At 47.1% G+C, this 48,401-nt stretch carries 30 protein-coding genes, 3 tRNA genes and 1 rRNA gene; 30 read left to right on the top strand and 4 right to left on the bottom strand.

Features of this window, described 5'->3' with window-relative positions:
* The 4 genes from BC351_RS31740 to BC351_RS31725 all read left to right on the top strand — a co-directional run.
* Positions 1–1,371 (top strand): 23S ribosomal RNA (locus tag BC351_RS31740); the annotation flags it as partial.
* Between the two features lie 101 nt (positions 1,372–1,472).
* Positions 1,473–1,545, top strand: a tRNA-His gene (locus tag BC351_RS31735).
* 16 nt (positions 1,546–1,561) lie between these two features.
* Positions 1,562–1,633 (top strand) — tRNA-Gln (locus BC351_RS31730).
* A 12-nt stretch (positions 1,634–1,645) separates the two neighbouring features.
* Positions 1,646–1,727 (top strand) — tRNA-Leu (locus BC351_RS31725).
* A gap of 488 nt (positions 1,728–2,215) precedes the next feature.
* On the opposite strand, the gene BC351_RS31720 is transcribed toward BC351_RS31725, so the two are convergent.
* Positions 2,216–2,680 (bottom strand): hypothetical protein, encoded by a 465-nt coding sequence (locus BC351_RS31720; protein ID WP_079418607.1) that lies wholly within the window; start codon positions 2,678–2,680, stop codon positions 2,216–2,218.
* Between the two features lie 243 nt (positions 2,681–2,923).
* On the opposite strand from BC351_RS31720, the gene BC351_RS31715 reads away from it, so the two are divergent.
* The 5 genes from BC351_RS31715 to BC351_RS31695 all read left to right on the top strand — a co-directional run bounded on the left by BC351_RS31715 (position 2,924) and on the right by BC351_RS31695 (position 10,092).
* Positions 2,924–3,892 carry an ABC transporter permease gene (locus BC351_RS31715; protein ID WP_079418605.1) on the top strand — a complete coding sequence of 323 codons (969 nt, stop codon included), beginning with the start codon at positions 2,924–2,926 and terminating at the stop codon, positions 3,890–3,892.
* A 15-nt stretch (positions 3,893–3,907) separates the two neighbouring features.
* Positions 3,908–4,795, top strand: coding sequence for a carbohydrate ABC transporter permease (locus BC351_RS31710; RefSeq protein WP_079418603.1), 888 nt, complete (start codon positions 3,908–3,910; stop codon positions 4,793–4,795).
* A gap of 14 nt (positions 4,796–4,809) precedes the next feature.
* Positions 4,810–6,513: a type 2 periplasmic-binding domain-containing protein gene (locus BC351_RS31705; protein WP_144028588.1), complete on the top strand. Its 1,704-nt coding sequence runs from the start codon at positions 4,810–4,812 to the stop codon at positions 6,511–6,513.
* A 128-nt stretch (positions 6,514–6,641) separates the two neighbouring features.
* Complete coding sequence (locus BC351_RS31700) at positions 6,642–8,555, top strand: sensor histidine kinase (RefSeq protein WP_079418601.1); 1,914 nt, start codon at positions 6,642–6,644, stop codon at positions 8,553–8,555.
* Complete coding sequence (locus tag BC351_RS31695) at positions 8,533–10,092, top strand: response regulator (protein ID WP_079418599.1); 1,560 nt, start codon at positions 8,533–8,535, stop codon at positions 10,090–10,092. Before BC351_RS31700 ends, BC351_RS31695 begins: the two co-directional genes overlap by 23 nt.
* 155 nt (positions 10,093–10,247) lie before the next feature.
* Here the strand turns inward: BC351_RS31695 and BC351_RS31690 are convergent, their stop codons facing one another.
* On the bottom strand, positions 10,248–11,078 hold the full coding sequence (locus BC351_RS31690) for an AraC family transcriptional regulator (protein WP_158082300.1): 831 nt from the start codon (positions 11,076–11,078) through the stop codon (positions 10,248–10,250).
* Positions 11,079–11,224: 146 nt separating this feature from the next.
* Between BC351_RS31690 and galA the strand changes: the two genes are divergently transcribed.
* The 21 genes from galA to BC351_RS31585 all read left to right on the top strand — a co-directional run bounded on the left by galA (position 11,225) and on the right by BC351_RS31585 (position 45,452).
* On the top strand, positions 11,225–13,597 hold the full coding sequence (gene galA / locus BC351_RS31685) for a beta-galactosidase GalA (RefSeq protein ID WP_079418595.1): 2,373 nt from the start codon (positions 11,225–11,227) through the stop codon (positions 13,595–13,597).
* A gap of 31 nt (positions 13,598–13,628) precedes the next feature.
* Positions 13,629–14,813: an alpha/beta hydrolase family protein gene (locus BC351_RS31680; RefSeq protein ID WP_079418593.1), complete on the top strand. Its 1,185-nt coding sequence runs from the start codon at positions 13,629–13,631 to the stop codon at positions 14,811–14,813.
* Positions 14,814–14,954: 141 nt separating this feature from the next.
* Complete coding sequence (locus BC351_RS31675) at positions 14,955–16,517, top strand: type 2 periplasmic-binding domain-containing protein (protein ID WP_079418591.1); 1,563 nt, start codon at positions 14,955–14,957, stop codon at positions 16,515–16,517.
* Positions 16,518–16,541: 24 nt separating this feature from the next.
* Complete coding sequence (locus BC351_RS31670) at positions 16,542–18,902, top strand: glycoside hydrolase family 95 protein (RefSeq protein WP_079418589.1); 2,361 nt, start codon at positions 16,542–16,544, stop codon at positions 18,900–18,902.
* A gap of 140 nt (positions 18,903–19,042) precedes the next feature.
* The gene (locus tag BC351_RS31665; RefSeq protein ID WP_079418587.1) at positions 19,043–20,059 is read left to right on the top strand and encodes a response regulator transcription factor; all 1,017 of its coding nucleotides are present in this window, start codon (positions 19,043–19,045) and stop codon (positions 20,057–20,059) included.
* A complete protein-coding gene (locus BC351_RS31660; RefSeq protein ID WP_079418585.1) occupies positions 20,056–21,861 on the top strand; it encodes a sensor histidine kinase in 1,806 nt (601 codons plus the stop codon). Before BC351_RS31665 ends, BC351_RS31660 begins: the two co-directional genes overlap by 4 nt.
* A gap of 15 nt (positions 21,862–21,876) precedes the next feature.
* Positions 21,877–22,833 (top strand): ABC transporter permease, encoded by a 957-nt coding sequence (locus BC351_RS31655; RefSeq protein ID WP_079418583.1) that lies wholly within the window; start codon positions 21,877–21,879, stop codon positions 22,831–22,833.
* Positions 22,834–22,857: 24 nt separating this feature from the next.
* The gene (locus tag BC351_RS31650; RefSeq protein WP_244209243.1) at positions 22,858–23,727 is read left to right on the top strand and encodes a carbohydrate ABC transporter permease; all 870 of its coding nucleotides are present in this window, start codon (positions 22,858–22,860) and stop codon (positions 23,725–23,727) included.
* A gap of 154 nt (positions 23,728–23,881) precedes the next feature.
* Positions 23,882–24,907 carry a response regulator transcription factor gene (locus BC351_RS31645; RefSeq protein WP_079418581.1) on the top strand — a complete coding sequence of 342 codons (1,026 nt, stop codon included), beginning with the start codon at positions 23,882–23,884 and terminating at the stop codon, positions 24,905–24,907.
* On the top strand, positions 24,907–26,718 hold the full coding sequence (locus BC351_RS31640; protein WP_244209242.1) for a sensor histidine kinase: 1,812 nt from the start codon (positions 24,907–24,909) through the stop codon (positions 26,716–26,718). The genes BC351_RS31645 and BC351_RS31640 overlap by 1 nt, the downstream gene beginning before the upstream one ends.
* Positions 26,719–27,168: 450 nt before the next feature.
* On the top strand, positions 27,169–28,143 hold the full coding sequence (locus BC351_RS31635) for an ABC transporter permease (RefSeq protein ID WP_341866035.1): 975 nt from the start codon (positions 27,169–27,171) through the stop codon (positions 28,141–28,143).
* Positions 28,144–28,164: 21 nt separating this feature from the next.
* Positions 28,165–29,061, top strand: a complete 897-nt coding sequence (locus BC351_RS31630) for a carbohydrate ABC transporter permease (RefSeq protein ID WP_079418609.1) — start codon at positions 28,165–28,167, stop codon at positions 29,059–29,061.
* Between the two features lie 36 nt (positions 29,062–29,097).
* Complete coding sequence (locus BC351_RS31625; protein ID WP_079418577.1) at positions 29,098–30,747, top strand: ABC transporter substrate-binding protein; 1,650 nt, start codon at positions 29,098–29,100, stop codon at positions 30,745–30,747.
* 97 nt (positions 30,748–30,844) lie between these two features.
* Positions 30,845–31,702, top strand: coding sequence for an AraC family transcriptional regulator (locus tag BC351_RS31620; RefSeq protein ID WP_079418575.1), 858 nt, complete (start codon positions 30,845–30,847; stop codon positions 31,700–31,702).
* Between the two features lie 86 nt (positions 31,703–31,788).
* Positions 31,789–33,834 (top strand): discoidin domain-containing protein, encoded by a 2,046-nt coding sequence (locus BC351_RS31615; protein WP_079418572.1) that lies wholly within the window; start codon positions 31,789–31,791, stop codon positions 33,832–33,834.
* Between the two features lie 235 nt (positions 33,835–34,069).
* Positions 34,070–35,026, top strand: coding sequence for an aldo/keto reductase family protein (locus BC351_RS31610; protein ID WP_079418570.1), 957 nt, complete (start codon positions 34,070–34,072; stop codon positions 35,024–35,026).
* A 20-nt stretch (positions 35,027–35,046) separates the two neighbouring features.
* Positions 35,047–36,834, top strand: coding sequence for an alpha-L-fucosidase (locus tag BC351_RS31605; RefSeq protein ID WP_079418568.1), 1,788 nt, complete (start codon positions 35,047–35,049; stop codon positions 36,832–36,834).
* A gap of 42 nt (positions 36,835–36,876) precedes the next feature.
* Positions 36,877–37,917 (top strand): glycoside hydrolase family protein, encoded by a 1,041-nt coding sequence (locus BC351_RS31600; protein ID WP_079418566.1) that lies wholly within the window; start codon positions 36,877–36,879, stop codon positions 37,915–37,917.
* A gap of 4 nt (positions 37,918–37,921) precedes the next feature.
* Positions 37,922–40,531, top strand: coding sequence for a discoidin domain-containing protein (locus tag BC351_RS31595; protein ID WP_079418564.1), 2,610 nt, complete (start codon positions 37,922–37,924; stop codon positions 40,529–40,531).
* A gap of 8 nt (positions 40,532–40,539) precedes the next feature.
* Entirely contained in the window at positions 40,540–41,610 is a 1,071-nt protein-coding gene (gene bglB / locus BC351_RS31590; protein WP_079418562.1) for a beta-galactosidase BglB, read from the top strand.
* Between the two features lie 212 nt (positions 41,611–41,822).
* The gene (locus tag BC351_RS31585; RefSeq protein ID WP_079418560.1) at positions 41,823–45,452 is read left to right on the top strand and encodes an S-layer homology domain-containing protein; all 3,630 of its coding nucleotides are present in this window, start codon (positions 41,823–41,825) and stop codon (positions 45,450–45,452) included.
* A 62-nt stretch (positions 45,453–45,514) separates the two neighbouring features.
* On the opposite strand, the gene BC351_RS31580 is transcribed toward BC351_RS31585, so the two are convergent.
* Both BC351_RS31580 and BC351_RS31575 read right to left on the bottom strand, forming a co-directional pair.
* Entirely contained in the window at positions 45,515–46,825 is a 1,311-nt protein-coding gene (locus tag BC351_RS31580; protein WP_079418558.1) for an aminotransferase class I/II-fold pyridoxal phosphate-dependent enzyme, read from the bottom strand.
* A gap of 115 nt (positions 46,826–46,940) precedes the next feature.
* A complete protein-coding gene (locus BC351_RS31575) occupies positions 46,941–47,531 on the bottom strand; it encodes a GNAT family N-acetyltransferase (protein ID WP_079418556.1) in 591 nt (196 codons plus the stop codon).
* Between the last annotated feature and the right edge of the window lie 870 nt (positions 47,532–48,401).

Here is a 48,401-nt window from a genome sequence, read left to right as displayed (position 1 = left end):
TAAGGCTGGGCTGTGATGGGGAGGGAAACTTTAAGTACCGTAGGTCATGATTTCACACTGCCAAGAAAAGCTTCTAGCCAGGCGAAGGTGCCCGTACCGCAAACCGACACAGGTGGGTGAGAAGAGAATTCTAAGGCGCGCGGAAGAACTCTCGTTAAGGAACTCGGCAAAATGACCCCGTAACTTCGGGAGAAGGGGTGCCTCGGTAGGGTGAATAGCCCGAGGGGGCCGCAGTGAAAAGGCCCAAGCGACTGTTTAGCAAAAACACAGGTCTGTGCGAAGCCGCAAGGCGAAGTATACGGGCTGACGCCTGCCCGGTGCTGGAAGGTTAAGAGGAGTGGTTAGGGGCAACCCGAAGCTATGAATTGAAGCCCCAGTAAACGGCGGCCGTAACTATAACGGTCCTAAGGTAGCGAAATTCCTTGTCAGGTAAATTCTGACCCGCACGAATGGCGTAACGACTTGGGCGCTGTCTCAACGAGAGATCCGGTGAAATTTTAATACCTGTGAAGATGCAGGTTACCCGCGACAAGACGGAAAGACCCCATGGAGCTTTACTGCAGCTTGATATTGGACTTTGGTACGATCTGTACAGGATAGGTGGGAGCCTTTGAAGCCTGAGCGCCAGCTTGGGTGGAGGCGACGTTGGGATACCACCCTGATCGTATCGGAGTTCTAACCTGGTACCGTGATCCGGTATGGGGACAGTGTCAGGTGGGCAGTTTGACTGGGGCGGTCGCCTCCTAAAATGTAACGGAGGCGTTTAAAGGTTCCCTCAGAATGGTTGGAAATCATTCGCAGAGTGCAAAGGCATAAGGGAGCTTGACTGCGAGACCTACAAGTCGAGCAGGGACGAAAGTCGGACTTAGTGATCCGGTGGTACCGAATGGAAGGGCCATCGCTCAACGGATAAAAGCTACCCTGGGGATAACAGGCTTATCTCCCCCAAGAGTCCACATCGACGGGGAGGTTTGGCACCTCGATGTCGGCTCATCGCATCCTGGGGCTGAAGTAGGTCCCAAGGGTTGGGCTGTTCGCCCATTAAAGCGGTACGCGAGCTGGGTTCAGAACGTCGTGAGACAGTTCGGTCCCTATCTGTCGCGGGCGTAGGAAATTTGAGAGGAGCTGTCCTTAGTACGAGAGGACCGGGATGGACGTACCGCTGGTGTACCAGTTGTCTCGCCAGAGGCATAGCTGGGTAGCTATGTACGGAGGGGATAAGCGCTGAAAGCATCTAAGCGCGAAGCCCCCCTCAAGATGAGATTTCCCAGTATGTAAGACCCCTTGTAGACGACGAGGTTGATAGGTTCGAGGTGGAAGTGCGGCAACGTATGCAGCTGACGAATACTAATCGGTCGAGGGCTTAACCTATATAGCTGACTAAGCAGCTAGCAACTACGTTACTGTAGTTAGCAAAATCGTACTTTACGCAAGTTTCGTATCTAGTCTTCAGGGAATAAATCCCTACTGTGGCGATCGTGGCGAAGGGGTTAACGCACTGGTTTGTGGATCCAGCATTCGTGGGTTCAAGTCCCATCGGTCGCCCTTTTCCCTTAACTAATGGGGATTAGCCAAGCGGTAAGGCAACGGACTTTGACTCCGTCATGCCTAGGTTCAAATCCTAGATCCCCAGTATACCTTTTAAGCGGTCGTGGTGGAACGGCAGACACACCATCTTGAGGGGGTGGCGCTCACAAGGCGTGAGGGTTCAAATCCCTCCGACCGCATCCTCGAAAAAAACCTTGATAATCAAGGTTTTTTTTCATTTTTACATACTTTTCCTTTCCATTCATTTTGATAAACCTTTCATTAATTATCGTTAGATGGAAGTTCAGTGAAAATAGATATTATAAAGCGGAGCACCCGGATGGACTAGCAATCGTATTACCTAAGATAGTGCTGCCCAAATTTGATATTGGTAACAGTGGGAAAAGCACAATACGTAATTTAATTATTGATCGAATAGGGATTAGCAAAATATTGATCTGGATGCTTTGGCGCGGCCTATCAATCCATTGCATCCCGAAACTGCTCGGGTTTCTGCTGGGAAAGAGGCGATCCGCCTTGCTCAAGACTGTATACACGGAATCAATGCTAAGGTAAAGCACCAACATGCTAAATTACCAGATTGGCTTTTGCTTATCAGAAGCCAATTGTTTTTTCCATAACCCGATTCATCCTACACTAAAGTAGGCATGGTTCGGGTTATTTCTTTTTAATTAAGATAGGACGGTTCACTCGGTACGGTATAAAAATCTACTTCATCAATAACATCCAATTGAGTTAATTGGCTTTTCATCAATACCGCGGAAAAGTTGAACATTGTTTCTTTTTTTACTTTTGTTCCGATGATGCTAATCATTTTCTTTTCGAATTCTTCTTCAACTACCTCTGGTTTGATCCTTATTATTACTTTTATTAGTTCACTTTCTTTTACATCTTTGTAGAACAGTTTAAGCTCGGAAATATCTTTTTTCTTCTTCAGTAACGTGTCTTGTAAGTGTAGTTCTTCTTTTTCCTTTATTTCTTGAATTGCAATTTCTCCTTCATTAGGTTCCATAGGGGCAATACCATTTATGAAAATATCATGTTGTTTAGACGAAGCTGTCTGAAAGGTAGATAAGTTTTCTGTAAAGAGCAACGGTAAACTAATAAAACATAATAAAATAATTTTCTTCATGCAGCGCCTCTTTCCATTATTTTATCTACTGATTAGACGATAAAAGGAATCTGGATGTTGCTCTTTGGGGTATTCACGGGGCTGATGGATTCCATAGTTAATAGATCGATTTTAGTAATTTTCAACAACCTGAAAAACAGCACCCATAGCTGAAATTTGAAGCCTACCATCGCTCGGAGGAAACACATACAATAAGTAAAGTGAAAGTGCTTACACTTAGATGGGTATGGAGGTACGGCCAAGATGGATACAGATGCGGATATTCCTATTCCGGCGCATAAGTCAGCAACTGCTAAAAACACCGCATTCAGGCTGCTTCGCAAAATGTATGGACAACGCTACTTGCAAGCGATGGCGCTGCTGGGAATTGCATGGATGATCATTTTCAACTATGTGCCGATGTACGGGATTATTATTGCGTTTAAAGATTTTAATATCATTAAGTCGATTTCTGCAGCGCCTTGGGCCGGGTTGGAGCATTTCAAAGCTTTTATGGATGACGACAATTTAGGGTATGTCATTAAGAATACGCTGGGTATGAGTGTGCTGAAGTTAGTGATTGGCTTTCCGCTGCCTATTGTTTTTGCTCTTTTTTTGAATGAGGTGCGTTCGATCGGATTTAAAAAGCTGGTACAGACGATTTCATATCTGCCGCACTTTCTCTCGTGGGTTATTCTTGGTGGAATTCTTGCGACTTGGCTGGCGGACGTAGGCATCATTAATAAAATTCTCTTGGCGTTAAATGTGATTCAGGAGCCTGTCAGTTATTTGGCCGAGCCCAGTTATTTCTGGAGCATCATTATTACTTCTGATATTTGGAAGGAACTAGGGTGGTCGGCGATTATTTATTTGGCCGCGATGTCCGGGGTATCTCCGGAGATGTATGAGGCTGCGACGATTGATGGCGCTGGACGTTTTCAGAAGATGTTCTACATTACGCTTCCATCGATTATGGGAACGATTACGATTTTGTTTATTCTGGCTGTCAGCGGCATCCTGAACTCGAATTTTGATCAAATTCTGGTGCTCAAAAATCAGCTAAATGAGAGCGCTAGCAACGTGATTGACGTTTATGTGTATCAAACGGGGCTTCAGCAAAGCCGGTTTTCTTATGCAACAGCAGTCGGGTTGATTAAATCGCTGATTTCACTTGGATTGCTTCTGTCGGCGAACTTCATTACGAAGCGGTTGAATAATACATCGTTATTTTAAGGAGGTGCTAAGTCTTTGCTTTCATTAAAACGCAGAACCTTCAAAGAGGCGGCATTCGACCAAGCGAATAATCTGCTGATGCTCGCGATATGCTTCGCAACGCTGTATCCCATCTGGTATGTGCTGGTTAATTCCTTCAACGACGGGAATGACGCTATGCGCGGAGGCATTTATTGGTGGCCGCGGATGTTCAGCTTGGACAGCTACAAGGCTGTGTTCGCCAACGACGGTATCATGCTCGCCATGGGCATCACAGTTGCCAAAACGTTGGTCGGTACTGTTGTCCATGTATTTTTTACGGCAATGGTAGCCTACGCATTCTCGCGCAGGGAGCTGATTGGACGACCGATTTATATGGTAATTGGTACGATTACTTTATTTTTTAGTGGAGGATTAATTCCGTACTACTTGCTCATTCGTGATTTGGGCTTGCTCGACAGCTTCTGGGTGTATATTATTCCGGCGATGTTTAGCTTTTTTGATCTTATCATCTTTCTTTCCTTCTTTCGGGAAATTCCGGATGCGCTGGAAGAAGCGGCGAAGATTGATGGTGCGAATGATTTTAAAATCTTTTATCAAATCATCCTTCCGGTATCCATGCCTGTGGTTGCTACGATTGCGCTGTTCCATGGCGTGTATCAGTGGAATGATTACTTCACGGGGATGATCTATATTAACAAAAGCGAGCTTCAGCCGATACAAACCTACTTGTACCGTGTAGTAGCGCAATCGAGCTCCAACCAAATGGTTGCCGCCACAACGGGAAGCATTGCCAAGACGGTATCCTCTCAGTCCATTAAACTGGCTACTATGGTGGTAACTACGCTGCCGATTGTCATCGCTTATCCATTTTTGCAAAAATATTTTGTTAAGGGTTTCATGATTGGTTCGATTAAAGGATAATGGGGGAAACGCAAATGATCATTAGGAAATCACGCAAAACGATGACTACGCTGCTTGCTTTGTTTACAGCTGTTTCAATTACTGCTTGTTCCACGGATAAAGGCGCGACCAACACGGCGAGTCCAGAGCCTGCGAAGTCAACTGAGGCTGCACAGCAAACAGCCGTACCGGCCGGTGCGAAAGCGGAGGAAGGTTGGAAATCAGATACGAAGCCGATTACGTTTGATTGGTATCTGAACTTCTCCTGGTTCCCGAACAAATGGGGCGTGGACCCAACTTCCCAATACATAACGAAGAAAACAGGGGTAAGTGTTAATTTTATCGTGCCTGCTGGCAATGAAAACGAAAAGCTGAATACGATGATCGCATCCGGCAAGCTGCCTGATTTTATTACACTGGGCTGGTATGAGGATGCTGTGAAAAAAATGATCGAAGGCAATATGGTACTGCCATTGAATGAACTCGCGAAGCAGTATGATCCTTATTTCTTCAAAGTAGCAGACCCGGCCAAAACATCTTGGTACACACAAAAAGACGGCAATTTCTATGGTTATCCGAATGCATCCTCTTCTACACAGGATTATAAAAAGTATGGAGAGAACTTTGTTTCCAATCAAACGTTTTTAGTGCGAAAAGATATGTATGAAGCGATCGGCAAGCCAGATATGAGAACGCCGGAAGGGTTCCTTAATGCGCTGAAGGCAGCAAAAGAGAAGTTCCCGGAAGTTAATGGACAGCCTCTCATCCCGCTTGGATTAAATGAATTCGGGGACACAGGCAACTATTCCTTGCTGGATGCGAATCAAAACTCATCTATGTTGGCGAACTTTCTGGCGATTCCTTATGAGAAAGATGGCAAGCTGTATGACCGGTCAACAGATGCGGAATTCGTGAGCTGGCTCAAAACGTTCCGCAAAGCGAATGAGACGGGTTTGTTGTCCAAAGATATTTTTATCGACAAACGGCCGCAAATCGAGGAGAAAGTTGCCCAAGGCAGGTACTTTGCGATGCTGTACCAACGTTCAGATTTGGCTAAGCAAAACATTTCCTTGTATCAAAAAGATCCAAATACAGCTTACATTGCTGTAGATGGCCCTGCTAATTCGAAGAAAGATGCTCCTGTTCTTGCAGGACCTGGCATCTCTGGTTGGACGGTTACGCTTATCTCCAAGGATGTGAAGGATAAGGCGAGAGCGATTAAATTCTTAAGTTATTTGATTAGTGAAGAAGGAAATAAGGATCTGTTTTTAGGGGAAAAAGGGGTAAGCTACGATACGATCAACGGCAAGGAGCAATTTAAGCCGGAAGTGCTTGATTTGCTGAACAAGGATCGTGCTTCTTTTGACAAAAAATATGGCTCTTCCTATACGTTCTGGATGCTGATGGATACCAATATGAACCTGAAGTGGTCTCCGCCAAGTGTAGAGCCGATTAAACAGCCGGAAGAGTGGACGAAAGGCAAAACGAAGAGTTTATCGCAATATGACAATATTATCCCGACAGGTACGTCTGTCGAAGGGATTGCCAACAGCAAAATTGCCCAGAATTGGGGCAAAACTTTGCCAAAGCTGCTGCTAACCAAATCGGATGCGGAATTTGATCAGCTTTTTGACAAATTCCAAAAGGATCGGATTGCAGCTGGATTGGATAAGGTTCAAGCCTATGAGCAAAAGGAATTTGAATTGAATACTAAAAAGATTGCCGAATTCTCGAAGTAAAGCCAAAAGCAGGCCCGAAAACCCCATTTACCCGGGTTTTCGGGTTTTTCGCCGCAAAGGTATCCCTCTCAGGTAAATTTTGTATTAAGATAAGAGGGCTAGAGCCTATAGAAATTGGACGTGATGTCATGCGAGACGCGCTACGCAGAGGAAAGGGCAGAATTACCCAGCTGACAAACCGTATTTCCATCCAAGCCAAATTAATTGTGGCGTATATTGTAATTATTTTAATTCCGATCATTTTGTTTTCCTGGTATTTGTTTAACGGCTTTTATCAAAACACGCTTCAGGATACGTTGAAGAAAAATCAGTATATGCTGGAAAGCGAAAAAGCCAACATTCACAATAACATCGAAATTGTAGGGAGAACGGCGCAGCTTTCGATAGCTGATCGGGAAGTAATTGATTACTTGCAAAATGCCCGCGAGCTGGAAGTCCATGAATTGGTCGATTTTAATATGAATACGTTTTCTAATTTGCAAAGGCTGATGTTCAATAACCCGATTATTGCCAATGTTCGCTTATTCACAGATAATCCGAAAACGATGGAAATTTGGCCGGTCATTTTCAAAGAAAGCCGGGTTGCCGGAAGAACGTGGTACCCGCGTGTAGTCGCTAAGAAAGGCGCTGTTTGGTGGGAAATCTTGCAGAATGAGAAGGATGTCATGAAGCGTGATACGCTGGATGGCGAGGCTGCTTCAACCTATGTATCCTTGTTTAGGGAAATTTATTATCCGAGTGATACGCATGTCGGTATTCTTGAAGTGGATATGCTGATTGATAAATTTTTTCAGACGACGTTTAGTCCGATTCAAGACGGTGAATCTCACATGCTTGTTGTGGATCGCACGGGGCGAATTTTCACGGATACGGCAAATGACTTCTTTCAAGGCATGGATCTGGAGCAGCTTCATCGGGAATGGGAGGCACGCCCTCACGAGGAGGCCTTTCATTTTAATTTTACGGTAGGAGATACGCCATATCTCATCTTATCCACACCGATTGAGCAGCTGGAAGCTCATTTACTGAATGTTGTTTCTCTGAAAAAGCCGGTTACGCAGATCCAAAAGGCCCGCAATTTATTTATTACGGCAGCCGTAGTGCTGATTGCTCTTTTGTCTATTATCACCTATTTCTTGCAGTCCCTTATTTTGAAAAAGCTGCACATTCTGCGCGATTCGATGAAAAAGGTTCGCCGAGGAGATTTGAATGTGCACATTGATATGGATGCGGGAGGGGAAGTTGGCGAGCTTGCCCATCATTTTAGACAAATGTTGAAGAAGATGAATGAACTGATTGTGGAAGCGGTGAACAAGCAAGCGTCAAAGAAGGAAGCGGAGCTAAACTCGCTCAAAAATCAAATTGATGCCCATTTCCTCTATAATACGTTGGAAAATTTGAAAATGATGGCGGAAGTCGAGGCGCAGTATACGATCTCCGATGCTTTAACCTCCCTGGGCTCCATGATGCGTTATAGCTTGAAATGGTCGAAGGATCATGTACGCCTGCGTGATGAGATCCAGCATATCCAAAATTACATGGCGATCATGAATATACGGTATGACGGTATGCTGGAGCTTAAGCTTGATATTCCAGAGGACTATATGGAGCAGGAAGTGCTCAAGATGTCGCTGCAGCCGCTTATTGAAAATGCCGTCAAACATGGGATGTATATAGATCGAGCAAGACGCGAGGGAATCACAATTAGCATTCGAGCTTGCAAGAAGGATGATACGATGATGATCGAGATTACGGATGATGGAGCAGGCATGTCGAGCGATAAGCTTGGCGAGCTTCATGAGAAGATGGTGATGGAGGATGGCCCTTTTCATCTGAAGTACAGTCGTTATGTACCGAAGGAAAATGAGGGGAATGGGATTGGTCTGCGCAACGTGAGTCAACGAATTAAGATGTATTATGGGAGAGAATACGGGATCACAATTGACAGTGCAGAGGGCGAATTCACACAAGTCATGATGAAGCTGCCCTATCTGATTTTATCTGGAGGAATGTCTGCTGATGAGAAAATTGCTTATCGTTGATGATGAGAAAAATATTCGTCTTGGCCTAAAAGCGATGATTGCACGGGAATTCCCGGATCACTATGCGTTTGAGTTCGCAAGCGATGGCAAAGAAGCCCTCCAGGTGATTGAGAATTCTCAGATTGATATTGTTATTACGGATATACGCATGCCTGAGATGGATGGGATAGCGCTGATTAACCGAATTCAGGAGTTAAACTTGAAACCAGTCGTTGTTATCCTTAGCGGACACGATGATTTTCAATATGCGAAGGAAGCTATTCGCTGCGATGTGAAGGAGTATCTCTTGAAGCCGATCATCCGCGATGAGTTGTCCCGTACGATACTACGTCTAGAGAGAGAGCTTACGCTGAGGGAGGAGCAGTTGACGAGTTCGAGCCATCAGTTGGAAGCTTTTCAAGAAAGCCAGTTGAGCTATGTGCTTAGTCATCCGCATCTGGAGGAAGAGGACTTGCAAGGAAAGCTGCAGCGTATCGAGATGGGCTGGCTGGATGAAGGCTTCCAATTCGGTATTCTGCAATATACAGGTACCGTTGATGAGATGGGACACACCGAGTTTCTCGCGCGTATTCAAGCGGAAATCAGCAATGCGCCTGAACGATGCCGCGAGCAGCGTGCCCATGTGTATGAGAAGAAGAACCAGCTCGTTCTCATTGCCAAGCACAGGGAGCTGTTTCACTATTTATCTGATCGTATTATGGGATCGAGCTACTTTTCCTATCGGATGGGACTCAGTGAGTACACGAGCGGTACAGCCAATCTGCATAAAGCCCATGAGGAAGCGCAGCAAGCGCTGATCTATACCTTTCTGCTATCTGTTCCAGGTGTAGTCCGTTATGAAAGTATTCGTCATAAAAGCAGGGAGTTTCAGGTGCCTGTGGAAACGATCCGCAAAATCGGGAACATGCTGGGCAGTGATCGCGACAAGGAAATGACCGGCCTGCTGCACGAGGTTCTTGATATGCAGACGGTGGTACGGTTTGATATCTCCTATCTGGAGGCGGTTAGCAAGACGTTTAATGAGTTGGTTTTTGATAAAATATTTCAAATCTATGGCGGCGAGTCGGTGGAAATTCTTCGGCTGTTCAAAAAAGTCGGTGATATCGCCAACTTTACTTACTTCCACGATTATTTCCATAGTGTAGAAGGGCTGCTGCATCGGCTCAATGACTATGTGAAGAGCATGAAGTCGTTTCACATCGACCATAAGGAAATGAAGAAGGCCGTTCAATATATGCAGGACAATTACCAGAAGGATTTGAACATGACAATCGTTTCCAATCATGTGTCCTTGAACTATTCCTATTTCAGTCAGGCGTTTAAGGAATTCACCGGCGAGAGCTTCGTTAACTATTTAAAAAAGCTGCGCATTGATAAAGCGCGGGAATTGCTCTCCTCTACAGCGTACAAGGTGTATGAGATTAGTGATCTTGTTGGCTTCGAGAATACGAAGCATTTTAGCCGTGTGTTTAAGGAGTTAGAAGGCGTAAGTCCGCAGGAGTTTCGGGATCAAGGCCACGTGATGAAGCACGGATAGAGCTGGGGGGACAGAAGTGTGAAAAGCGGAGACATCTGCAATTGTGCAGGCCACAGAAGAAGGCTGTCTCCCCGCAAATGCAAGCTGAGACTACTGGAGGTTCCCAAAAGTAACTGGCACCGAGGCTGCTTATGTAGAGTCACCCTGTAAGGGCATCACGTGATTGCATGCAAATCTCTGAATTGTTTAGGCGTAATGCCCTCGTTTTTTTTGAACAATTTAATAAAATAACTGGGACTTTCAAAACCGACTTTGCAGGAGATTGCTTTAATTTCTAAGGCAGGAGATTGCTGAAGAAACTCCTTGGCTTTGCGGATTCGAAACCGGTTGATATACTCGAAGGGTCTTGTACCTAAGGTTTTTTGAAATAGTACACATAGATAGTGTGGAGTCACGGCTAGTTGATCGGCCAAATTTTGCAGTGTGAGCTGCTGATCGTAGTGATTTTCAATATAGTCAATGACAGGCTTCAAGTGCTCGTATTGTTCATGGTTGGAACGGGTATCGGAGGTGGACGTGTAACGAAACAAATCCAACAGCAGTCCATATAGAAGATGCGAGCCATCGTAACTGGACATGGATGTTCGAAGGCTGTAAAGGCTGTTCATTTCATTAAATTTTGCCAATAAAATGTCCGGCTTCGTTATATAAAGCACCAGGGATTTGGGAAAGTTCAAAGATTGCAGAAGCGGGTCGGCAAAATTCCCATTGAATTCTACCCATTGAACGGTCCAAGGCTCAACCAGCGGATAATAGCGATGAGGCACCCCCGGATACAGAAGCATGCCTTGACCCTTGGATATAGGTATGGTAATTCCCTCGATTTCCAACATTCCCTGACCATCAAAGCACTGAATCCATTGAAAGCCTTTGTATCCCTCTCTACGTACAACTTGTGGCTGATGAATCCAATAACCGGTGGAGACAAGGTAAAGTGGCAAATGAAAGTCGATATCGGTCAGCACATTCCAGAAAAAACGCCGCATGTAAACCACCATCCCATGACAAATATTAATTTTATTATATTAACATAAATATCCTCTGATTGTTGCTCATTAGTTGCAATTATATAATTATCAATATAGTTATATAAATTAAAACTAAATCGATACACAGGAAAGAGGGAGTCTATATGGCAGCTCAACAAGCAAGAAGCAGGGAAAGTTTTGATAACGATTGGTTTTTTCACAAAGGCGACATTCCGATTAAGTATGCTGTAAAGGCTGGCATGACGGGAGGGATTACGGATAATGGGAAGCGGGAAGAAGGGGAATGGCTCGACATCGCTTACGTTGATCAAGCGTCAGCGGAGTCCACGATCCCGAAGGAATGGAGTCGGGTGAAAATCCCGCATGATTGGGTTGTGGAAGGCAATTTCATGAATGACCCGAATCTGGGGAGTCGTCCAGCAAGCCATGGCTATTTACCGACGGGAATTGGCGTTTATCGTAAGCTGTTTGCCCTGCCTTCTCATGATCTAGGGAAAAAGATAAGTCTTCATTTTGATGGCGTAATGGGGATCAGCACGGTTTGGATCAACGGCCATGTCATTGGAACCCACAATAGCGGCTACAGCAGTGTTCAGTATGATATTTCGGATATTGTACGGTATGGGGATGAAGGAAATAACGTCATTGTTGTTAAAGTAGATGCAAACAGATATGAAGGTTGGTGGTATGAAGGAGGCGGCATTTACCGCCATACTTGGCTGCAAAAAACGGATCGGCTTCACGTCGCGCAATGGGGAACCTATGTGACAACACCTCTCGTAACCGATGAGGCTGCTGATATTCATCTGCAAACACGTTTGCATAATGAATACGAACTAGATCAGTCATGTGAACTCAAGTCCACTATCAAGGATGCTGAGGGTGTTACTGTCGGCCTTGTCAGTGAGAAAGTGACGGTTGCACAGTTCGATCAGAAGCAAATTGACCAACTCGTATCCGTTGCAAAGCCTAGACTGTGGTCACCGGAGCATCCTTATTTGTATGAGCTGGTAACGGAAGTCATCGTAGAGGGCATAATTGTGGATACGTACAGAACGAGTTTTGGCATTCGGACAATTGCTTTTACGAGAGAAGGCTTTATCCTAAATGGCAAACATACGCTCATTAAAGGGACTTGCAACCATCAAGATTTCGCAGGTGTCGGCGTGGCCTTGCCAGATCGCGTAATGGCGTATAAACTTCAATTGTTAAAAGAAATGGGCTGCAATGCCTACCGCAGCGCGCATCACCCGCCATCGCCTGAGCTGCTCGCTATTTGCGACCGAATAGGGTTAATGGTTATGGATGAAAATCGCAAGCTGGATAGTTCAGCGGAGGGAATTGCGGAGCTGCAGAGCTTAATTATGCGGGATCGCAATCATCCTTCGGTTATTGCCTGGTGTTTGGAGAATGAAGAAATTCTGGAAGGGAAAATGACTGGCGCCCGGATTCTCCGTTCGCTCGTTCAAATTGCACGCAAGCTAGATCCGACACGGCCTACCCTCGCAGCCATGAACCATGGCTGGAATGGAGAGGGATATAGTGACCAAGTCGATATTGTCGGATACAATTATGGTCAGCGCAAAGCGCAGGACGTAACGGACCATTATGCATATCCCTCGCGAATTATATTAGGAAGTGAAAGTGCCAGCAGTACGACAACACGCGGGATCTACGAAGTGGATGAAGCGAGAGGCTATTGTCCTGCCTATGAGGGTGTCCTCATGCCGTCATGGTCCTGTACGGTCGAAAAGGCGTGGAGCGATCTACTGGAGCATCCTTTTTTGAGCGGCGTCTTTCTATGGACAGGATTCGATTACAGGGGCGAGCCGACCCCCTATAGTTGGCCTTGTGTGCTTTCTCATTTTGGCATTATGGACATATGCGGATTTCCGAAGGATGTGTATTACTATCTCAAATCGGTTTGGACGGAAGAGCCCATGGTTCATATTCTCCCTCATTGGAATTGGGCAGGAAGAGAAGGGGAACTGATGGATGTCTGGGTCTATTCGAATGGAGATCAGGTGGAACTCAGCTTGAATGGAAAAAGTTTAGGAACAATGCCGATGACTCCTGCAGGCCATTTGGAATGGAAGGTTCCTTATGAACCTGGCGAAATGAGGGCAGTTGCTTACAGGGATAAGAAGCCAGTTGCCGAGAAAAAGCTACAAACGACAGGTGCGCCTGCCAGTATTCAGTTGGAGCCTGACCGTCAAGACATTCAAGCCGATGGGATGGACGTCTCTTTGGTTAAAGTAGCCATTCTGGACGCGCAGGGGCGCGTGGTTCCGATTGCAGATAATGAAGTGCTATTTGAAGTGGAGGGACCAGGACTTCTCTTGGGGGTAGGAAACGGCAATCCGAGCAGCCATGAGCCGGATAAAGCGGATCGACGCCGAGCCTTTAACGGATATTGTCTGGCGCTGATTCAAGCTCATGCACAGGCAGGCGAGATCGTGCTCAGAGCTACTTCACCTGGGCTGAAGTCGGCCCAAATAAAAATAGCCGTTCGTTAGATGAACAGGGTCACAAGAAAGGATGTAGACAATGGGAACAAAAGATGTCAACTTGCCCAACCAATCTGTGCCATGGGATCTTGAGGCCCTTTATCAGGCAGGACCTGTGTATTCCGCGCCTGAATTCGATGAGGACGAAATTAAAGCAATTTATTATGAAGGATTGCCTTACCAAGGAAATTCAACGCGTGTTTTTGCTTATTATGGGATCCCAGAGTCAAGCTCTGAGGTTAAGGTTCCTGGTATTGTCCTTGTTCATGGAGGCGGGGGAACAGCTTTCAAAGAGTGGGTTCGCATCTGGATGGATAAGGGGTATGCAGCTATTGCCATGGATCTGGAGGGCCATATCGGTACCGTTAAAAACAGTGAGGGTATGCGGCCAGGACACGCATGGAGCGGTCCGGCCCGCCAAGGGGAGTTCAAAGACTATGAGCTTCCAGTGGAAGATCAATGGATGTATCATGCCGCTGCGGATGTCATTCAGGCGCATTCTCTTTTGCGCGCTTTGGATCAGGTGGACGCGGAGCGGATAGGGGTTCACGGCATTTCGTGGGGCGGGATCGTCACGAGCCTTGTTGCTGGCGTGGATGATCGTTTCGCGTTCGCAATTCCTGTATATGGCTGCGGATATTTGTACGAAGCAGGGAATCAATATGGGAAGAGCTTCGCAGATATGCCGCCTGAGGATCGACAAAGGACGAAGCATCTGTGGGACCCCTCATCCTATTTCCAGCGGATTTCGATGCCGATGCTGTGGGTGAATGGGAGTCATGATCCGCACTTTCCGCTGCAGCTATTCAGTAAATCTTATTTGGCAGCGCAGCAGGGAGTCAGTCCTACGAATCTCAGCATACAGTTTGGACTCAGACATTCACATTCTGCTGCATGGCAGCCGCAAGAAATTTACCAGTTCGCGGATCACATCACCAAGGCAGGGCCATCGCTGCCCCAGCTTTCGCTCCCAGAGAGGAGTGGATTGAACGTGAAAGTTGTTTTTTCCTCTGATGCTCCGATTGTGAAAGCGGTATGCTGTTATGCTGCCGATATAGCTGACTGGTTTAAAGTCGAGTGGTCTTTCAAGGATGCACAGCTGGAGCTGGCAGCTAATGAAATTCATGCGACGCTAGCAGATACAGCAGCAGCCTATTTCATTCAAGTGACGGATGAGCGAGGCAATGTAGTGAGTACGCCAATTCAAATACTCACGCATATGTAGCCTTGAACGGTGGAGATGTTCACCCCATTTTGAAAGTAAACACAAGCAAAGTGTAAGAAAATACATATCACTTAACTTGTGTGGCGTTTAAGATGGGGTAACAAGCTTTGCTTGTCAAATTTTGAATAAGAGGTGGGCTCGATGAATCCGTTATGGGGTAAGGTAGGAATCGGTGTCTTGGCGGTCAGTATCATCGCGGGATGCAGTTCAGGGGTTGCGGATCAGAAGAAAGGCGAAACGGCGAAGGCTAAAGAAAAGCTGAAGTTTTCCATGTCGGTTACGACATCAGGCAATAAATATGCGGAGAAATCTGCGGACGTAAATAAAGAGAAATGGGTTATGAAGCTGGAGGAACTGTCCAATACAGATCTGGATTTCAAAATGATACCGCTCAAGGATTTCGACGCCAAAATGTCGCTGATGTTTGCTTCCAATGAAATTCCCGATGTTGTGCAAAATGTTGGAGGCGCTACCACGAAGGGAATGTCAGGTTCCGTTGAAGCGGGCGTGTTCATGCCGCTGGATGATCTGCTCAAGGAGTACGCACCGAATATTATGAAAGCGGTACCGAAAGAGGCTTGGCAAGAAACAAGCTACAATGGCAAAGTATATGGCATTCCATCGTGGTTATCCAATCCATCTCGACGCGCCACATTTATTCGTTCTGATCTGCTGGCCCAAACCGGTCTGGCAGCGCCCAAAACGGTAGATGAATTCTTGAATGTGATGCGTGCCTTCAAAAAACTGGGCGTTGAGAATCCCTATCAGCTGCGGGAAAACTTTAAATATGCCGATACCATTCTGGGGTCATTTGATGTTCTGCCGTCTCAATTTGAGGTTCAAGGCGAACAGGTTGTACCGAAATTTTTTGATGTCGAGAATATGACCAAGGCTCTTCAAAGCTATAAAACGATGTTCGATGAAGGCTTGATTCCGAAGGATTTCGCTTCAATTTCATCGACGGACTATGGTAAAAATATCGAATCCGGCAAAGCCGGGATGTGGTCAGCCAACGCACAAGGTCTGTCTAATTACCGCAATAAAGTTAAAACGGCGGTTCCTGCTGCCAAAATTGACATTATTCCTTCTCCTCGCGGGCCAGAGAATCGAGGTGGCCACTTGCTGTATTCGAGCATTAATACGTCCTACTACATCAACAGCAAAGTATCCAAGGAGAAAGCGATCCAAATCATTCGTTTCTTCGAATGGATGACGACACCGGAAGCAGAGAGATATTTCTCCTTTGGTATCGAAGGGGACACGTACACGATGGAGAACAATCAGGTGAAATTTACGCCTCCTACGAAGCCTGAGGATATTGACGAAGATGGATTCAGAGGGATGTTCTGGTTTGTTCATGATGCGAAATACAACAAAGCCAAAGAAGAGCTGACACCGGAAGGCCGTGATATGATGCAAGCTTTGGACACGATTGTTTCCAAAGAAGGCTTGGGTTCGGTCCGTTTCGTCCCGGCACTTGAAACATTCTCCAGGTATCCGGATATCGCCCCTCAAGGTGATGATGTAGGTCCTAAACTTATTATCGATCATATGATCAAAATGATTTATGGCAAGGAACAGATCGCAGACTGGCCGAAGGTCATTGAAGAATATAAGAATAAAGGCGGAAACGAGATGATTAAAGAAGCGACGGAGCGCTATAAAAAAGGAAATGGCGTTATTGTTTCGGAGAATCGCTCGTAAGATCGCAAGGAGGTAATCCATTCCATGAACACGAAACATCTCATCTCCATGAATTACCCTGCTTCTTGGTGGCGTTCTTTATGGAGGGAGGCTTTGCCTTCCGGCAACGGGAGAATCGGAGCTGCCGTCTACGGAGGTGTGCATGAGGAGACGATCCTGCTCAACCATGAGGAGCTATGGTGGGGGGGCGTAACCTCCCCGCTGCCGGATGTCAGTGCTTCTCTGCCGGAAGTGCGCCGTCTCCTGAACAAGGGTCTTGCTCCAGAAGCCGATAAGCTGCTGTCAGCGTCATTGCAGGAACAGGGATACAGCGCCAAGCTCGCTTCTCCGCTGCCTCTAGGCGATCTCAAGATTCGGATGCCTTTGCGCCAAGCTTTCCGCGATTACAAGCGGACACTTCAGATGGAGACGGGAGAAGTTTCCGTCGTTTGGAGAGACGGGGAGACGAGGTATGGAAGAAGGCTGTTCGTTTCCCGTCCAGCGGATGCCGTAGTCCTCGAGATTCGCAAGCAGGGGCCTCAAGCCATAGAGGCGGAGCTTCGTCTGCAGCTTCATGATAAACGGGACTTTCGCAAGCCCGGCATCGTGTTTCCGGAGAATGAAGAAATGCTGTGCACGGGAGATACCATCTATTATGCGGCGCAACAAACAGATGGCAGCGATTTCGGTGCTGTCGCCCGCATCATTACAACAGGCGGTCAAACCGATAGTCAGGACGGCTTGACGATCAAAGAAGCGGACGCTGTGCTGGTTAGGATCAAGCTGTTTGCTCGCGGGGATCGCGTGCAGGAATGGCGCAGGCTGGATGAAGAAATAGCGTCTATGGCTGACAGCTATGAGGCATTGCTTGCTGAGCATGCAGCCGAGCACGGGCTTTTGTTCCGGGCGATGGAATTTGATTTGGCTGCTGAGGGGCGAGAGCTGTCCAATGAGGAGCTGCTCCTTAAGGCCTATCAAGGGGATGCGCCGGATGCGCTCATGGAGAAGATGTGGGCATATGGCCGGTATTTGCTCATCTCCAGTTCGCGGGCAGATGGTCAGCCATGCCATTTGTACGGCTTATGGTGCGGCGATTATGATGCTGTCTGGGCCTTCCACATGGTCAATGAGAATCTTCAAATGATGTATTGGCAGGCGCTCTCTGGCAATATGCCTGAGCTGCTGCTAGCCGTCTTTAACTATATGGAAAGCAAAATGCCGGATTTTCGCCTGAATGCCAAGCAGTTGTACGGGTGCAGAGGGATCTTCATACCTGCGCCCAGTACGCCTGACTCGGGACTGCTTAAGCATACTTCTCCGCATATTATTCATTGGACCGGGGGAGCAGGGTGGGTTAGTCAGCATTACTATGATTATTATTTGCATACCGGCGATATGGATTTCCTGCGAAATCGGGCGCTGCCGTTCATGCGTGAGGCCGCTTTGTTCTATAAGGACTTTTTCACCTTGGATGAAGAAGGCATGTGGGTTAGTTCGCCATCCAATTCGCCGGAAAATACACCGGGCAATTATTGGCAAGGTCCCACAACGTCGATGGGCACTACGATGAATGCGACCATGGATTTTGCTATTGCGAAGGAGCTTCTGACCAATCTCATCCAAGGTGCGAGCTTGGCCGAAGTGTACACAGACGAGATTCCGGCATGGAGAGAAATGCTGAGCCGCATTCCGCCTTATCAGATCAGCGCAGATGGGGCTGTGAAGGAATGGATGCATCCCTTCTTTGAAGACAATGATCATCATCGTCATGAATCACATGTGTATCCCGTGTTTCCCGGAACGGAGGTAACGCGTTCAAGTGATCCAGTTCTGTTCGATGCGTTCATCAGATCGATCGAGAAACGTTTGGTCATTGGCCTTAAGCAGCAGTCCGGCTGGTCGCTTGCGCACATGGCAAACAACTATGCGCGTATGGGCAGGGGAGATGCGGCGCTCGAATGCTTGGAGATCTTGAGCCGCTCGTGTGTGATGAACAATCTGATCACTCTGCATAATGATTGGCGAGGCATGGGCATCGGCGTGGACATGGACTGGGCACCTGTTCAGTTGGATGCGAACATGGGATGGACAGCAGCGGTACAGGAAATGCTGCTCTTTGCAGTGCCGGGCGAGCTTCATATTTGGCCGGCGCGGCCAACTCGCTGGACGAAAGGGAAAGCGGGCCCTCTCTTGGCACGGGGAGGCATCACGTGTACGATGGACTGGGATCTGCCCGAAGGCAGGCTGGAACTTACACTTCGTTCGATTCAGGGCAATAAGCAAATAGTGCTTATTTTGCCAGAAAACGTGATCTCCACTGCTGAAAATCCCGCCGATTTCCATAGTCTTTCACTTACAGAAGCTCCGCTCCATCTGACGCTTAAGCTGAGGACCGAAAGCTTATGACAGCTATAGTAAACGGACGATATCCTGTTCATTCCGATTCGCTGATAACGCTTCCTTTTTTTAGGATGAAGGAAGTTGACGGTTCGGTGTAGAACAGTTGAACATATCTCCGTAAGGTTTGAAAGGTGGTGCTTGGCTCCATGCGGTTGCTCATTGTCGATGACGAGCCGATGATTCGAAGCGGATTGATGAAAATGGCACAGCAGTATACACAATCTTTCCAAGCGATCGAATTGGCTGTCAATGGGGTTGAAGCGCTGGATCGCATCCAACAGATGGAGCCAGATCTGCTTATTACTGATATCCGTATGCCGAAAATGGATGGTTTGGAGCTTTGCCGGATTCTTCATGAGAGTCATCCCTATTTGATGAAAGTTGTGATCTCCGGTTACAACGATTTTGACTATGCACAAAAATGTCTGTCTTACGGGGTTAAGCATTATTTGTTAAAACCGGTTACCCCGCCGGATATTCACGAAATGCTGGACCAGATTCTAAGGACGCAGTCACAAGGACTTATTCCGGTTTCTCGTTTGGTCGCGTGGGTAGAGCGGCTGGAAGAGAGCTTGTGGAATCTTCAGACGGACGAGATTGCTGATCTCATGACGGAGTGGAAGGCGAATTGCGGCCACTTGCCCGTTCAACAGCTGAAATACCTCTTGAATGAAGTGCTGCTTATGGTCAGTAAAAGCTTTCAGGAGAAACAGCGTGCGCTGATTCCTGAGCTGCTGGACCCTCTGCATGCGCCTACGCAAGCAGATTTATTTCAGTCGTTTGAATGTCGGATGAAGGCGGTCATCGATAATATTTTATTTGTAAGACGAGGCAATTATAAGGACCCCATGGAAGAAGCACGGGTCTATATTGATACCCGCTTATCTGTCGAAGTTACTTTGTCGGAGGTTGCGGACAGGGTCGGGATTACACCGACTTATTTCAGTACGTTGTTCAGAAAAATGACAGGCGAGACGTTCATCAGCTACCGGATCAACAAAAGGATGGAAAAGGCGAAGGACCTGCTATCGATTCCCCATAAGAAAACAGTGGATATTGCGTCTGAGGTTGGGTATGAGGATTATCCTCATTTTGCCAAAACCTTTAAGAAAATCTTCGGGATGTCTCCCTCGGAATATCGTGCTTCGATGGGCATCAAATGAAAAATCGCAACGTTTCGCAGAAATTGTTTCTTTCTTATTTGGTCGTTATTCTGATTTCGTTGACAAGCGTAGGCTACTTTTCCTACAAGGCGTCCTCAAGGCAATTGGACCAATTGGTTGACAAGCAGTTGACGCAAGTTGTGGGCAATGCAGTCCATCATACGGATCTATACCTGAAAGCTTACGAACGCTTGATGGTCTCACTGCTCAACAGCAACGATATTAAACGGTTCATTGATCTGCCGGAAGGCGAAAATGGATATCCCTATTATGAGCTGCGCAAATTGATCAAAGAAGTGAGTATCGACCCGCTGTTCATCCGAAGTCCGGAAATATCCGATATCTTCCTGTTAAGTTTCAATGGGAATGCGATGTATATGTATAACGGAATTACCGCGGAGTCGTTTACGAAGGAGCAGATTGGACAGCAGTTGGCCTTCTATCAAGCCAATACGACAACGACCGGCAGCTTGAATGTGCTGAATTATAGCATTATACCAGGGCAAGAGCATGCGATGCTGACGCTTGTCAGGCGCATTCGGGGACTTTCTTCCACAGAGCCCAAAGGAATTCTTTCTATAGAGCTGCGTGCTGCCGAGCTGTCCGAGCTTTGGAAGGGCATCGATTTGGAAAGCGATGGCTACTTCTTCATTGCCGACGGGCAAGGCAACTATGTCTATCATCCAGATGCCAATCGCCTGGGCGAGGCTATGCCGGAATCCATTCAACGTCAAGTGCTTGAAGCGGGAAACGATGCTTTTACAGCTAAAATGGACGGGAAATCGCGTGTCTTTATGAGCCGGAAATCCAATTATGGCAACTGGCGGCTTGTTGTGTCCTTGTCTGTGGATGACTTGCGCAAGCCTGCGGATACGATTCGGACGACAACCATGATTGTTGGAGGCTTTACGCTTGTTCTTGCTTTGTGGCTGGCCATCCGTTTCGGGAAAACGATTACTGATCCGATTCGCAGGCTGAAAAGCGCTATGCGCGAAACGGAAAAGGGCAATTGGGCAATCCTGCCTGTGCCGAATCATAGGGATGAAATTGTGGAGCTGATTAGCCGCTATAATCTCATGGTTAGTCGACTAGCGGAGCTTGTGGATGAAGTGTATCAAGCGGAATTAAGAGATCAAGCGAGCAGAATAGAGAGACAGAAGGCTGAGCTTCAGTCGCTGCAGCTTCAGATTAATCCCCACTTTTTGTATAACACGCTGGAGACGATCGTTTGTTATGCGGTCATTAAAGATAGTAAGGAAATAACGGAAATCGTCAAGGCTTTGGCCTATATGCTTCGTTATTCTGTTCAGACGCATCTGGAAGAAATTACAGTTGCCAATGAGCTTAAGCATGTCTTGCATTATCTGGTTGTGATGAAGCATCGGATCGGAAGGGAATTCGATATTGATGTCGCGATAGATCCCTCCTATTTGCTTCATAACATGGTCAGATTGACGCTGCAGCCCTTGGTGGAGAATACGTTTCAGCATGCTTTCCCGGATGGGCTGGAGGACTACCATTATATCCGCATTCATGCAGGCGAGGAGGATGCGATGTTCTGGATCAGTATTGAAGACAACGGTGCGGGCATTCAGGAAGATAGGCTGCAAGAGCTGCGCGAGAGGCTTCGGCAGAACCGGCTTGCCGAGCATGAGAACGAGTCTGACAGAGAGATAGGCGGCATTGGCATCATCAATGTGCATCGCAGAATCCAAATGGTATTTGGGGAGCAGTATGGCTTGAAGATCCAGAGCCAGATTAATCAAGGGACCAAATTAATTATGATGATGCCCAAAAAATGAAGGAGGAAAAAATAGATGGCATCGAAAACGATTTCTGCCGGACAACGACAGTATCGATTGGCGAATATACGCTCGCAGCGGGCAATTATCCAGAAATACTGGCCATTGTATGTAGTATCCATTCCTGGGCTGCTTTACTTTGCCATTTTTAAGTATATACCTTTGTTCGGCTCTGCCATTGCTTTTCAGAATTACAATATTTTTAAAGGTGTAACCGGGAGTCCTTGGGTAGGCTTGGTTCATTTCAAGCGTTTATTTGCTTACCCGGAGTTTCTGAATATTTTAAAAAATACGATGCTCATTGGCTTATATGATCTCATCTTCGCCTTTCCAATCCCTATTGTGCTTGCTCTGCTTTTGAATGAGATTCGGATAAATCGCTATAAACGAGTCCTGCAGACCGTCATTTATATGCCTCATTTCCTTTCGTGGGTCATCGTTGGCGGCATTATCATGGGGCTTCTATCCCCATCTACGGGTCTGATCAATCAAGTTCTTGAGCGGTTCCATTTAGAATCCATTTATTTCTTAGGCGAGAACAGCTACATCCGTTCCATTCTGATTGGAACCGGGATATGGAAGGATAGCGGATGGGGCACGATTATTTATCTTGCTGCGATTGCAGGCATTAATCCGGATTTGTATGAAGCAGCCGAAATGGACGGGGCAGGACGCTTCCGTCAAGTTCTCTCCATTACGATCCCCTCGATTCTTCCGACGATCACCATTTTACTTTTGCTGCATATCGGGCATTTTCTGGATTTCGGCTTCGAGCGAGTATTTCTGTTCTTAAACCCGCTGAACAGTGAAAATGGCGAAATTCTGGACACCTATGTGTATAGAGCAGGCTTAATGGATCATCAATATAGCTTTACGACAGCGATTGGACTTTTCAAATCACTTGTTGGTTTGGTTTTACTTATGTCAGGCAACATGCTGAGCCGGAAAACGACCGGAGAAGGATTATACTAAGTTGTTCCACAGGAGGTGAGTTACGTGATTACAACAAAGAGCCAGCAAGCGTTTCAGTACTTTAATCTGCTGTTATTGTTTCTGATTGGACTTACCATGGTGCTGCCGCTGTTGCATGTCATCGCGTTATCCTTCAGTGATGCGGTAGCTATCAATCGTCGAACTGTCGGCCTGTGGCCGGTCGGATTCACGTTGGAGAATTATCACATGATCGTGAAAGATGCGACGATGTGGATGGCTTTCCGCAATAGTTTGACGATTACCGTGTTTGGCACGCTGATGAACCTAGCGGTGACGGCCAGCTTAGCCTATCCGCTTTCTCGCCAAGAGTATTTGTTTCGGAAACCCGCGCTGATTTACATCCTGATCACCATGATCTTTCACGCACCGCTCATTCCGAATTATTTGCTGCTGAAAAATCTGCATATGCTGAACACATTATGGGTGCTGATGATCCCAACTGTCATTAGCGCATTTAATCTATTCGTCATGCGTTCCTTCTTTCTTAATCTCCCGCAGGAATTGCTGGACTCCGCCCGTATCGATGGATGTGGAGAGTTCCGGATCATCTGGAACGTTGTGCTTCCTTTATCGAGGCCGGTCATGGCGACAATGGGCATTATGTACGCTGTAGCGAATTGGAATATGTATGCTCAAGCCATTTATTATATTGACAAAAGATCGCTAATCACGCTGCAAGTCAGGCTCCGCGAAATTGTCATCACGGATAATATGGGCTCCTCGGATGTCACTTCAGATCTCCAACTGCTTGTCTCCCCAGAGGGGTTGAAAATGGCGGTGATTGTGGTGGCGACGATCCCGATCCTGCTCGTATATCCGTTTCTTCAGAAGCACTTTATGAAAGGCATGATGGTGGGCTCCATCAAATCATAGATTTGCACCAAAAACAGTAAAAAAACAAATAGCATCTTAAATAAACATAATCATATCAAGTCGTTTGAGGTTATACTTTAAAATAAGATTACCTCTAGCCGATTGCCAAACAGCGCGTGCGGGAGAGACGATAGTCAAAAGGAGTGCATACGGAATGAAACATATCCTCATTGTTGATGACGAACCGATGGTTCGAATGGGTCTGGCTAAGCTGGTTAGACAGTGCAATCCATTGTTTCGCCCAGTCGTCGTGGCCAATGGGGTTGAAGCGCTCGAGCATCTCAGCAAGCAGCGCCCAGATATGATTCTGACCGATATTCGGATGCCGAAGATGGACGGCTTAGCCCTGTGCAGACAAATCCAGGAGCTGAATATTAACGTTCCTATCGTGGTTATTTCCGGCTATGATGAATTCACCTATGCACAGAAGTGTTTGACCTACGGTGTGAAGGAATACCTTTTGAAACCGCTTACCGAACATGAGCTGTACCCTGTGCTGAACAAACTTCTATTGGAGCAGGACCAAGCTCAGCCGATCTCATTTTTCCAGGTGGAGGAGTGGCTCGAGCGCGTTGAGTCGACGATCTGGTCCGCTGATTTGGAGGCGCTGCATGGCCTTATGGACGTTTGGAAGAAAGGGGATTTGACCAAGGGTATTCAGGTTGAACAATTGGAACGCATTATTGCCGATGGTCTGAAAATTGTAGTGAAGAAGCTGAACGCACACGGTATGGTTACTTTTACGACGAGTGCTCCCTTAACGCAGCTGAACAGCATTGAAAGTGCCATTGAATACTTGGAGCAGGAATTAGTGAGCCTGTATCATCAGCTGTTCCTGTGGCGTGGCGGCAATCAAAAAAGTCTGTTTGAGGAAGCCAAGGCGTATATTGATTTGCATATATCCGAGGAGCTGAGTCTTGAGGAAGTAGCCGAGAAGATGGGGCTTGCGCCTACTTATTTCAGCTATATGTTTAAGAAAATGACGAACGAAACCTTTGTGCAATATCGGATGAAAAAACGGATCGAGATGGCCAAACGGCTGCTCGAAATGCCGCATTACAAGGTCGTTGATGTCGGAGTGACCATTGGGTATCAAAACTACCCGTATTTCACGAAGATTTTCAAAAAAATGACAGGCTGCTCGCCAAGCGAATACCGCTGCATGCTGGGGATCAAATAATGAGATCCAGCTTGGCGGCTAGAATGTTCGCTTATTTCGTAATTGTGATTGTGATATCTTCTTCCATCGTCGGCTTCGTCCTTTACGTCCAGTCGTCCAAAGAAGTAGATAAACAAACCAATGAGCTCCTGACGCAAATCGTGGATAACGCCATGAATCATACGGATATGTATTTGAAAAAGTATGATCGCGCCACGTTGTCCATGCTCACGTCGACGAATGTCAAGGAATTTCTAAATACGGACAAAAACAACTTTGTCTCGTATTTTTTGGCGATTCGCCCGATCAAGGAAAAGGTGATTCAGCCTCTTTTTATTAACAATCCAGAAATCAGTATGGTCTATTTAATTGGCTATAACGGTTTAAGCATCTATGACCATAATACGGATGTGATCGACTTTAACCAGTCGGTCTTTCAAGACAAGCTGGATGTTCTTAAGAAGATGACGAATAACGACGGCAAATTGACGATTATGGACTGGAGCTTTCTGGACGGCAAGCTGGCGGTTACCCGCAAAATTTCGGATCGTCAAACGTCGAAGGTGTTCAAAGGCATTGTTGGCATTGAGTTGAATATCGAAGAGCTTACAACCTTGTGGAAGGGAATACGGCTGGGAGAGACCGGTTATTTCTATATCGTGAATGACAACGGCAAAATCGTGTACCATCCGAAAGCCGAAATGATTGGAAAGCAGCTGAATGAAGGGCTGTTGACGAAGCTGAAGGAAAATCAGAATCGCATTTTTACCTATACGGATGGTATCGAACGGGTACATTTCAATCAAAGGTCCAACTACTCCGGCTGGACGCTTGTTGCTTCTATGCCGCTTAACGAGCTTAAAGCTCCGGTTAAGAACATTAGAAAGACAACGCTCATCACCTGTGCGTTTGCATTGGTCCTTGCTTTAATTCTCGCTTACCGATTCGGGAGGTCGATCGTTCAGCCCATCAAAAAGCTGGAAAGCGGCATGCGCCGAACAGAGAAAGGCGACTGGACACATGTTGCGATTAGCGGGCGGACAGACGAGATGGATCGTCTCATTGTCAGCTATAATATGATGGTGTCGAGGCTGCAGGAGCTGATGGAACAGGTATATGCGGAAGAGCTGAAGAATAAGGAGTATCAGCTGAAAAGGCAAGCCGCTGAATTCCAGGCGCTGCAGCTGCAGATCAATCCGCATTTTCTCTACAATACCTTGGAAACGATTGTTTGCTATGCGGTTGTACAGGATTCTCAGGAGATTAAAGAGATTGTCCGATCGCTTTCTTACATGCTGCGCTATTCGATTCGGGCTGATCTAGAGGAAATTACCGTCGCGAATGAACTGAAGCATGTTCTGCAATTTATGACGATTATGGATTATCGCTTGGGCCATCCTTTTGAGTTGGAGGTACTGATTCCTCCAGAACTGCTATTAAAGAAAATGGTCAGGCTGACCTTGCAGCCATTAGTGGAGAATATATTCAAGCATGCCTTCCCGGAGGGGATCGAAAGTTATCATCGGATTCGCATCGATGCCTATACGGAGAACGAGGACTTCGTTGTGACCGTCACGGACAATGGCTGCGGCATAACGCCGGACACGCTCAAGGAGCTTCGGACCAAGCTGATGAAGCAGCATCTTCATTCGCCATTTCCTGAGCGCAAGGAGCGAGAGGGAGGGATTGGCCTCGTGAACGTGCACAGCCGTATTCAAATCGTATTCGGTGAGAACTATGGCTTATCCATTACGAATAATGAGGGCGAACCAGGTACGAAAATTACCTTACGAATGCCGGATAAGACCGGAGACATCGGCTTCTCTCCTTAATATAGAAGACCTATTAGAGAATTCAGGGAACGCTGCATTTCTGCACGTAATCCTTGTATTCTCTTTTTTTTATGTTGGATAGGTGAGCCTGAATGAACCCCGGTGAATGCAGCCGAATCGAAAGGGTTCGAGCCGCGAATGAACCCCGAATGAACCCCAAAGGGAACTGGGTTCCCTTATTCATCATGAAATTAGCCATTTGGTTAGTCAGACGGAACTACGGTACGCTATTTCAGCTAATTTACTTGAATTTTACCCTAGGGAGGTGGAATAAGGGCAATAGTTCCCTTTCAGCGGTAAATAGTCGATTCTGAGTCAAATAGAGGATCATAGTTCCATTTGGTCAGGGGAGTATCATAAATTAGTTGAATAGGTGCTTAAAAAACTAGTATGCTCGCCGTCCCTCAAAAAACTATGATGAAACTAACAAATGAGAGGAGGAGGCTTCGCTTGGAAATTGTCAGTAAAACGGTCAGCCAAGCTCGAAACGAGCGCAAACATAAAACAAGTGTCATGGTTCAGCTGTTTCGCAATATGAGAAAAGTTCCACAGCTGTACTTATTATGCTTGCTGCCTATTCTTTACATTATAATATTCAAATACATACCCATGTATGGGGCGGTTATTGCCTTTCAGGATTATGTGCCTCATAAAGGGTTTTTCGGCAGTGATTGGGTGGGACTAAAGCATTTCAGAAACTTTTTTAACTCCTATGAATTCTGGAAGGTTATTAAGAACACGCTTGGCCTTAGCTTCTATGGCTTGTTAGCAGGGTTCCCATTCCCCATCCTACTGGCGCTTTGTTTGAATTATGTGAACCGCCCGTTCATGAAAAAGTCTGTGCAGATGATTACGTATGCACCGCACTTTATTTCCATGGTCGTCATGATCGGTATTATTATGCAGCTGTTGGATCCTAAAACAGGGATCGTAAATATGCTTTTGGCGCAAATTGGATTTGACAAAATTGACTTTTTCGGCAATCCGGACCACTTTAAATCCTTGTATGTCTGGTCCGGCATTTGGCAGAACGTGGGATTCGGTTGTATCATTTATTTAGCCGCCTTGGCTGGCATAGATCCCTCGCTGCATGAAGCAGCGGTCATGGATGGGGCGACGAAAGTTCAAAGAATGTGGCATGTGGACATTCCCGGCATTATTCCGGTTGCAACGATATTATTGATTATGAATGTAGGCAATATGATGGATGTTGGCTTTGAGAAGGTATTGTTGATGCAAAATCCATTAAATGTAAGTACTTCCGAAGTCATCGACACTTACGTGTATAAGGTTGGCCTTCTCTCGACAGGAATTAAGTATTCATATGCTTCGGCGATCGGGTTGTTCACCTCGGTAATCAATTTAATCTTGCTGTTCACGGTGAATAAAGTCGCCAAAAAATTAGGGCAAACAAGCCTGTGGTAAAGAGGTGCAAACAGCAAGATGATGAAGTCGACCCGAATTCATGAATCCAAAGGCGATCAATTGTTTAACATTGCCAATTACACGATGCTTTGCCTGTTTACGCTCACCGTCTTATATCCGCTTATTTATGTTATAAGCGCTTCCTTCAGTTCATCTGCCGCTGTCATTTCGGGTAAAGTATGGCTGTGGCCGGTCGATATCTCCTTTCAGGGCTATGAAGCTGTGTTTAAGCACAAACAGATCTGGGTTGGTTTTGCGAATTCCATGTATTATGCGATTGTGGGAACGATTTTTAATGTCATTATGACGCTTATTGCAGCCTATCCGTTATCACGCAAAGACTTTTATATCCGAAATGCGGTTATGGCGTTATTCGTATTCACGATGATGTTTGGCGGAGGATTAATTCCGAACTACCTGCTAATTAAGTCGCTTGGGATGATTGATTCGCGCTGGGCACTCATTGTTCCGGGAATTATGAGCGTCATGAGTGTTATTATTGCAAGGACGTATTTCCAAACGACGATTCCGGATGAACTTCTCGAAGCAGCGCATTTGGATGGGTGCAGTGATTACAAATTTTTGGTCAAAATCGTTGCTCCGTTATCTGGTCCTATCATCGCTGTGCTTTCTTTATTTTACGCGGTAGGGCATTGGAACACTTACTTCGCAGCTCTGCTTTATTTGAAATCGCCGGACTTGTATCCGCTGCAAATTATTTTGCGTGATGTGCTGGTGAAGAACACCTTTGATGAAGAAGTCATTACAGATGTCGTAGGCGCCGCCCAGCGAGAAGGAATGAGAGAGCTTCTGAAATACTCGCTAATTGTGGTTTCAACCATTCCGGTGCTCGTGGTGTATCCGTTTATCCAAAGGCACTTTGTTAAAGGGATGATGATTGGTTCCTTAAAGGGCTAACCATAGATGTGTGAAATAAAAAGGGAGGAAATACGCATGCAGAGAAAGAAGTTTCTGGGTTCAGCATTATGTTTGTTTCTAAGTGCAACCGTTTTCTTAAGTGGCTGCAATAAGACGGAGACGGCAACTGAAGCAACCACGCAGCCTGAGGCTGCTCAAAATGAGCTTGTAAATCCGCCAGGGGTACTTCCGATTACCAAAGAGAAAACGACGATTAAAGTGATGTCCCGGACAAATCCAAGTGTTGAAAACTTCGCCACCAATGAGTTTACCAAATGGCTGGAGGAGAAAACGAATATCCATATTGAATGGGACGTAGCAAGTGATCCGCAGCAGAAGCTGAATATTTCTTTGGCAAGCGGAGATTACCCTGACGTGTATCTGGGCTTTAACATTACACCGGTACAGTTGTCGCTTTACGGCAAGGACGGCGTATTCATTCCGCTTAACAAGCTTATTGATAAGTATGGGGTTGAAACGAAGAAGATGTTTGCATCCCTCCCGTACACGAAGGAGCTTTCTTCGAACTTTGATGGCAATATCTACGGACTTCCCTCTGTGAACGAATGTTTCCACTGTACGCACAGCAGCAAAATGTGGATGAACCAAAAGTGGCTGGATGCTGTGGGAATGAAGCTACCAACGACGACAGAGGAATTCTATCAAGTCCTAAAAGCTTTCAAAGAGAAAGATCCAAATGGCAATAAAAAAGCGGACGAATTGCCGCTCGTTGGAGCCAACATCGCAAATTCATATGTGGATACCTACCTGATGCAGGCATTCATTGACAGTGATCGAAGCATGCAATTTCTGAAAGATGGCAAGATCAAGGTTGCCTTTAACCAACCTGAGTATAAAGAAGGACTCAAGTATCTCAACAAGCTGTTTAAAGAAGGGTTAATCGACCCGCAATCGTTCACGCAAGATCGCAATCAGTTGAGAAAATTAGGCGAAAATCCGGATGCTGAGATTCTGGGCGCCATTCCGGCGCAAAATCCAACCGTCTTTAATTTGCTGGAAGGCCCGCGCTGGAAGGATTATGTGGCTGTTCCTCCACTCAAAGGACCTGGGGGCGTTCAAGCGTCTAAATATATCCCGCAAGGGATTACAACAGGCTCGTTCGTCATTACGAATAAAATGAAAAATCCAGAGATCGCCATGCGGTTAGCCGACTTCTTGTATTCGGAAGAAGCGACGATGCGCGCTGTACTGGGCCGCCCGGATATGGAGTGGAAGGCTGCCGGACCTAACGATATTGGCATTAACGGCAAACCAGCCAAGTATACGGTGCTTGGAAACTCTTCGCCTGGCGCGAAGAACGCAACTTGGGGACAAGTGGGACCCTCCCTGCGCTCGAACGATTGGCGTTTGGGTCAAACGGCTGACCCGAAAAATCCGCTGGAAGATATTCTGTACAAAGAGACACTGAATAAATACGAACCATATAAGCCAGATCCAAAGAACGCAATTCCAACGCTGTTCTTTACGAATGATCAGTCCGATGAGATCGCCAATATCAGTAAAACCATCGATGATTACCGGAAAGAAACGACAGCCAGAATGATTATCGGAGATTTGGACATCGATAAAAAATGGGATGAGTATGTGAAAAATCTGGATAATATGAAGCTTCCGCGTTATTTGCAGATTCATCAGGAAGCCTATGATGCGATGAAGAAGAAATAGGAAGTAAAGATGCTCCACCTGCTAACAGACAGGTGGGGCTTTTCCTTAATTATGCTCGCAAGGCGCACAAGCATGAAGGAGAAAGGAAGCGAAGGCCATGCAAATCACGAATAATCTGTTGAGTTACAAACTATCTGATTTAAGGGTGAAGTTGATTTCTGCGAAGTATTCCGTTTGTTCTACCGAATGGAGAAAGGAGAATTTCGTTCCCGAGTACAATAAATTTTATTATATTTGTGATGGAAACGGTTGGATTCAGGTGGACGGGAAATTGTATTGCCCGCAGGCCGGTCAACTTTTTTTTGCTCCCTCCGGTGTTGTGCAATCCTACGCGTTCTCCCATGGCCGCCCCTTTACCATGTTCTGGTGTCATTTTACGGCCAACATGGGGTTAAGCCAGCTTTTTCGAACCATTGGCATTCCTCCCATTATGACTGTACAGGATGATGCCACGCTGCTGCGTTATTTTCAACAACTGATTGATAACCGCAGCAATACGCAGCCAACAGCGCTGCTGAAAATTCAGTCTGCACTGCTTGAGATGATCGCCTACTATATTGACCATGCCATGATAGAGGTGCAGGATACTGGGAAATTCTCCTCCATGAATCGCTTAGTGGCTACCATCCAATATATTGACGAGAACTTGGACAAAGAATTAACGATCTACGAGCTTTCGCAAACGGCTAATTTCCATCCGAATTATTTTATTCGCTTTTTCAAGACCCATCTGGGCGTTTCGCCGATGCGCTATATTTATGACCGCAGATTGGAAAAGGCCAAAGAGCTGCTGATTGGCTATGCGTTGTCGATTAACGAAATCGCGAATCTTACCGGTTTTTATGATGCTTCGCACTTTTCAACTTCTTTTAAAAAACATGTGGGCTTGTCTCCTTCCGAATATCGTAATTTAGAGATGGCTAGTGAAACGCTAAGACCTCGAGTTCCTTTTTAACAAAAGTTAGTTTGATAAATGAAGTGGTTAGTATGAGCCATTCCTTTTCAATTGAAAGCGCTTTAAGATTTAAGAAAGGAGGTGTTATGCTCCCAAACCAAGGAAGTTTGATCCCAATAAGCGCAGCATGGCAGCCAATACCTCAGCCGATGAGGAATGTGAAAGAGGGTTTTATCATGCCGATCACCACTGCAAAGAGCTTATTTACCTATCCCAAAAAGCATCTCATGGTATTTTTGCTTGTGTTCACCTGTGCAGGCCTGCTTCCCGGCTTCAAGGCTCACGCTGCTGGGCCCATGGTTGCTGACAGCTTCACGGGTCCAGTCACCCAGAATGAAATCAATTCTTTTAAATCCTACATTCAAGGCGTAGAACCAGTCGTTTGGCCGAATACAGGCTCCATGCAGGGCGAATATGCGCAAGGTACAAGCGGTGAAAATATTAAAGCCATGGGTCTCATGTATGAAATCACGGGGGATACCGCCATTCTTGACCGAATGATCTATTTCTGCGATGTGCTGCTGTCCCAGCGAAACGATATTCTTCCAGCTCCTTATGGCCATCGAACCGTGTGGACGAATACGATTGCTCCTGTATGGCCCGGCAATAATACGGGGACAGCCTCGGCAGATTCTGCCAACGGCGATCCGGTTGGGCATCTTGCCTATTGTGCCAATCTGATCCTGCAGCATCCGGCCATTTGGAATACCTCCGTGGCCATTGGCGACGATTACAGTCATGGGGCTACTTATAAGCAGCGCGCTATGACTTTCATGAACGAGGCTGACTATGTGGTCAACCAATTCATCTTCCCTTCCTTGCTGGATCTGTCGAATGGCAATAAATATTATTTTTCTACGCAATCCCCTTACATGAGCGGCGGTGTTTTTCCTTGGAATCAACAGATGATGATCTCCTATGGTCTGCAAAATTTGGCCGCAGCACATGCCGTTCTTGGCGATAATCCAACGCTCGTTTCGCAATATGACGGCATTGTTCAAACGAATCTCAATTGGTTTTTCAGCAATAATACAGCCAAACAAACCTATACGGACAGCAAAGGCAACACAGCCTACAATTGGGGCTATAATCCAACGCTGCTGGGTGGAGAAGATTCCAATCATGCCAGTCTGGATGTAGCGGGCTTCTACCGTGCCTTCCTGAGCGGCCGATATGGGATTACCTCATCTATGATGATGCCTTTTGCCAACATGTATGCCGACGTTATGATGAGAGGGCCTAACGATTTTGCTGGCCGTGTGGATGGTACAGACGGAACCGGACACGGGGCGCCAACCACGTATGCCCGGACTGGCAACATCTTCTTGGCGGCACTTCGTCCAGATATGTTTGGCGATCTGGCTAACGCGAATATGCCTAACAAAACAACGACAAGCCTTGCCACGTTCGCTCGATTCATGTGGGCCAAAAATCAATTAAATACGGCAGGCGGCGATACACAAGCACCTACCACGCCAACCAATTTAACGGCTGCGGCTGTATCCGGCAATCAAATCAATTTGAGCTGGACTGCGTCGACTGACAATGTTGGCGTAACTGGGTACAATGTGTACCGCGGGGGTGTGTTTGTTGGATCATCGACGACGACCTCTTACAGCGACACAGGACTGACAGCTTCGACCACATACAGCTATACGGTAAAAGCAAAAGATGGAGCGGGGAATCAATCTGCAGCAAGCAGCACGGCGACTGCAACAACCACATCCCCCACATCGCCTGGGAATCTCGCTTTAGGCAAAACCTACAATGCCTCCACAACATGGAATACGTCCTATTCGGCGGATAAGGCATTTGACGGAAGTACAACGACGCGTTGGTCTGCAGCAAACGGTTCCCTGAACAACCAGTGGATCAGTGTTGATTTGGGAACAGCTGCTGCTGTGGATCAAGTGATCGTGAAGGAAACCACGTATCAAAGGGTGACGGGCTACAAGCTGCAAGCATCGTCCGACGGCATAACGTATTCGGATATTGCGGGTACAGCCGGAACAACGCTAGGTGCAAGCAAGACGATTAACTTTACCGAAATGACGACAAGATTCTTACGTTTATATGTAAGTACAGCAAGTGCTGTACCGACAATAAATGAGATTGAAGTATATAACCAATAGTTTCAAATAGATGGCCGCACTGCTTTATGCTGTGCGGTTGTTTGTTTAGCTGAGGCAAAACGCAGCTTTAAGGCTGAAAAGGTGCTCAAGAATCGTAAAAAAAGACATACGAGTGTAAGAACGGATATTGATGGATGATAGAGGTGAGCGTAACATCAAAGCATAAACCAGATGGCGGAGAATATTTTTCCGCCTCTTCAAATCTTTTAAATCTTGGAGGCATGGAGGTTAAGTCATGTTTTATAGACGGTTAGGCAGCAGCGGTTTAAAAGTAAGCGAGCTAAGCTTGGGGAGTTGGCTGACCTATGGCGGGGCTATCGATGCCAAGCACTCGGAAACCATTATTGATAAAGCCTATGCGTTAGGCATCAATCTGTTCGATACGGCCAATGTCTACCACAAGGGAGAAGCGGAGCAGGTTGTCGGTCGCGCGCTTGCCAAATATCCGAGGGAATCTTACGTTCTGGCAACGAAAGTATGTGTGCCTATGGGGGAGGGACCTAACGACCGTGGTCTTTCTCGAAAGCACATCAAGGAGCAGTGTGACGCAAGCCTCAAAAGGCTGGGTGTAGATTACATAGATTTGTATCAATGCCATCGTTACGACCCGGAGACCCCGCTTGAGGAGACGCTTCGGGCGTTGAACGATCTGATCACGCAGGGCAAGGTACTGTATACAGGCGTTAGTATGTGGAAAAGCGAGCAGCTGCTCGACAGCGTGCATTTGGCTAAAGCAATGAACCTGAATCGGATCATTGCCAACCAGCCTCAATATCATATGTTCAGAAGGGGCATTGAGAAAGATATTGTCCCTCTTTGTCAAAAGGAAGGCATCGGGCAAGTGGTGTATTCCCCATTGGCACAAGGCATTTTAACCGGAAAATATAAGTCTGGAGCTCCTTTCCCAGATCAGTCAAGAGCGGCAGATCCTCAGCAGAATGGGGCTATAGTGCACATGATGAAGGAAGAGCAGCTGGCGAAGGTGGAGAAGCTGAGCGCAATTGCCGAGCGCAACGATCTAAGCATGGCCCAGTTGGCTTTGGCATGGATTCTGCGTCTGGACAATGTGTCGAGCTGTATTATTGGAGCTTCTCGGCCTGAGCAGATCGAAGAAAATGTCAAAGCTTCAGGTGTGAAGCTATCGGACTGGGATTTGCGGGAGATTGAAGATATTTTAAATGAAGAGGTCTAACAACAAGGGAGATGGGCAGCATGTCGACAAAAGATGATTTGATGGACAATGCGGAAGCGGATAGCCGGAAATTCATTCATGTGCAAGATGAACATCTGGATACCGAGCATGAACAGCGGATTGCGTGGTGGCGCGAGGCGAAAGTCGGCGTATTCATTCACTGGGGACTGTATTCACTCCCTGGAGGTATTTGGAAGGGCGAGACGGTGAATGCCGCTTATGCCGAGCATCTGCAATTGCGCGCGCAAATTCCAATTCAAGAATATGAACAAATTGCCGGGCAGTTTCATGCGGTCCAATTCGATGCGCAGCAGTGGGTTCATACGGTGAAAGCAGCGGGTTTCCATTACATGATCTTCACAGCGAAGCACCATGACGGTTTTGCCATGTACGATTCGGCAGTAAGCGATTATAACATTGTGAAAGCAACACCATTTGGCCGGGATCCGGTTGCTGAGCTGGCAGACGCGTGCCGCAAGGAAGAGTTGGCGCTCTGCCTCTACTATTCACATGCGATGGATTGGCATCATCCGGATTCACAAGGAAATACTTTGGATTTCCCTGATAACATAGGCGCTTATGATCCTCTAGAATCATGGGTGAAGGATTCGGATAAAAGTGCCCGGTATGAGCGGTATTTGGAGGAGAAGGCTTACCCTCAAGTTACTGAGCTGCTCACGCAATATGGCCCGGTCGGAACCATCTGGTTCGATTGCGGGCATAAGGTCACAGATGAGCAAGGGACGCATTTCGTCGATTTGGTGCATGGGCTGCAAGCGGGATGCCTCGTCAATCGCCGAGTCCGCAGGGAAGGGTTCGGGGACTATGAGAACACTGGGGACAATCAGCTGCATATCCGGGCTCCACGAAGAGACTGGGAGTCGATAGCGACTTTGAATCACTCATGGGGCTACAACCAAACAGATCATCAATGGAGAAGTCCCCAAGACATTCTGCGCGACATGACTAACGTTGTTAGTATGGGTGGGAATTATGTCATTAATATTGGCCCAACAGGCGAAGGGGCATTCGATCCGAAATCACTTGAATTGCTTGCAGAAATCGGCAGTTGGCTGAAGCAGAACGGTGAAAGCATCTATGGTACTGTAAAGAGTCCGATTGGCAAAATGCCCTGGGGGCGGTGCACACGCAAAGGAAACACGTTATTTTTGCATGTTTGGGAGTGGCCTGCCCAAGGGGAATTGCTAGTGCCGGGGATTCGGAATCCTATTCAACATGCTTATTTATTGGCAGATGAGCACAAAGATCCCCTTCCGCTGAGGCAAATCAATGCATTCGGGGATATGGCCATTCAATTGCCGCAAAATCCGATAGATCCCTATTGTTCGGTAATTGCTTTGGAGTTCAAGGGCAAGCTCGATGTCAAAACATGCCAAGTGGTGTTTGGCGGAGTTTCTAATCGATTAAGTGTTTTTGATGGGGAGCTTCAGGGGACAACACTGCGATTCGATACGGGGAAAAAAGGCAGAGACAATGTGCGAGATTGGCATAAGATCGAGGATTATGTGCAGTGGACTTTCAGAGTGGCAAGCCGCGGAACCTATAAGGTGCTGGTTGTTTATGGCGCAAACGAGATATCCGCAGGAGGTTCATTTGTTATTTCTGCCGGACAGGAACGGATAACCGCAGCGGTCGAGTTAACGGGCGGGGAATATGAGTTTAAAGAGCATGCCGCCGGACAGCTGCTGTTCGCTGATGAAGCCGAGCTGGTCTTAACGATCAGACCGGAGAAGATTAACGGAGACGTGTTAATGAATCTCAAGGAAATCATTTTGATAAGTCTATAATTGGATGGCTCACGTGGCCATTACATAAAGGAGCTGAGAGCTATGTTTCAAACGTTATTGCCTGCACCTCTTGAGGGTGGTTTCCGAATGGAAGGTTATTGGGTATGGTGTGGATCGTGTGTTAAAGGTGAGGATGGACGGTTCCATCTATTCGCCTCCCGTTGGCCGAAAGCTCTTCCTATGCACCCGGGCTGGCTGGTTCAGTCTGAAATCGTTCGTGCCGTTTCAGATCATCCGGAGGGCCCCTACACGTTTCAGGAAGTTGTGCTGCCCGCGCGAGGCGCTGAATATTGGGATGGCCGAAGCACGCATAACCCTCAAATCGTTAAGCATGGAGGGAAATACTTGCTGTTTTATATGGGATCAACGCATCCGCTGAAAGAGCCTGTCGCAGGAGACGGTTATGGTCTCGACGACCCGCGTTGTATCGTTGCCCGTGCAAACAAGCGGATTGGGCTTGCTGTTTCCGATAGCGTCACAGGTCCATGGGAACGACGGGATGCGCCTATTTTAGCAACAAGACCCGGTAAATTTGATAGTTTCCTGACTTCCAATCCAGCACCCTGCATCCGGGAAGATGGGTCTGTGCTGTTAATTTATAAAGCCAGAAAATATGAAGGCCATGTTCATGGCAAAATGACGTTTGGTGCGGCCCATGCTGACCATTACGAGGGACCGTATCGGGTGCTCAGTGAAAATCCGCTTTTTCCTCCGGACGTACATTTGGAAGACCCGTTTATTTGGCAAACAGCCGAAGGCTACGAACTGCTTGCCAAGGACATGGAAGGAAATTTATGCGGAGAAAAATATGGCGGCATACACGCGTATTCGGCAGACGGCTTGAACTGGGAAATTGGCAAGGAGCAGCTCGCTTATTCTAGGAGTGTTCTATGGGACGACGGTATTGTTCGTCAAATGGGCAATTTGGAAAGGCCGTTTCTCCTGTTTCAGGACGGGAAGCCCACGCATTTATTTGCGGCTACATCGGATGGCACGAATGGCTTTCATGATGCCACCGAAACCTGGAACATGGTCATACCGATCGCCCAAGGTACTAGCAGCAAGCTAGGAGGGTTGACTTAACACAATGGCAATGAATTTAGCTTTACATAAATCGGTCATAGGAAGCTCTGAAACAAGGGAAGCAGTTAGCAGTTATGCTGTCGATGGAGAGAAACATACGTACTGGCAGCCGACAGGCAAGGATCGACAAGAAGATAAACGTGTGTGGCTGACGGTCGATTTGGGCGAAAGCGTTTCTTTTAATCAGATCATATTGCAATTAAAATCGGGCTTTATCAGCATGTACCGTATTCAATATTCCGATGATCGAAGCTCGTGGCTTGATGCTGCTCAGCGGGATGTGTCAGAAGGCGGAATCAGCACCACGGAGAGGCTTGTGTTTCCCCGCGTGACGGGGAGATATGTCACCCTTGAGGTGGAATTGTTTGATCCAGATCGTGATTTTCAATTGATCGAAATAGGTGTCTATGACCAGCCTTCCATTCCTTCCGGAGCTTTGTTGAAGCAAGTCATGTTCACGGAAACAGCTCGGGGTTCTTTCGCCCGAGAGGATACGCTCTCTTTGCAAGTATCGAGCAAGGCGAGCTTTGCTTTGCAAGGGGTGCTGACAGATGGCCGGCCGGCGGATCTAACGACGGCACAAATCTTGCTCACAAGCAGCAGCTCAGAAGTAGCTTCCATTGATCCGAGTGGAGAGCTGACCGTTCATAGATCAGGAATTGCGCAAATCCATGGCAGCGTCACTTTATGTGGGGTCACCCAAGAGACCAGCCTCTTTATTGATAGCTACGATCCAGCCGAATGCATAGCAGACATTCGGCTGGAGCATCCGGCCATGCAGATGGAAATTGGTCAACCGGCTATGCTCGAAGAGGGCAGCAGCTATCCTCAGTTATTCATAAACCCTGCATTCGCTGCGACGGCGAGGGTTTCTTTGGTCACCGCTTCGGGAGGTTCAATTGTCTTCAGCCTTCCGGATCAGGAGCTGGAAGCCAATCAAGAACGGGGCTTTGTTCTGCCCGGAAACGCACAGGCGGGAAGCTATGAAATTCATGTTGAATGCTGCATAAAGGGAGAAGCAGCGGGGGCCAAAATCTATTATGACATGTTTTGCTTTACCGTTTACGACCCGCAGGTCTCTAGGGAACAGGCAAGCCAGATTGTCTATTTGGCGAAAGATGGCAAGTTGACGTACGTCCCTGACTACAAAGGGAATCGCATCCTGGATTTCTCGAGCAGCGGTTATGCCGGAGGGGGCGTCAAACTGCCGGAGGCAAAGCCAAAGATCTATCTGGAGCCTGTGATCGGGGATAACACGCAGCATATTCAGCAAGCGATAGATCGGCTATCAGCGCTGCCGCAGCTCGAGGATGGGTTCCGAGGAGCGATTGTGTTGAAAAAAGGGACGTATCCGATAAGCGGAGCGCTACATCTGCGATCAAGCGGTATTGTTCTGCGAGGCGAGGGCGAGGGGACAGACGGCACGCTGCTCTATGCCACAGGTACGCTTCAGCGAGATCTGATTCAGATCTCAGGAGCTCCAGATTCAACACTGCTGGCACACACTTTAACAGCTGTGACGGATCTTTATGTCCCTTCGGGAGCTTGCTCGTTCCATGTCGAGGATGCTTCGGCATTTGCCGTGGGCGATACTGTGAAGGTGTTTCGTTATGGGAATGCCCGCTGGATTCATGCCATTGGCATGGATGCTATTCGCCTGCGTCCCGTGGCTGGGGGAACCATCCAATGGCCGCCTTTTCAGCTTGAATTTGATCGAGTGATTACGCAAATTGCTGGAAATTGCCTCACGGTGGATGCTCCCCTGGCGAATGCCATCGAGACACGATGGGGCGGCGGGGCGATCATGAAATATGAGGATTCCCAGCGGATTGAACAAGTGGGTGTAGAAAATTTGCGAATAGATGTTGAGTATGATCCGAGCATCACGGATACGAGAATCGACGGCAATGAGGGGACTGCCTCTTATTTGGCTGATGAGCAGCATGCCATTAACGGTATTTACATGGATCATGTCCAAAATGCCTGGATACGAAATATCACCAGCTATCATCTCCAGCATGCGCTCGTGCAAGTAGGGACAAATACCAAATGGATTACCATTCAGGATTGCGCTGCCTATGATTTCATTAGCGTTATTACCGGAGGCCGACGTTACTCGGTTCATCTGATGGGTGAATTAACGCTGGTTCAACGCACGTATACGGAAACAGCGAGACATGCTTTTGCCGTGGATGCCAGGGTTGCGGGACCGAATGTGTTCCTGGACTGTGAATCCCGCAAGGACTATAACACGAGCGAGCCGCATCATCGTTGGTCTGTGGGCTGTTTGTACGACAATGTGAATGGACGTATCCATATTCAAGACCGTGGCTGGCTCGGGAGCGGGCATGGATGGTCAGGAGCTAACTATGTCGCTTGGAATACGAAAAATGAACTCGTATGTCAATGTCCGCCAACCGCGCAGAATTATGCCATCGGGCATGTAGGAACGAAAGGCAACGCCATGCTGCCTAACGCTTACGACAGGCGTGTGCGTAAAGAAGCTTTTTGGGACAGCTTTGGAACGCATGTAAATCCCCGAAGCTTATACCTTCAGCAGCTGCAGGATCGTCTGGGGGCGCAGGCGGTGGCGAATATTTCGGGAAAGGAGTGAGTGGATTTATGGCTAAATCGCGAGCGATACATGCGTATGAAGATATCATTGCGAAGCTCATTCGACAAATGAAAGAGCTTAAACCGATGTTCCAAGAGAAGGTCGCCATTGGCATTGTATCTATGGAGAATTGGGAATGGCCGCAAGGTGTCGGGCTATTTGCCTTATATTCGTATTATAAAGAAACGGGCAAGCGAGAGATCAGAGATGAATTGATACAGTGGTTTGATCGACGAATTGCCGAAGGCTTGCCTGAAAAAAATGTCAATACGATGTGTCCCATGCTGACGCTGAGCTATTTGGCTGAAGAAACGGGAAATCCCCAGTATTTGGAGCTGTGTCAAGAATGGGTTACATATGTGATGGAAGAGATGCCAAGAACGGTTGAAGGCGGCCTTCAACACGTTGTAACAAGGAATCTGAATCAAGGTCAGCTGTGGGATGACACGCTGTATATGACGGTATTGTTTGTGGCTCGAATGGGTGAACTTTTGGACAATGATATTTATACACAGGAGAGCATTCGCCAGTTCATGATCCACCTGAAATATTTAACCGATGTGAAAACAGGCTTGTTTTTCCATGGCTGGACCTTCATCGGTCACCATCACTTTGCGCAGGCTCTATGGGCACGAGGGAACTCCTGGTATACAGCTGGGCTAGTTGATTATTTGGAAATCGCCTCGCTGCCGGCGGGAGTCAGCCAATTCCTGATTTCCTCCTTGGAACGGCAGGTTCACACCTTGTCTTTGCTGCAGCATGAGAGCGGTCTATGGCATACGCTGCTCGACAAACCGGATTCGTATTTGGAAACTTCGGCGTCGTCAGCGTTTGCCTACGGCATTTTGAAGGCTGTGCGGCAGGGTTTTCTGGATCCGAAGTATAAAGCTGTTGGTCTAAAGGCACTTGAAGGCGTGAAGCAGAAAATTGATGCTGATGGCATTGTCCATGGGGTTTCTTATGGTACAGGCTTGAAGGGTGATCTCGACTATTACCGCAATATTAAGCAATGCCCGATGCCTTACGGTCAATCGATGGCGCTTCTGCTGATGGTAGAGGCCTGTAAAATAGAAGCATAATAATCGAGCTGAGACATTGGAAAAAAAGCGGAGCACCTTAAGTTTGTTTAATATCAACTTAAATAACTAGTATGTTGTCCTCTCTCCGATAATCTATGATTTGGAAAAGAGAGAGGAAGGAGGTTCTCGAAATAGAAAGCGCTTGCAAATAAACGAAAGCTAAGGGGCATCAAAGGAATTGTTTAGTTTTGTAAGTATGGAGGGAGGAAAATATGAAACGACTCGTTATGAAGAAAAAGTTATCGATCGTACTCATCATGGCTATGATGTTTACGATGATGGCATCCTTCCAATACGTGGATGCAGATGCAGCGCCAACGGTGACATCAACCCCATCGCCTAGCGCAACCCCAGCGGCAAGCCCGAGTCCTTCTCCGGCCGCGAGTCCGGCTCCATCGCCAGCGGTGAGTCCAGCTCCAAGTCCGGCAGCAACACCTGCGGCTTCACCATCGCCTAGTCCAACAGCTAAGCCGACAGCGCCAGCTCCCAGCCCAAGCGCAGCACCCTTGGATGCGCAAGCCAAATTTGCTGCCTTGAAAGCCAAAGGCATTTTGGACGGGATTGATGAAACAGGAGCAGCAGGACTTGATAAAGAGCTGACACGCGCGCAATTGGCGAAAATTATCGTCGTATTGAGCGGACTTGCGGAAGATAAAGCAGCCAGTGCCGTTTACACCGATTTGGAAGGCGCAAGCTGGGCAACCGGCTATATTGGTGCCGTAGCCAAAGCCGGCTTCATGGATGGCATATCAGCGGATCAGTTTAATCCAGCCGGTGTCGTAAGCATTGAACAAGTGGCTGCGGTCTTTGCGCGTGTATTTAAACTTCAGCCTGATGTCAATGCCGCGGTGACGGGTACCGTCTCGGATTGGGCCAAAGGCAGCATTGCTGCCGCTATCAAAGCAGGGTTCATTGCTAGTGTGAAGGATTTCACGATAGCCGCGAATCGCGAGCTGCTGGTGAATGCCGCGTATACCGGGTATCAGCTTATTTTAACGAACGGACCGGTGATTACGATAACCAAAGTATCCGTTGCCGAGTTCAAAGCAGCAGGCGCCAAAACGCTGCTCGTGAAATTAAACGGTTCGATTGCAGACACAACGAAATTAACCGTTTCGGTTTTGCGCGGCGGACTCGCTGGCTCTGTGGCAGCAGGTGCACAGAAATGGAATACCAACAAGAACGAAGTCACGATTACCCTTGATGCCAAAATGACGGAAAACACGTATACCGTTAAGCTCGAAGCTGTCAAAGATGGTGGCTTGACCGTCGATAAAGGGACTGCTGATGTGGCTGTTACCGATGAGAAAATCAGCAAAATTGCGTTTACAACCGCATCGGATACGGTTGCTCAAGGTAAAATCAAAATTGGCTTTAAAGCGACGAATCAATACAACGAAGTATCCGACATCAATGCGACGCGTTTTAGCATCTATACGAGCCCAGAGCTTGATGTGATTGCTGCCGGTGATAGTCAATCCTTAACGATTGATGTTACACATGCTGTGTATGCAAATAAGCTAGCCAGAAATCAAACCTTCTACGTTGGCATCAATGCGCCGGAGTATACGCCACAGATTACGAAAACGTTCACAGTGGGCGATCCGCAGTCGGTTGCCAAGGTGGAATTAGGGGATATCGCGTATGCCAATGGCAAGACGAGCCTGGAAGCGGGCGATACCGCAACGATTCCTTTCAAAGCTTTTGACCAGTATGGCTTTCAAGTAACGGATCTGAATGTATTGAAGACTTATGCAATGGCCTATACGAATGGTTCAGGCGTTATTGATACTACGGCGATGTCACCTCCGCAAGGCTTTGGCTTCGTAGCGGATGAAACCGGAGACGGTATTCCTGAACTGAAGCTTAAAGCCGCTTCGAATCTTACCTTATTCAGCGATCAGGAAGTGACGGTTTCACTTTCGGCCGCTTTATCGGGCTCCCCGGCTTCTAAGACGCTGAAGGTAGCGATGGCAAAAGTGCCTTATGAGGTTATTTTAGGGGCTTTCCCGAATACAATTGCAATTGGTGACGATGATGTGTATCTTCCAATCACAGTCAAGGATAAGGCTGGCAACCTGCTTAATACCGATGAAATCGTGAATAACGCGGACAAAATCCTGATCTACAGCTATGGTGTCAGCGCTGTAACGGTAGGTGCGAAGGATGCTGCTGGTAAAGTGGTGGGCGGGATTGAAAAGAGTGGCGCCAATCGCGGAAAGATCCGCATCTCTGATCTCAAACTAGTTCCGGAGAGAGGAAGCGGTCAACTGACAGTGTCAGCGAAGGTAACGCCAAGCGGGAAAAGCACGACCGCTCGTACCAGCATTGTAGCTAAGCGTTATCCGAATACCGTATTCCTTTCGGTCGTTCCCAAAGTGAAGATGCTGCCTTCGATTGATTTAACCGATAGCAAGACTGAAAACATATTCCGATTGAAATACAGAGACCAATACGGTGAAGAATTCGATAGAGATTACACAGGATACACTGTGCAGTTGACGTTTAATCAAACTTCGGGTTCTGTAACGGATGCCGTTTACTTCTCCAAAGGCGGCTTTACATGGAAAGCAGACGGCACGCCAAATAACACAGCCATATTAAATACGACAACCAATAAAACGTTGATTCTTGACGGCGTAGATGCAACACGTGATGCTTACAACCCAGGAGCGACTGAAATTGGCAGCTATCGCGACAAGGATTTGTTGTTCACCGCTAATATGGGCGATAACAACGAAGGCAGCTACCAGCTCACAGCCCAATTGTTCAAAGGCGACAGAGCGGCGGTTGCTGCTGGGAATGCTTCCTTGTTGTCAACAGCGATCAGTTCGACACAGTTGATTAAAGCGAAGGAATCCGACAATCTTACCTATGCGGTCACACCTTTTGCCAATGGCATTTATGCCGTAGATAAAATTAGCGGGATTCTGCAGGGGGGAGCGTCGACAGTTGTCAAAGGTGTCTATTCGACCGAAGGCTATGCCTTGGAAAATCTTTTTGCTGGGAAAATTGTAATTACAGCGAAGGATTCGGGTGGCAATGTTGTACAAATCCCTAACAATCATGTGAAAGCTGTTACTTCTTCCAATATGCAAGCGACAGCCGTTGTGAATAAAACGAAAGCGGATGGCGCTGTAGCCAAAGATTTTGACGGATACGCCATTCGCGGTAAAGATGTGGGTACAACAAGCATTGCGGTACTTTTCAAGCCTTCCAATTACACGGGAGTCAAGTATTCTTTAATGGATAACATTGCGATTAAGGAAGAAGCCTTGTTTGCGAGTTCCCTGGCGGCTACCTTCAATGGCAAACCAAGAATCATTTGGTTATCGCAATTGAAAGCCGGCGTCAATATTTTTACAGGGAACGACACAGGAAGACTCAATCAGAAACAGACGTTTAGCAATATCACGTTGACGGATCAATATGGGAATAACGCTTTTAAAAATAGCTCAGTCATCCGAGTTGCGCCTGTATTCGGCATCCAAACTTTCATTAGCAATATAAGATGGGCTTCTGATAATATCGTTCCAGGCTCAGGTTATCTGGCTATTGAATCTAATATTTCAGGGGTCAACAATATGAATAATCAAACGAACGCAGTGACCCCAGTCCCAGCAGGAACAGATCCAACCGATTGGGTATTCGCCACTGTTCCCAATGCTAATCCGGCATTGAATCCAATTCAATTGAACCGCGGCGATGCCAAGTACATCTATGTACCGGCCAAATCTGCGGTAGATGGATCGAATGTGGAAGTCGTTTCCTTTACGGCCACGATGATTACGGCAAATGGGAAAATGATATCCGTTGATGTTTATCCGGATGCAGCGAAGTAATGAAAACAAAGAAGCCTCCAACTCCACAGAAGTGGTTTTGGAGGCTTCTTTTTCGATACGAGCTACTTGCTTGCAGCAACTGTTTCTATTTCTTTAACGCTTTGATAAATAAGGTTGAACAGCTCTTCAAGGTTGCCTTCTTCGATACAAGAGAAAGCTACGCGCAGATCAGTCGCACCTAGTGCGATTGTACCTACACCATGCTGATTCAGCAAATGTACGCGCAAGGCTTCGGCATCAACGGTTTTGAGCTTCAAGCACATGAAATAACCGGAGTTGAAAGGATAGTAACCCCATGCCTCATCGAACTTGCCGCTGTCCAGAATGGACTTGGTACGGTTGGCGCGGCCTTTCATGATTTCGTATTTCTCTTGCTTCTGCTGAGCGAACTCCGGTGAGTTCAACGCATGAAGGACGAAGGTTTGGGATGGGTGAGGACCGCTGGAAATGGTCGCCCGAATGATCCCCATCGTTTTTTGCTCGAGAGCCGACAGCAGAGCTTCGCTTTGGCCTGCATATGTGATGAAGCCAACGCGGAAGCCCCATACGTACTCTTCTTTGGTAGCTCCGTCGATTTTGACAGCAAGCACACGCGGGTGAAGATCGGCCAATTGTCCGAACAAGGACTCGTGCAGGGAACCTTCAAAGAAAAGACCAAAGTACGCATCGTCAGTAAGGACGACAACATTAATACCAGCTTCAGCCGCATCTTGGATCGCAGCTGTAATTTCTCTGCCTTCCTGCGCATCAGGCGTATAGCCGGTTGGGTTGTTCGGGAAGTTCAGGACTACGATCGCTTTGCCTTTGGATTTCTGAGCTAGCAGAGCTTCGCGCAAGCCTTGTGCATTGAATCGCATGTTGTCGTTATAAAGCGGATAGTTCACGATTTGCGCGCCGCGGCGGATTTCGAAAGTCAGCTCATAATTTTCCCAGTTTTTATCAGGGATAATAACAGCGTCACCAACATCAGCGAACAAGTCAGCCGCAATACTCAGACCATGCGTCAACGCATTCGTGACAATCGGGTTGCCGATAAGCTTGCTGCCGATGTCAGGGTTTTCTTCGAGCATTTTTTTGCGCCATGCCGTACGTAATTCTGGTTTACCTGCAGGCGGAGCGTATTCATATATATCTTTTGGAGCATAGGTGGATAGTGTGTCTTGAATGACCTTCAGATGCATGGGCTGACCATTTTCGATCGCAATACCGATAGTAGCATTGAATTTCTTGGCCTTCGCTTTTGCTTCAGCCGATTGGCTGAGAATGCCTTCTTTCGGGAAGTAAATCGATTTACCTAATGCAGAAAGCATGTCATGCACGTGAGAATTTTCACGTTCCAGGGTCTCGTTTAACTGTCGTGCCAGAGGATTCATAAGAGTGGGTCATTCCTTCCAGTGAGCTATTCATTTTTTGCAGTTATTATACCACTTTCATTGGAGTACGTCACTGCGCGAAACAATTTTTTTCTGGATGGTTGGCCACTTGCACTTACACCCTGACTTGATTCAAAAATCCTTCCAGACGCTGCTTCACATCCGGCCATTCTTTATCGAGGATACTGAACATAACGGTGTCGCGGATATAGCCGTCATGGAGCACGCGATGCTGCCGGAGAATCCCCTCTTTTTGCGCTCCCAGCCGGGCAATGGCGGTTTGAGAGCGTTCGTTCCGCAGGTCCGTTTTAATTTGCACACGCAGCTGGTTCATCGTTTCAAAGCAGTGGCGGAGCAGCAAATATTTGCATTCCGTATTGACGCGTGTCCGCCAAACAAGGGGGTTATACCAGGTATGTCCAATCTCCAAATTCCGATGCGGGATGGAAATATCGAACAAGCGCGTGCTGCCAACAAAAGTGTCCGTATCCTTATCGTAGACGCTGTAAGGAATGCCAAGGCCCTCTTTCTGTTCCTCCAACGCTTGCTGGACAAAGCGCTCAACATCCTCAGACCGAAGCAGCGGCGTCATATGGGCCCAGATTCTGGGATCAGCGGCAGCTTCGGTCAAGCTGATGATATGCGATTCCTGCATCGGAAGCAGGGCGACACGTGTTCCTTCTAGAATAGAGGACTGTAGATTCATTGTGTTTGTTCTCCTTGTCAACGTGCAATATAGATGAGATTTTAGTTAGCATAATGGAAAATTGGAATATTAAAAAGATCCAATTCAGTTATAATTATATATACCAATTTGAAAGGCTTGGTTCGTGACTGTGGCGGGTGGTCGAGAGCCGAAAAGGAACGGAGGCCCGAGCAAGCTGAGCCGAATGCGGATATACCAGAGGGAGTGGTGGATGACATGACTAAGCTGAGCGGATTGCGAAACGGTGACTAGTACGGGGAAAAGGAACTGTGGTCCGAGCAGGCTGAGCCGAATGCGGAAATGCCAGAGTGAGTGGTGGATGACATGACCAAACTGAGCAGATTGCGCGAAACGGTGACTAGTATGATGAAAAGGAACTATGATCCGCTAATTGGTGGAGAACGGGGGAAAAGTAGCATGAAAGGGAACTGAGGTCCGCTATTGGAGCGGAAATCGCTGATTTTGAGTGGGAATTGGTGAAATAGCGGACCGTAGTTCCCATTGGAGTGAGATTGGGCGGTTTTCGGCAATATAGCGGATCATAGTTCCCTCCCTCTGTTCTTAGCGTTTTTCTTGCATATACTCGCTCATTCGTAGGATTACATCATTCTTGAAGCAGGGTTCTCTAGAAGATGAGGGAGCTGTTTCTCTAAAATCATCAAGAGGGCATGCGGGAATAGAGGAAGTGTTATTAATTCCTCATTTTCCCATATGTGCACGTTTGACTCCACGGTCTCTTGGTGGTTTACCCTCCCATGACTCAACGGGTCGCAGCCCTTACATTCCTTCGTTATACCTGTCCAAGAAGTGGAGGCCGAGATGCTCTAGTAACGGGTCTGTGCCCTTTGGGAACTACTACTCGGTACTTCC

Source organism: Paenibacillus ferrarius (genome assembly GCF_002027705.1).
GTDB classification, from domain to species: domain Bacteria; phylum Bacillota; class Bacilli; order Paenibacillales; family NBRC-103111; genus Paenibacillus_E; species Paenibacillus_E ferrarius.
The sequence above is the reverse complement of the archived record's forward strand: the minus strand, read 5'-3'. Positions and strand labels throughout refer to the sequence as shown.

Excerpts from the sequence above, each read along its gene's own strand:
- BC351_RS31680 (WP_079418593.1), top strand. The coding sequence starts at position 13,629 with ATGGGAACAAAAGATGTCAACTTGCCCAACCAATCTGTGCCATGGGAT.
- BC351_RS31595 (WP_079418564.1), top strand. The coding sequence starts at position 37,922 with ATGGCAATGAATTTAGCTTTACATAAATCGGTCATAGGAAGCTCTGAA.
- BC351_RS31715 (WP_079418605.1), top strand. The coding sequence starts at position 2,924 with ATGGATACAGATGCGGATATTCCTATTCCGGCGCATAAGTCAGCAACT.
- BC351_RS31575 (WP_079418556.1), bottom strand. The coding sequence starts at position 47,531 with ATGAATCTACAGTCCTCTATTCTAGAAGGAACACGTGTCGCCCTGCTT.
- BC351_RS31690 (WP_158082300.1), bottom strand. The coding sequence starts at position 11,078 with ATGCGGCGTTTTTTCTGGAATGTGCTGACCGATATCGACTTTCATTTG.
- BC351_RS31700 (WP_079418601.1), top strand. The coding sequence starts at position 6,642 with ATGCGAGACGCGCTACGCAGAGGAAAGGGCAGAATTACCCAGCTGACA.
- BC351_RS31610 (WP_079418570.1), top strand. The coding sequence starts at position 34,070 with ATGTTTTATAGACGGTTAGGCAGCAGCGGTTTAAAAGTAAGCGAGCTA.
- BC351_RS31605 (WP_079418568.1), top strand. The coding sequence starts at position 35,047 with ATGTCGACAAAAGATGATTTGATGGACAATGCGGAAGCGGATAGCCGG.
- BC351_RS31640 (WP_244209242.1), top strand. The coding sequence starts at position 24,907 with ATGAGATCCAGCTTGGCGGCTAGAATGTTCGCTTATTTCGTAATTGTG.
- BC351_RS31660 (WP_079418585.1), top strand. The coding sequence starts at position 20,056 with ATGAAAAATCGCAACGTTTCGCAGAAATTGTTTCTTTCTTATTTGGTC.
- BC351_RS31655 (WP_079418583.1), top strand. The coding sequence starts at position 21,877 with ATGGCATCGAAAACGATTTCTGCCGGACAACGACAGTATCGATTGGCG.
- BC351_RS31580 (WP_079418558.1), bottom strand. The coding sequence starts at position 46,825 with ATGAATCCTCTGGCACGACAGTTAAACGAGACCCTGGAACGTGAAAAT.
- galA (WP_079418595.1), top strand. The coding sequence starts at position 11,225 with ATGGCAGCTCAACAAGCAAGAAGCAGGGAAAGTTTTGATAACGATTGG.
- BC351_RS31720 (WP_079418607.1), bottom strand. The coding sequence starts at position 2,680 with ATGAAGAAAATTATTTTATTATGTTTTATTAGTTTACCGTTGCTCTTT.
- bglB (WP_079418562.1), top strand. The coding sequence starts at position 40,540 with ATGGCTAAATCGCGAGCGATACATGCGTATGAAGATATCATTGCGAAG.
- BC351_RS31615 (WP_079418572.1), top strand. The coding sequence starts at position 31,789 with ATGCTCCCAAACCAAGGAAGTTTGATCCCAATAAGCGCAGCATGGCAG.
- BC351_RS31600 (WP_079418566.1), top strand. The coding sequence starts at position 36,877 with ATGTTTCAAACGTTATTGCCTGCACCTCTTGAGGGTGGTTTCCGAATG.
- BC351_RS31630 (WP_079418609.1), top strand. The coding sequence starts at position 28,165 with ATGAAGTCGACCCGAATTCATGAATCCAAAGGCGATCAATTGTTTAAC.
- BC351_RS31705 (WP_144028588.1), top strand. The coding sequence starts at position 4,810 with ATGATCATTAGGAAATCACGCAAAACGATGACTACGCTGCTTGCTTTG.
- BC351_RS31675 (WP_079418591.1), top strand. The coding sequence starts at position 14,955 with ATGAATCCGTTATGGGGTAAGGTAGGAATCGGTGTCTTGGCGGTCAGT.
- BC351_RS31670 (WP_079418589.1), top strand. The coding sequence starts at position 16,542 with ATGAACACGAAACATCTCATCTCCATGAATTACCCTGCTTCTTGGTGG.
- BC351_RS31625 (WP_079418577.1), top strand. The coding sequence starts at position 29,098 with ATGCAGAGAAAGAAGTTTCTGGGTTCAGCATTATGTTTGTTTCTAAGT.
- BC351_RS31665 (WP_079418587.1), top strand. The coding sequence starts at position 19,043 with ATGCGGTTGCTCATTGTCGATGACGAGCCGATGATTCGAAGCGGATTG.
- BC351_RS31620 (WP_079418575.1), top strand. The coding sequence starts at position 30,845 with ATGCAAATCACGAATAATCTGTTGAGTTACAAACTATCTGATTTAAGG.
- BC351_RS31695 (WP_079418599.1), top strand. The coding sequence starts at position 8,533 with ATGAGAAAATTGCTTATCGTTGATGATGAGAAAAATATTCGTCTTGGC.
- BC351_RS31645 (WP_079418581.1), top strand. The coding sequence starts at position 23,882 with ATGAAACATATCCTCATTGTTGATGACGAACCGATGGTTCGAATGGGT.
- BC351_RS31585 (WP_079418560.1), top strand. The coding sequence starts at position 41,823 with ATGAAACGACTCGTTATGAAGAAAAAGTTATCGATCGTACTCATCATG.